The organism is Mycobacterium sp. NGS27 (genome assembly GCF_059813005.1).
Genome location: NZ_JCALDT010000009.1, coordinates 1 through 57671, shown reverse-complemented (window position 1 = coordinate 57671; position 57671 = coordinate 1). Strand labels below are relative to the sequence as shown.

Below are 57671 nucleotides of genomic sequence, written 5' to 3'. Positions count from 1 at the left end.
TCAGCGCGGCGCGCGCCTCGCCCGGGTCGACGGTGCCGGTGACATATCCCACCAGACGCTTCTCCCCCGGGCGGTCCTCATGGGCGATCACCGCCGCCTGCGTCACTCCATCCAAACTCGTGAGCGCCGTTTGGATTTCGCCAAGTTCGATGCGGTACCCGCGGATCTTGACCTGCTCGTCGGCACGACCCAGGTAGTCCAGCTGTCCGTCGGCACGCCAGCGCACCAAATCGCCGGTGCGGTACATCCGTGCGCCCGGCGCTCCGAACGGGCACGCCACGAACCGCGACGCGCTCAACCCGGCCCGACGCCAGTACCCCACGCCGACTCCGCGGCCGGCCACATACAACTCGCCGACCACCCCCACCGGCACCGGACGCAACCACCCGTCCAGCACCGCAAACGCCGCCCCAGGTACCGGCGACCCGATGGGCGGTGCCCCAGCCCCCGCCACCAACGGCACACTCTTCGCGGCCCACATCGTGGTCTCCGTGGGGCCGTAGACATTGACCATCACCCGCCCCGGCGCCCACCGGTCGACCAACTCCGGCGGGCAGGGCTCGGCCCCGATCACCAAGGCCGTCGACTCCAGTCCCTCCGGCGAAAGCACCCCCACCGCGGACGGGGTCTGGGTCAAGACGGTGACCCGCTGCGCCACCAGCAGGGCGTGGAAGTCTTCCGGCGCGCGCGCCACCGAGTCGGGCACCACCACCAGCCGCCCCCCGTGCAGCAGGGCGCCCCAGATCTCCCACACCGAGAAGTCGAACGCATAGGAATGGAACTGCGTCCACACCTGGTCCGGCCCCAACTCCACACCGATGTCCAGACCGGCGAACAGTTGAGTCACGTTCTGCTGGGTGACCGCCACTCCCTTGGGTGTGCCCGTCGTGCCCGACGTGTAGATGATGTGCGCCACGTCGTCAGCGGCCGGCGCCGCCAACCCTGTGCTCGGTTGGGTCGCCGCCGCCGGATCATCGATATCGATGACCGCCAGTCCGCCGAACCCGTCCAGCCGCGCATGCAACTGCGCGGTGGTCACCGCGGCGACCGGCCGAGCATCGCCGAGCATGAACTCCAACCGCGCCGCCGGCACGGCGGGATCAATGGGCAGGTAGGCGGCCCCGGTCTTGAGCACCGCCAAGATCGCCACGATCGCCTCGGCCGACCGCGGGAGCAACAGCGCCACACACGCGCCCGGGCCAACCCCATTTCCGGCCAACAAATGCGCCAGCCGATTGGCGGCCTCATCCAGCTCGCGGTAACTCCAGGAGCGGTCGCCACACACCAGCGCCACCGCCTCCGGGGCCCGCAGCACCTGCGCCCCGAACAACTCCGGAACCGACGTCGCCGCGGGAGCAGGTTGCGCCAGCACCGCCCGGTTGCCGAACTGCTGCAGGCGGGCATACTCACGCTCGTCCAGCAGATCGATGGAAGACAGCGGCCGCGCCGGGTCGGCGGCCATGACCGCCAGCACCTGCTGCAACCGCTCGACCAGCGCGCCGATGGCGGCGCCGTCGAACACGGCGGTGTCGAATTCGACTCGAAGGCGCAGTTCACTGCCCGGCAAGGCCACGATGGAGAGCGGGTAGTGAGTGGACTCGTGGCTGGTGAACTCGGTGACCACCAGCTCGTCATCGCCCGCCAGGGCGGCGGCGTCCATCGGGTAGTTCTCGTACACGAACAGGGTGTCGAACAGCTGCTCGTGCCCGGTGATGCGGTGGATCTCGCTGAGCGCGAGGTGCTGGTGCTCGAGCGTGTGGTTGTTGGTGTTCTGCAGTTGCTCCAGCAGCTCGGTGGCGGTGGTGGTGGGTGTCAGACGCGCCCGGACCGGCACCGTGTTGATCATCAGCCCGACCATCGACTCCGCCCCGGCGACATCGGCCGGCCTGCCCGACACGGTGGTACCGAATGCCACGTCGTGCTGGCCGGTCAGCCAGCACAGCAGCTGGGCGAAGGCGCCTTGCAGCACCGTGTTTGCGGTGGTCTGGCAGGAGCGGGCCAGCTCGCTCATGGCCCGCATGGTCTCGGCGGGCAGCAGGAACGATTCGACGGCACGGGTGCCGAGCGCCAACCTGTGTCCCGAGCTGACCAGAGCGGGGCTGTCGAAGCCGTCCAGCACCTGGCGCCACGCGGCGTGGGCGGCATCCAGATCTCGCTCGGCCAGCCAGGTCACGAACCGGCGATACGACCCCGCCGGGGCCAGCGGCTGACCGTAATAGCTGGCGAATATCTCCGCCAAGAGGATCGGCAATGACCAGCCGTCGACCACGATGTGGTGATTGGTCAGCACAAAGCGGTGCCGGTCTGCCCCGATGCGGAGCAACGCCGCCCGGAATGCCGGCGGATCGGCCAGGTCGCCCACCGCGGCGCGCTCGGCCGCGCATAGCTGGTCGACCAGCTCATCCACGTCGGCGTCGAGACCATCGCCGGCGAGGTCTGCGTACCGCCAGGGCACCACCGGATCGGCGGGGATGATCTGCACCGGCTCATCGAATTGCGGGCAGAATCGGGCCGCCAGATGCGGATGCCGATTGACCACGGTGTGTACCGCATCGCGTAGACGGCCGGAGTCAAGCGCACCGGTGACGGCGATATTCAGCTGTACCGCATACAGGTCGTCGTCGCTCCCCCGGACGGTGCTGGCGTGGAACAGCAACCCCTGCTGCACCGGGGTCAGAGGCAGCACGTCGGCGATCTGATGCTCCCGCTGAAGCTGGTCGATTTGCGGTTGGCTCAGCCGAGCGGGGGCGATGTCCGACGGCGTCAACCCGCCGCCACCGCGCTGCACGTGCGCGCAGATACCGGCCAGGGCGTCGCACCACAGCTGGCTCAGCCGGTTGACCTGGGCCTGATCGAGCGCCGAAGGCGCCCACATCCAATCGGCGTGCAGTTGCGGTCCCGTGTCGGTGTCGACCGTGCCGGCGTTGAGCTCCACGGTGTGCAGCAGCGGCATCGGGATGGCCGCGACGGCGCCCGTCCTCGACGAGCCTTCCCGGCTGGGCCACCACATGTCGCCGCTCGCCGCGGCGTCGCCGCCCGACGCGCCCAGGCGCCCGAGATAGTTGAAGCCGATCACCGGGTCGGGTCCGGCCAGGTCCGCGTCGCGATTCAGGTAGCGCAGCAAACCGTAGGTCAGGGAATCCGGGAGCCCGCGAAGCTGCTCTTTGGCTTCCTTGAGCACGGCACCCAACACCGCCTCGCCGGCAGTCACCTGAGCCCAGCGCAGCTCACCGACGGTCAACGACACCGGATATTTGGCGGTGAACCAGCCCACCGTGCGCGACAAGTCCACGTCCGGCGCCAGGTCCTCATTGCGCCCGTGGCCCTCGACATCGATACCGATCGGCGCCGCACCGGTACCCGCGAACTCTGCCACCGCCAACGCGAAGGCGATCAACAAAACGTCCTGCGCCCCCGCGTGAAACGCCGACGGCACTTCGCCGAGCAGCATTCGGGTGGTCTGGGCATCCAACGACATGGACAGGTGCCCCGCCGTGGCAAAGGTATCCACCGCCGGCTGAACGGCCGGCAACACGGCCGGGGCCGCCGCCACACGTCGCCAGGCATCGGCCTGGTCCACCACTGCTGGGCTGTGGGCTTGTTCGGCCAGCAGCGCCGCCCAGCGGGCGAACGACGTGCCGGTCACCGGCAGGTCTATCGGTTGTCCGCCGCGATGCTGCGCCCAGGCGATGTTGAGGTCCTCGAGCAAAATCCGCCACGAAACCCCGTCGACGGCCAGGTGGTGAACGATCAACACCAGCTGGCTGCTGGAGCCCACCCACAGCGCGCTCAACATGACACCGGCGGCGGGGTTCAGCCGCGCCCGGGCCGCGACGAGCACCTCCTCGGAGAGCACCTCCACCCGTTGCAGGCACGAAGCGGCGTCCACCGAACCGGCCTCGGGCACCCGCATCGACCAGGCCCGGGCACCATCGTCTTCGACGCGCAACCGCAGCACGGCGTGCCGATCCAGCAGCGCCTGCACCACCACCACCACGTCCGCCTCGGTCGCCCCTGCCGGAGCCTGCACCACCACCGTCTGATTGAACTGATCAACCGGACCAGCGACCTCGGCCAGCCAACGCATGATCGGCGTAGCCACCACCGCACCGACGCCCTCATCAACCAAACCCTCGGCCTGGGCCACCCCAGCGACGCGCGCCAACCGGGCCACCGTCTGCTCGACGAAAATGTCACGCGGCTTGCACACCAGCCCCGCCGCCCGCGCCCGCGCCACCACCTGCATCGACGAAATGCTGTCGCCACCGAGCTCGAAGAACGAATCATCAACCCCGACCCGCTCCAGCCCCAGCACCTCCGCATAAATGCCGGCCAGGATCTCCTCGACCGCATCACCCGGCGCCCGATAACGCTCCTGATCGGCATAGTCCGGCGCCGGCAACGCCCGAGCGTCAAGCTTGCCGTTGGCCGTCCGCGGCAGCGCGTCGACCACCACCACCGCGGCCGGCACCATGAAGGCCGGCAGCCGCTGGGCCAGCACGGTTCGTATCCGGGTGGGGTCCGTGGCGCCGGTGACATAGCCGACCAGGCGCTTGTCGCCGGGGCGGTCCTCGCGTGCGATCACCGCCGCCTGGTCCACACCGTCCACACCCATCAACGCCGTCTGGATCTCGCCCAATTCGATGCGATACCCGCGGATCTTGACCTGCTCATCGGCACGACCCAGATAATCCAACTGCCCGTCGGCGCGCCACCGCACCAAATCCCCGGTCCGATACATCCGCACGCCAACGCCACCGAACGGACACGCCACAAACCGCGACGCGGACAACCCGGGCCGGCGCAGATAACCCACCGCGATCCCATCGCCGGCGACATACAACTCACCCACCACACCGGCGGGCACCCGACGCAACCACCCATCGAGGACGAACAACGCCGCCCCCGGCACCGGCGACCCGATCGACGGCGCACCCGACCCCGCGACCAACGGCGGGCTGACCGAGGCGCACATCGTCGTTTCGGTGGGGCCGTAGCCGTTGAGCATCACCCGCCCGGCCGCCGCCCACCGATCCACCACCTCGGCCGGGCAAGCCTCACCGGCCACCAGCAACGCCGTCGACTCCAAACCATCGGGTGACAGCATGGCCACCGCCGACGGGGTCTGGGCGAGCACGCGGACCTGCTCGGCGATCAGCAAGGCGTGCAGATCTTCCGGCGAGGCGGCCACCGACTCGGGCACGATCACTACTCGTCCGCCGCCCAGCAACGGAACCCAGATCTCCCACAGCGAGAAGTCGAAGGCATAGGAGTGACATTGCGCGAATGCCTGCTCGGCCGGGGTGTAGACGGCCAGCGACGACATCATCTGGGCCATGCTGGCCTGGCTGACCGCGACCCCCTTGGGCACACCGGTGGTGCCAGAGGTATAGATGAGGTAAGCGATATCCTCCGGGTCCGGCATCGGCAGCCCGGTGCTCGGGTGGGAAGCCACAGCGGGGTCGTCGATGTCGATGACCGCTAACCCATGGCCTGCTAGCCGCCCGACCCGATCAGCGGTGGTGACCGCGGCGATCGGGCGGGCGTCGGCGAGCGTGAACTCGATCCGCGCCGCCGGCGCCGCCGGGTCGATGGGCAGATACGCCGCTCCCGTCTTGAGCACGGCCACCATCGCCACGATCGCCTCGGCGGAACGGGAAAACAGCAGCGTCACGCATTCACCCGGGCGCGCGCCGTGACCCACCAGCACGTGCGCCAACCGATTGGCCGCCTCGTCGAGTTCCCGGTAGGTCAGCGACAGGCTGCCGGATACCAGCGCGACGGCATCCGGAGTCCGGGCCACCTGCGCGGCAATCAACGCGGGCATCGACACCGGCGCGGTCGCCGGCCGGGTCAGCGCAACCCCGTTACCCATCTCGTCAAGCCAGCCGCGTTCCGAGTCATCGAGCAGGTCGATCGATGACATCGGCCGCGTGGGATCGTCGGTGATCGCCGCAAGCACCCGCTCCAGCCGGCGCACCAGCGACTCGATGGTGTCAGCGTCGAAGACGTCGGTGCGAAATTCCACCGCACCGCCGATCCCGGCGGGCGTCCCGTCCTTGCCGAAGCGCTCGGCCAACGAGAAGGTCAGGTCCATTCGGGCGGCGTGGGTTTCCACCGGCAACGGCGTCACCTGCAGATCGCCCAAGGCCAATCCGTCGGCGGCAGTTTCGTAGCCGGGCAGGTTCTGCCAGGCCAACGCCACCTGGACCAGCGGATGATGGCTCAGGTTCCGGTTCGGGTTGAGCCGCTCGACCAGCGCCTCAAAAGGCACGTGCTGATTCTCGAACGCCTCCAAGCTGCGTGCGCGAACCTGCGCCAGTACCTCGGCGGCGATGGGATCCCCGCCGAGCTGCACTCGCAGGATCAAGGTGTTGATGAAAAAGCCGACCAAGTCGTCCAGGGCGGGATCGGTACGACCGGCGGCCGCGAACCCGACCGCCACGTCGGGGCTCCCGCTGATTTTGGAGAGCAACACCGCAAGCGCGGCCTGAACGACCATGAAGCTGGTCGTGTTGTGCTCCCCGGCCAGTCGGCGCACCCGTTGCTGCAGCTCGACTGGCCACTCCACGATCACGTTGGCACCGCGCTGATCAGCGACCAGCGGATACGGCCGGTCGGTAGGCAGCTGGAGGCGCTCGGGCATCCCGGCCAGCGCATCCTCCCAATAGGCCAGTTGCGCCGCGATACGGCTGTCGGTGTCCTCGAGGTCGCCGAACTGGGCTCGCTGCCACAGCGTGTAGTCGACGTACTGGGCGGGCAGCGGCGCCCAGCCCGGAGGCTGTCCGGCACACCGGCTGGCGTAGGCCAGACCCAGGTCGCGCGTCAGGGGGGTCATCGACCAGCCGTCGGCGGCGATGTGATGCACCACGATCACCATCAGGTGCTCATCCGGGGCGACCCGGAACAACCGCGCCCGGAAGGGAATGTCGCTGGCCAAGTCGAACGGCTGTAGCGCTGTCTCGCTGATGGCCTCTTCCAGCCGGCCGGCCGGCCAGGCGCTCGCGTCGACGACGTGCCATCCGATTTCCGCCCGTTCGGGCGCGATCACCAGTTGGTGTGGAATTCCCTCCGGCGCCGGGAACAGCGTGCGCAGGCTCTCGTGGCGACCGACGACATCGACCAGCGCCGCACCCAATACCCCGGGGTCTAACCGCCCGCTCAGCCGTAACGCCGCTGCCATGTTGTAGATCGGTGACGGGCCCTGCAGCTGATCAAGGAACCACATCCGGTTTTGGGCAAACGACAAGGGCAACAGCGCGGGCCGTTCAACCGCGACCAGCGGCTCCAGCCCGCCCCCGTCAGTGCCGATACGGGCCGATAACTGGGCCACGGTCGGCGCTTCAAACAAGGTGCGGACCCCGAGCCCGGCGTCCAGGGTTGCGTTGATCGCGGCGACGACTCGCATCGCGGACAGCGAATCCCCGCCCAGGTCGAAGAAGGAGTCGTCGATGCTGACGTGCTCGAGTTCGAGGACTTGGGCGTAGATGCCGGCGAGGATCTCCTGGGCGGGGCTTTCCGGGGCGCGATACTGACCGACGCTGTACTCCGGAGCCGGCAGGGCGCGGACGTCGAGCTTGCCGTTGGGTGTCAGGGGCAGCGCCTCCAGGGCGATGACCACCGCGGGCACCATGTAGGCGGGCAGCCGCTCGGCCAGTGCGGCGCGGGCCCGGGCCGGCTCGGCAGTGCCGGTGACGTAACCCACCAGTCGTTTGTTGCCCGGGCGGTCCTCGCGGGCGACGACGACGGCCTGCTGCACCTCGTCGAGTGCGGCCAGCGCCGCTCGGACCTCACCGACCTCGATGCGATACCCGCGGATCTTGACCTGTTCGTCGGCACGGCCGATATACCGCAACTGCCCGTCGGCACCCCAGCACACCAGATCGCCGGTGCGGTACATGCGTGTTCCCCGGCCGCCGAACGGACACGCCACAAACCGCGCGGCGGTCAAACCCGAGCGACCCAGGTAGCCGACGCCCACCCCGGCTCCGGCCGCATACAGCTCCCCAACCACCCCGGGTGGCACCGGACGCAACCAGCCGTCCAACACGAACAGCGCCGCGCCCGGCACTGGCGAACCGATCGGCACCGCGCCGGTCCCGGGCGTCAGCGGCGCACTGATCGCCACACACATGGTGGTCTCGGTCGGTCCGTAGGCGTTCACCATCACCCGCCCCGGCGCCCACCGCTGGACCACCTCGGGCGGGCAGGCCTCACCGGCCATCACCAAGGCCACCGACTCCAAGCCCGAAGGCGACAACACGGACACCGCCGATGGCGTCTCGGTCAACACGCTGACCCGCTCGCGCACCAGGACCTCGTGCAACGCTTCCGGTGCGCGTGCCACCGACTCGGGCAGCACCACCAGTCGCCCACCGCGCAACAGCGCGCCGAAGATCTCCCACACGGAAACGTCGAATGCCAGCGAGTGACTGTGCGCCCACACCCCCGCCGGCGGCAGGCCCGCGTCCAACGACCCCAACAGCTCGGTCACCCCGCGGTGGGTGACCGCGACTCCCTTGGGCACCCCGGTGGTGCCCGAGGTGTAGATCAGATACGCGATGTCCCCGGGCCCCGGCACGGGCAGGGCGGTGCTGGGTTGTTCGTCGGCGGCGGCGTCGTGCAGGTCGATGACCGGCAGGCCATGGCCGTCCAGCAGTGACCGCAGCTCTGCCGTGGTGATGGCTGCCACCGGCTGGGCATCGTCGAGCATGAATCCGATCCGCGTGGCCGGCAACGCCGGGTCGATCGGCAGGTAAGCAGCTCCCGCCTTGAGGATCGCCAACATCGCCACGACCGCCTCGGCCGAACGCTCCACCAGCAGGGCCACATACCCGCCGGGGCCAACACCGTGACCAACGAGCAACTGCGCCAACCGGTTAGCGGCTACATCGAGCGCGCGGTAGCTCCACGTCGCCTCACCGCAACTGATCGCCACCGCGTCCGGCGCGCGCATCGCCTGCGCTTCGAACAGGGCCGGGATCGAGGCCGCCCCGGCCGGCGGCTGGGCCAGCACCGCACGGTTGGCGCGCTCATCAAGCCACGCGCGCTCGCGCTCGTCGAGCAGATCCACCGACGACAGCCGCAGCGTCGGGTCGTCGGTCATCGCCATCAGCACGCGCTCGAACCGCCCGACCAACGCGACGATGCTGTCCGCATCGAAGACATCGGTCCGAAACTCCACGGTTCCGCCGATTCCGGCGGGCTCACCGCCCTCGGTCCAGCGTTCGGCCAGCGAGAACTCCAGGTCCATCCGGGCGGTTTGGCTGTTCACCGGCAGGGGTGTGACACGCAGCTTGTCCAAGGTCAGCCCGGCGGCGGGGTCAGCGCTGACACCGGGCAGGTTCTGCCAGGCCAACATCACCTGAATCAGTGGGTGATGGGTCATGCTTCGGGTGGGGTTGAGCCGCTCCACCAGCACCTCGAAGGGCACGTCTTGATGCTCGTACGCGGTGAGGCTGCGCCGCCGGATCTGTGACAGCAGGTCGGCGAAGCTGGGGTCACCGGCCAGATCGACCCGAAGAACCAAGGTGTTGACGAAGAAGCCCACCAGCTCATCCAGGGCGGGATCGGGCCGCCCCGCGATCGGGAAGCCCACGGCCACATCGCTGCTGGCGCTGATCTTGGACAGCAGCACCGCCAGGGCGGCTTGTACCAGCATGAAACTGGTCGCGTTGTGCTCGCGAGCCACGCTTTCCAGCCGGCGCTGCAGCTCCGCCGGCCACTGGACCGCCACACTGGCGCCGCGCTGGTCGGCCACCGGCGGGTAGGGCCGATCGGTGGGCAGCTCCAGGCGCTCGGGCATGCCGGCCAGCGCATCCTGCCAGTAAGCCAGCTGCGCGGCGATGCGGCTGTTGCCGTCGTCGAGCGACCCAAGCCGCTCGCGTTGCCACAGCGTGTAGTCGGCATACTGCACCGCCAACGGCGCCCACCCGGGGGCCTGCCCCGCACACCGGCTGGCATACGCCACCCCCAGATCACGCACCAGCGGCGTCAGCGACCAGCCGTCGGCGGCGATGTGGTGCACGACGGCGACCAGCACATGTTCGTCATCGGCGACCCTGAAAAGGCATGCGCGCATGGGGATTTGGGCGCCGAGATCGAACCGGTGGCCCGTCACGGCCGCGATGGACTCGGCCAGCTGGCCGTCCGGCCATCCGCCGGCGTCAACGACCTGCCAGCCGAAGTCCGCCCGCTCGATGGGGACGACGACCTGTTGCGGCACGCCCTCGACCGCCGGGAACAGCGTGCGCAGGCTTTCGTGGCGGGCCACCACGTCGGCCAGCGCCAGCCCCAGCGCGGCGGCATCGAGCTCGCCGTCCAGCCGCAGCGCCGCCGCGATGTTGTACATCGGTGAGGGGCCTTGGAACTGGTCGAGGAACCACAAGCGACTCTGGCTGAACGACAGCGGGACCAGCGCAGGCCGCGCGCCCGCGACCAATGGCGCGACCCTGCCGGCATCGCCGACGATGCGCGGTGCCAGCTGGGCGATCGTGGGCGCCTCGAACAAGGTACGCACCGGAAGGCCGGCGTCCAGGCTGGCGTTGACGGCGGCGATGACCCGCATCGCGGACAACGAATCACCGCCCAGGTCGAAGAACGAGTCGTCGACCCCGACGCGCTCGAATCCGAGGACTTGCGCGTAGATGCCGGCCAGAATCTCCTCGACCGCGTCACCGGGGGCGCGATATCCGCCCGCGGCGTAGTCGGGTGCCGGCAGGGCGCGGGTGTCGAGTTTGCCATTGGGGGTGATCGGCAGCGCCTCGAGCTTCACCACCGCCGCCGGCACCATGTAGGCCGGCAGCCGCTCGCCCAGGACGCTGCGGGCCGCGGCCGGGTCGGCGCTGCCCGTGACGTAACCCACCAGGCGCTTGTCGCCGGGGCGATCCTCGCGGGCGATCACCGCCGCCTGTTCCACCCCGTCCAGCGCGGCGAGAGCCGAACGCACTTCCCCGAGTTCGATGCGATACCCGCGGATCTTGACCTGCTCGTCGACGCGCCCGAAGTACCGCAGCTGCCCATCGGCGCCCCAGCACACCAGATCACCGGTGCGGTACATGCGTGTTCCCACGCCGCCGAACGGGCATGCCACAAAGCGCGTCGCGGTCAGGCCGGCCCGGCGCCAGTACCCGAATCCGACGCCGCGGCCCGCCAGGTACAGCTCGCCGACCACCCCGCCGGCCACCGGACGCAACCACGCGTCCAGCACGAAAAACGCCGCACCCGCCACCGGCGAGCCGATCGGAGGGGCCCCCGACCCCGCCCGCAAGGGTGTGCTCTTGGACAACCACATCGTCGTCTCGGTCGGACCGTAGACGTTGACCATGACCCGGCCCGGTGCCCACCGATCCACCAGCTCGGGCGGGCACGGCTCGGCACCGATCACCAACGACGTCGACGGCAAACCCTCAGGTGGCAGCATCGCGACGGCCGAGGGCGTTTGGGTAAGGACGCTGACCTGCTCGCCGACCAATAGTGCGTGGAACTCTTCGGCGGAGCGCGCCACCGCGTCGGGCACCACCACCAGGCGTCCACCGTTGAGGAGCGCACCCCAGATCTCCCAGACCGAGAAGTCGAACGCATAGGAGTGGAACTGTGTCCACACCTGCCCCGGCGCCCCGAGATCCACGCCGAGGTCCAGACCGTCGAATAGCTGGGCGACGTTGTGCTGAGCGACCGCCACCCCCTTGGGCATCCCGGTGGTGCCGGAGGTGTAGATGATGTGGGCGGTCTCATCGGGGTGAGGTGCCGGCGGCGCGGTCAAGGGCTGAGCGCCGACAGTGGGGTCATCGACATCGATGACCGTCAGGCCGAACCCGCCGAGGCGCTCGGCCAAACCAGCGGTGGTGATCGCGGCGACCGGGGCGGCGTCGCCAACCATGAACTCGATGCGCGCGCTCGGTAGCGCCGGGTCGATCGGAAGATACGCGGCCCCGGTTTTGAGCACCGCCAAAATCGCGACGATCGCCTCGGCCGAGCGGGGAAAGAGCAGGACCACCGACTGTCCGGGGCCCACACCGCGGTCAATCAGCAAGTGCGCCAACCGGTTACCGGCCTCGTCCAGCTTCCGGTAGGTCCACGACTGCTCACCGCACACCAGCGCCACCGCGTCGGGCGTGCGCCCCGCCTGCGCGGCGAACAAGGCCGGAATCGACGCTTTGCGCCCCGGCCGGCTCAACACCGCCCGGTTGCCCCAGCGATCGAAGCGGGCGTGCTCGGCCTCGGTGACCACATCGACCGACGACAACGACCGCCCCGGATCGGCTGTCATCGCCGTCAACACCATCCGGAATCGTTCGACGAGCGCCTCGACGCTGGCCGCATCGAACACATCGGTGCGGAATTCCACCACCCCGCCGATCCCGGCGGGCGCGCCGTCGTCATCCCAACGTTCGGCCAACGAGAAGGTGAGGTCCATGCGGGCGGTCTGGGTGTCCACCGGCAGGGGCGTGGCTTCCAGATCGCCCAAGGTCAGCCCGGCGGCATTAGTGTCCTGCCAGTCGAAGTTCTGCCAGCCCAACAACACCTGTACCAACGGGTGATTGGTCAGGCTGCGGGTCGGGTTGAGCCGCTCGACCAGCAGCTCGAACGGCACGTCCTGGTGCTCGTAGGCGGCCAGGCTGCGCCGGCGTACCTGCGCGAGTAGCTCGGCGACCGTGGGGTTCCCCGTTAGATCGACGCGCAGCACCAAGGTGTTGACGAAGAAACCGACCAGCTCATCGAGCGCGGGGTCGCGGCGCCCGGCAATCGGGAAGCCCACCGCCACATCGGTGCTGCCGCTGATCTTGGACAACAGCGCGGCGAAAGCGGCCTGGACCACCATGAAGCTGGTGGCGCTGTGTTCGCGGGCCATCCGATGAACCTGCCGCTGCAATTCGGCAGGCCAGTCCACGCTCAGCCGGGCGCCGCGCTGATCGGCAACCATCGGATATGGCCGGTCGGTGGGCAGCTCCAGGCGCTCCGGCATCCCCGCCAGCGCATCCTGCCAATAGGCCAACTGCGCGGCGATGGGGCTTGCGCTGTCGTCGACATCGCCGAGCTGGTGACGCTGCCACAACGTGTAGTCGGCGTACTGCACCGCCAACGGCTGCCAGCCCGGGGTCTGTCCCGCACATCGGCTGGCGTACGCCATCCCCAGATCCCGCACCAGCGGGGTGATCGACCAGCCGTCGGCGGCGATGTGATGCACGGCGGCCGCCAGCACGTGTTCTTCAGCGCTGATTCGGAACAACCGTGCCTGCAACGGAATCTCGTTCGCCAGGTCGAACGGGTGCCGAGCGACGGCTTGCATCGCCTCGCTCAGTCGGCCTTCCGGCCACCCCGCGGCGTCGACGACCTCCCACCCGAAGTCCGCTTGCCCGGCGGCAAGCACGATCTGCCGAGGTGTGCCCTCGGTCGCCGCGAACACCGTGCGCAGGCTTTCATGACGGGCCACCACATCGGCCAGCGCGGCACCCAGCGCGTCGGCATCCAGCCAGCCGGTCAGCCGCAATGCCATCGTCATGTTGTAGACGGGCGAGGGCCCCTGGAACTGGTCGATGAACCACAACCGGTTCTGCGCGTACGACAACGGGACCACCGCGGGCCGCTCCCCGGCCACCAATGGTTCCAAGCGACGCGCATCCCCACCGATGTAAGGCGCCAATTGACCGACGGTGGGCGCCTCGAACAGGGTGCGCACCGAAAGATCGGCACCCAGGCCGGTGTTGATCGCGGCGATCAAACGCATGGCCGACAGCGAATCGCCGCCCAGGTCGAAGAACGACTCTGCGACCCCCACCCGCTCGAGCCCGAGGACCTGGGCGTAGATGCCGGCCAGAATCTCTTCGACCATCCCGGTCGGGGCGTCGTAAAGATCGGCATCCTGATACTCGGGTGCCGGAAGCGCCCTGCGGTCGAGCTTTCCCGAGGAGGTCAACGGGAACTCGTCGAGCACGACGATGTGCGTCGGCACCATGTATTCGGGCAGCCAGGCGCTCAATCTCTGACGGATCGCGCTGATCTTGGTGTTGGTATGGGGTTCGTTGTGGGTGCCGCGCTGGGCCGCCCGAGGCAGATAGAGGTCCGTCAACGCCGGGGTGCGCTCACCGTCGACGGGAACGACGAAAACGGCATCCAGCGTTCCGGGTTGGGCCCCCCACGTGACGGCCGCGTGGTATCCGGTGTCTTCGCCTACACGATGCAGCTGTTCGGCGGTGGCCGCATCGGGCATGCCCTGGGCGAGAGCGTCGGCCAACGGCAACCCGGCCGCCAGGCCGCGCTCGATGCGGACGTCGCTGATCACTCCGGTGCGGGGAATCTCGGCAATGCGCACCGCGGCGGGGCGCTCGGCGAGCAATCGCGTCCGCAGCCCGTCCAGGCCGCCGCATTCCGTCCACGGCCAGCTGGGCGCAACGGCCAGTGAGCGCACCGATGCGGGGGTTTTGTGGATGACGACGTCGTAGCGGTACCGGTTGAGTTCGTTGTCGGCCAGGCCGCGTTTGACGTGGATCTCGAGGCCACCCACCGACGGGTGGTCGGCGGCCAAGGTGGTGAAATACTCTGGCGCCAAGAGCAATTCGGGTTCGCCGAGCACGGCATGCTTGACGCGCCGGCGGACCTCGGCGGCGTCGCCGGCGTCGGCGCGGGCCAGCGCGACGGCGGTTTGGAACGCGCCCTGCAGGCTGTGGTTGCGGACATCGCCGAGGAACAGCGCGCCGCCGGGGGCCAGTAGTTCGATGGCGTTGTCGATGACCTCGGTCAGATACCCCGCGTTGGGAAAGTACTGGACGACCGAGTTGACGACGACGGTGTCGAAGCGGCCCTGCGGCAGCGTCTCGGTGACGTGTGCCGGCTGCGCCAGCAGTCGCACCCGATCGCGCCACGAGATCTGCGACGACTCGAGCGAACGGCCCAGATTCTCGATGACAACCGCCGACATGTCGGTGGCGACATACTCTTCGCAGTGCGGGGCGATCTGTGACAACAACAGCCCGGAGCCCACGCCGATCTCCAACACCCGCTGTGGTCGCAGGGCCTTGATCCGGTCCACGGTGGCCGAGCGCCATTCGATCATCTCTTCGAGCGGAATGGGGTCACCGGTGAGGCTGCTGTTCCAACCCCGGAAGTCCATGCCGAAGTCCGGCACCTCCGCCTCGGCGCCGTAGAGCTCGTCGTAGAGCTGGTGCCACTCTTCGACGATTTCGACGTCGCCGTCCGACGCGGTGGTGTGTTTGAGGGTGATGTAGGCGACAAGGTGGTCGCCGGTGTCGCCGTGGTGCACGGTGGCGGCGGCCTGCGCCACCTGTGGGCACGCCAGCAGGGTGTTCTCGATTTCACCCAATTCGATGCGCTGCCCGCGCAATTTGATCTGGGCGTCGGCGCGGCCGACGTACTCCAGGGTCCCGGCCGACGTCCACCGCACCAGGTCACCCGTGCGGTACAGGCGCGACCCGGGTTCGCCGTGGGGGTTGGCCACAAATCGTTCCGCGGTCAACTCGACCCGGCCCACATAGCCGTGCGCCAGCGCGGGGCCGCTCAGGTAAAGCTCCCCCAGCACACCGACGGGCGTCGGATTCAGGAAGCCGTTGAGTACCAGCGCACGCACCCCCGGGATCGGCGCCCCGATGGTGACCGGCTGCCCCGCCGACAGAGGGGCGCAGGTCACCCAGATGGTGGTCTCGCTCGGACCGTAGCCGTTGAACATCTGCCGGCCCGGCGCCCACGCGGACACCACCTCCGGCGGGCAGGCTTCACCGACAGCGACCAGCGTGCCCAGCTCGCCCAGGCGGTCGCGATCCAGCGACCACAACACCGTCGGAGTCAGGATCGCCGCGTTGACCCACTGCTCCTGGAGCAGGTTGGTCAAGGCATCGCCGGCATACACCTGCGGCGGCGCTACCACCAGCGTCGCCCTGGACGCGGCGGCCAACAGCAACTCGCCCACCGACGCGTCGAAGGTCGGCGTGGCCACCATCAGCACGCGTGCGCCTGCGTCCAACCCGAATAGATTGCGTTGCGCCGCAGCCCAACCCAGCAGGCCGGCGTGGCTGACCGCCACGCCCTTGGGGGCGCCGGTGGACCCAGAGGTGAAGATCACGAAGGCGGTGTCATCCGCCCCGAGCGCCGCCGGCCGATCAGCGTCGGTGACCGGGTCCGCGCTACGCCCGGACAGGTCGAGGGTGTCGACGCGCAGCACCGGGCGCGCCCCTGACCCGGGTACGGTGTCACCGCCACAGGTCAACACGCATGCCGCGGACACCGTGTCCAACAGCGTGGTGATCCGCTCGACCGGATGGGCCCGATCCACCGGCACATAGACACCGCCGGCCTTGACCACCGCCCACCAGGCCACGACCAGTTCCAGGCAGCGGCCCATGGCCACGCCCACCGCGCGCTCCGGACCGACGCCGGACTCGATCAACACCCGTGCCAGTCGCGTCGACCATTGGTCGAGCTCGCGATACGAGACGGCCCGGCCGCCGTCCAGCGCCGCGACCGCGTCCGGGTCGGCGCTCACCGCCGCCGCCAGCAACTCCGGGGCCACCCCGACCGGCGCCACCACCTGAGCACCGGACCACCGGGACAACACCAGTTCCCGCTCAACGCGATCGAGCAGATCCACCGTCGACAGCGGCCGGGTGGGATCTGCGGTCATCGCTGCCAACACCCGCTGCATCCGCCCGATGAGCGCCTCGATCCTGGCCGCGTCGAAGACATCGGTGTCGTACTCGACGCGCAGGTCTATCTCGCGCCCCGGCAGCGCTTCCATGGTCAACGGGTAGTGGTTGTATTCGAGGTTGGTGAATTCGGTGATGGCCAACGCGTCCCCACCGGCGTCCGACGGCACGACGGTGTCGATCGGGTAGTTCTCGTACACGAAGAGCGTGTCGAAAAGCTGTTCATGGCCGGTGACGCGATGAATGTCGATCAGCGCCAGGTGCTGGTGCTCGAGCAGATCGTTGTGGGTGCTTTGCAGCTGGGCCAGCAGGTCTGCGGTGGTGGTCGTCGCCGTGATCCGTACCCGCACCGGCACCGTGTTGATCAACAGTCCGACCATCGACTCGGCGCCGGGCACTTCGGACTGGCCCGCCCGGGAGCGCGGGGTGCCGAACGCGACGTCGTGTTGACCGGTCAGTGAGGTGAGCAGCAGCGCCCAGGCGCCCTGCAGCACCGTGCTGACGGTGGCGTGGCAGGAGCGCGCCAGCTCCGTGAGCGCCTGCGTGGTCGGCTCGGGCACGCTAGCCGATGCGAAGCCCCGCCGCCCCCGTCCCAACCGATCCGCAGGGCCGACGAGCGTGGGAATGTCGAAGCCTTCCAACGCATCACGCCAGGCCGCGCGGGCGGCGTCCAGGTCGCGGTCGGCCAGCCAGATGAGGAAGGTGCGATACGAGACCGTGGCGGGCAGCGGCTGCTCGTAGTAGCTGGCGAATATCTCCCGCAGCAAGATCGGCAGCGACCAGCCATCCACCAAGATGTGGTGAAAGGTAAGCACAAACCGGTGCCGGCGCTCTGCGGTGCGAATCAGGGCGGCGCGGAAGACGGGGCCGCCGGCGAGGTCGCGGACCGCGTCGCGCTCGGCGGCGGATATGTCGTGGATCAAGTCATCCGCGTCGGCATGGTCTGACATGACGTCGCCGCCGGCGGCACGAAGGTCGACAAACCGCCACTGCGCCGCGGGATCGGCCGGGATGACTTGCACCGGCTCGTCGAACTGCGTGCGAAACCGCGCCACCAAGTGGGGATGTCGGTTGACCACCACGTGCACCGCGTCGCGCAGCCGGTCGGGGTCAAGGGCGCCGCTGAGGGTGAAATCAAGCTGCAGCGCATACATTTCGTCGTCGCTGCCTTGCGCCGTGCTGGCGTGAAAGAGCAGCCCCTGTTGCAAGGGGGCCAGCGGCAGCACGTCGGCGATCCGCTCTTGCCGGCAGAGCTCGTCGATCTGCTGCTGGCTGAGGCGAGCGGGTGCGATGTCGGACGGCGTCAGCCCGCCCCCACCGGCCCGCACATGCGCGCAGATAGCGGTCAGTGCGTCAAACCACAACTGGCTCAACCGGTTAACCGCCGTGCGATCAAGGGCCGAGGGCGCCCACGTCCAATCGACGTGCAGATACGGGCCGGTGTCGGCGTCGACGGTGCCGGCGTTGAGTTCCACGGTGTGCGCCAGCGGCATGGGAGTCGCCCCGGCCGCACCGGTGAGCGACCAGCCTTCCCGGCCGAACCGCCACCCGTCACCGGAGCGGTCGCCCGCCGGGGCGCCAAAACGGCCCAGGTAGTTGAAGCCGATCACCGGATCCGACCCGCCCAGCTCGACGTCGGGGGTCAGGTAGCGGAGCAGGCCGTAGGTCAGCCCGTGGGGCAGGGCGCGCAGCTGTTCCTTCGCATCCTTGAGTACCGCCCCCAAGGCCGCCTCGCCGGCGAGCACCTGACTCCAGCGCAAGCCGCCGACCCCCAACGACACGGGGTATTTGGTGGTGAACCACCCCACCGTGCGCGACAAGTCCACGTTCGCGCCGAACTCCTCGTGACGCCCATGGCCCTCGACGTCGATGGCGATCGGCGCGCCGCCGGTACCCACAAACTCCGCCGCCGCCAACGCGAACGCGATCAACAGGATTTCGTGCACCCCGGCGTGAAACGCCGCGGGCACCTCGCCGAGCAGCATCCGGGTCGTCTCGACATCCAGGTCCAGCGAGAGTTGCCCGGCCGTGGCGTAGGTATCCCGTTCGGGTTGCACGGCGGGCAGCGCGGCCGGGAGCGCCGCCGGCCGCCGCCACGCGTCGGCCAGCGCGGCGATCTCGGGGCTTCGCGCTTTGTGGGCCAGCAGCGCCGCCCAACTGACGAAGGACGTGCCCGTCACCGGCAGGTCGACGGGCTGGCCGGCGCGATGCTGAGCCCAAGCGATGTTGAGGTCCTCCAGCAAGATCCGCCACGACACCCCGTCGACGGCCAGATGGTGAATGATCACCACCAACTGGCCGGTGGAGCCGACCCATAGCGCGCTGAGCATCACACCGGCCGCCGGATTCAATTGCGAGCGCGCCCTTTTCAACGCCTCATCGGAGAGCGCGGGTACCGACGACAGACACGCGCCGGCATCTGCCGAACCCGCTTCGGGCACCTGCAACGACCAGCCCCCCGCGCCGTCGTCGTCCACCCGCAGGCGCAACATGGGGTGCCGATCCAGCAGTGCCTGCAGCAGCACGACGACATCCGCCTCGGTCGCGCCGGCGGGCGCCAGCACCACGACCGTCTGGTTGAACTGTTCTACCGGGGCGTCGACGTCCTGCAGCCAGCGCATGATCGGCGTGGCTACCAGCGGCCCGATGCCCTCATCGATCGGGCCGGACTCGCGGTCGGTCACCGCGGCCACGAGGGCCAGCCGGGCCACCGTCTGCTCGACGAAAACGTCGCGCGGGCGGCACAGTAGGCCCGCGGCACGGGCTCGCGCCACCACCTGCATCGACAGAATGCTGTCGCCACCCAGCTCGAAGAACGAGTCGTCGACGCCGACGCGCTCGAGACCCAGTACCTCGGCGTAGATGTCGGCCAGGATCTCCTCGACGGCGTTGCCCGGCGCGCGGTAATGGTCGGCGTCCTGATACTTCGGTGCCGGAAGGGCGCGGACGTCGAGCTTGCCGTTGGGCGTCAGGGGCAATGCATCCAATGCCACTACCGCCGCGGGGACCATGTGGCCGGGCAGCCGCTCGGTCAGCGCGGCGCGGATCGCTGTCGGGTCGACAGCGCCCGTGACGTAACCCACCAGGCGTTTGTCGCCGGGGCGGTCCTCGCGCGCGAGCACCGTGGCCTGCTGCACTCCGTCCAGCCCGGCGAGCGCCGCCTGAACTTCGGCCAGTTCGATGCGGTATCCGCGAATCTTGACCTGCTCATCGGCGCGCCCCACATACCGCAGCTGCCCATCGGGACCCCAAGACACCAGATCGCCGGTGCGATACATCCGCATCCCCGGCTTGCCGAACGGACACGCCACAAACCGCGATCCGGTCAGCCCCGCCCGTCGCACATACCCGTACGCCACGCCTCGACCGGCCACGTACAACTCACCGACCACGCCCGCCGGCACCGGGCGCAGCCAGCCGTCCAGCACGAACAGTGCGGCTCCCGACACCGCCGCACCGATCGGCGGTGTCCCCGATCCCGCCGCGAGCGGCGCAGTCATCGCCGCATACACCGTGGTCTCGGTCGGACCGTAGGCGTTGACCAGCACCCGTCCCGGCGCCCATCGATCCACCACCTCGGCCGGGCACGGCTCACCGCCCACCAGCAACGCCGTCGACTCCAAGCCTTCGGGTGCGAGCACCCCCACCGCTGAGGGCGTCTGAGTCAACACGCTGACGTGTTCACCGACCAGCAAGGCATGAAAGTCCTCCGGCGAGCCCGTCACGTCTTCGGGCACCACCACCAGCCGTCCCCCGTGCAGCAGCGCGCCCCAGATCTCCCATACCGAGAAGTCGAAAGCGTACGAATGACATTGCGTCCATACCTGTTTCGGTGGCAGGCCCGCGGTGAGGGAGTCGAGCAGCTGAGCCACGTTGTGCTGGGCGATGGCCACCCCTTTGGGCGCCCCCGTGGTACCCGAGGTGTAGATGATGTGGGCCACGTCGTCCGGCGCCGGCGCCGGCAGGCTCGTCGACGGCTGATCGAAAATCGTGGGGTCGTTCACGTCGATGGCCCGCAGGCCTTGCCCCTGCAGCCGTTCGGCCAGCCGGGCGGTGGTCAGCGCCGCGGCCGGCTGCGCGTCGCCGAGCATGAACTCCAGCCGCGCCGCCGGCACCGCGGGATCGATGGGCAGATAGGCGGCTCCGCTCTTGAGCACCGCCAAAATCGCCACGATCGCCTCGGCCGACCGCGGCAATAACAGCGCCACACACGCGCCAGGCCCGACCCCGTTCCCGGCCAGCACGTGTGCCACCCGATTGGCGGCCTCATCCAACTCCCGATAGCTCAAGGAGCGCTCACCGCACACCAGCGCCACCGCCTCCGGGGCCCGCAGCACCTGCGCCCCGAACAACTGCACAACCGAGACCGCCGCGGGAGCCGGCTCGGTCAACAGCGCACCGTTGCCCCACCGATTCAGGCAGGGCTCCTCGGCGACAGCTAACGCGGTTATCGACACGAGCCGCCGGGTGGGCAACTCCGCCATTGCGGCCACGATCCGTTGCAACCGGTTTGCTAAGTCCGCAACATCAAAGTCTGCGAATGGGCGCCCGGTGCCAAGGGAGCTGAGCAGATGCTGATCACCGAATCCGAGGAAGAAAAAACCGAAATTACCCACCGGCCCAAAAGTGGTGTATTCCGCGGTTCCAGGCGTATCAGCGAAGCTGAGATTGATCCTGCCCAGGATGTGATTGACGACCACACGATTCGCCGCTTGCCGTGGATCACGAGAGTTGCCTTCACCGTCCAGAACCTGCACCGGAAACCGCTGATGGCGCAACGTTTCTCGGATCCGGGAATCGACGTGCTTGCAGAAGTCGGCGACCGAGGATCGCGGCGACGTCTTCAAGACGAGCGGTACAACCCCAGCCACCATTCCAGGCAGCAGCTTCGACTCAGGGCGGATGCGCCTGCTGACGGGGAAGTCGAGCACCACCTCTTCGGAACCGTTGGCGGCGAACCCGTGCACCAGTAGAGCACACGCCGCGGTCAGGACCGACGATCGACGGATGCCCAACGCTTTTGACAGCGTCTTGATTTGCCCGGCGACGGCCGAATCCAGTTGCGCAGGGGCGGAAGGCAAATAGGAATTGCGTTCGGAGGTCGCTTGGGGCAATCGATAATCCGGCTCGCTGCCGGAGGGAAGGTTCTGCGCCCAATACGCTTGATCGTCCAGATAGTCGGCGGACTCTTCGTATCGCAGCTCTTCGCCAACCAATTCCTGCAGCGTTCCGAAGAAGGCAGGAGAAACGTTTGTGCCAGATGCCAGTGCGGAATACACGGCCGCGATCCGGCGACCCAATAGCGAAATGCCCAATCCATCGATGACTATGTGATGAAAGCATCCGAGCCAGTAGTACTCGTCGGTTCCGGTTTGGAACAACGCGAATTTGAACAGCGGCCCGGTGAGCGGCAGCGGTGTCTGTTGGATTGACAATGCCTTCTCGCGGGCTTCATGCACGGGATCGTGCGAACCGGTCAGGTTGTAATAGTCCAGCTCGACATCCGGATAGTCGATAACCTTTTGGAAGACTTCGCCGTCCGTCTGAAAGAATGTCGCCCGAAGTGTTTCGGCCTCGCCCACCACTCGCCGAATCGCGCGCTCTAACAGAGCACGGTCCAAGCTGCCCTCGATCCGCACCAGCACGCCCAGCTGCCACTCGGCGTCGAAGTGACTGGTTTGCTGCGCAAGCCAGATGGCCATTTGGCCCCGCGTCAACGGAAGGACACGCTCGGCATCGCCCATGAAACACTCCAAGGGTTAGGTGGTGCGCACGTGTCAAATATCCGGCGCTGCTTGAGTTTTCGCGTAATCGATTACTGTACTACTACCACACCGCCGCGACGCCAAACAAAATCTCTCGGCGAACGCTGCGCGGTCGTGTGCAGGACAAGTTTGCCGCGTTAAAGAAGACGTGAAAAACTTCATAGCCCGACCCATCGTGACTCCCCTGCGCTGCTTGACTTCTCGTGCAACCCGCCGAGTTTTTTTACCCGGCACCCGGTGCCACCACCAGGAAAATTCCGCATGCGACCGACGGCCGCAACTGCAGCGCCGGTGTGGAGCAAGCGAGTCACCTCTAACCTACACGCTCGAGGCCGCAAGCCGCGCCAGCAAATCGCAATTGTGCACGCGTGCAACTGAATTAACGTATGCGTAATCGACTGCCGCGCTGGAATTCCGACACGACCACAGTTGCTGTCGTTGGTGGCCGGGCCGCCTCCTCGCGCACAGCCGCCCGCCGAGCCACTGGAAACTTTTCGCCACAGTCAATTAAGAGGCGCAAACTTGAATCCTCCGGCTCAGCTACGCCGCAAACCGCTCACGTCACCGGTGAAAAATCCGTTGCGCCTCAACGTGGTTAGTGGTCAGCACCGCGATGATCGTGCCAACCTCACGCCCTCGGACCGGTTGTCACTGTTTCTGCCAGGTCTGGCAGCTATGGGTCACGAATGCCCTATCACCCGATCGAATCGTCACTACCTGAAAACCGGTGCTGATGCCGCTATCGATGATGTCGGTTGGTTTGAGACTCCTCAGCCTCGCCCAATAGCAATCGGATTCACCTTCAGGGCTGGTACCGGCCGAGCGGTAGGTGCCCGGCACGATGTCGGTGCCTACTCGATACGTTCCATCGGTTTCGATGATCGTCTTGGGGGCGAATGGTGGCGGCGGCAACGTCACCGTGACGGTTTGGGTGACGTCCCGCGTAGACGTCACGGTCGGAGTTGTTGCCGCTGTCGACCCGCCGCCGCAACCTGCGACGACGATCGCCGCTTGCGCGATCGCAGCTGTCCTGAACTGCATTGAAGGAGGGTAGCAGGGCGATCGGTCGGCTCTTACGCGCCAGATCGACCGGCTAGCCGCTCAAACGACCGTGAGCATTCCCACTGCGTCGCAAGTCATTCGGGATCGGGCGGCCGGCGCCTCAGCCAGAACGTGGCGGGCGCTCGGTTTGAACCAGGGTGCGAGCGATCTCCTCCACCCGAGTGTTGGTCTGCTGCGAGAGCCTGGTCAACAGACCGAACGCTCGATCGGCGTCGATATTGAATCGCTCCATCAGCATGCCCTTGGCCTGACCGATCGTGTCCCGGGTGGCGATGGCGCGCATCAGTTGCGCGTTCTCCGCGGCCAGCGCCTGTTGGCGGCGGAGGTGGAGGCCGGATTCGACGGCGCTGACGGCTTCGAGGGTGTGCAGCAGATCTGCCGGATCCCACGCGACACCGTGATCGACGTCGCGCGCGACCTCGTCCAGAAGTTGTTTGCTTCGTGAGACTTCCTTCACCCTGTGCACGACGCCCACCAGCTCACCGTGATCGAGCAACGGGGAGTTGGTGGGGCTCCACACCTTCGGCAGGAATTCGCCGGGGGCGGTGGGGTCGGGAATGTCATAACGCTGCATCCGCATCGTGTGGGTGCGGCCGGTCTGCATCGCCGTCTCCAGCGACGACGCGAGGTTCGCGGTCCCGTCGGCGTGCGGGTCTTTCGGATTGTCCGGGAAGGCGTCGAACAGGAATTGCCCGGGAAGCTCACCGTGCGCGCGCAGCGTCGCGCGCTCGTAGTCTCGGCTTGCCGCCCGAATCCGCAGATCGCGATCCAAAAGCAAACAGCACCCGCCCGATGACCCCTGGACCATGTCTCGGGCGATCGCTTCGAACCGGTCGTCGTCGCGCATTGCTATGCCACTACCCGTTTGTCGAAAGGCCTAATCCGCAGCTGAGCGCATCGATTGCGTCCTCGGCGAGGAGTGACTCCGCGGAGCCAATAGTCTGGTGCTTTAGACACCCGCGCTTCGCGAGAGGTAATGAGATGCCCGCACCGTCAGCCGAGGTCTTCGACCGCCTGCGTCAGTTGGCCGCGATCAAAGACATCACCGCACGCCAGACCAAGACGATCGACGAGATCTTCACCGGCAAGTCGCTGACCACGATCCCGATCGGCACGGCCGAAGATGTCGAAGCGGCGTTCGCCGAGGCGCGGGCGGCCCAGGTCGCGTGGGCGAATCGCCCGGTCACCGAGCGCGTTGACGTCATCAGCCGCTACCGGGACCTGGTCTTCGAGAATCGCGAATTCCTGATGGATCTCCTGCAGGCCGAGGCCGGCAAGGCCAGATGGGCGGCACAGGAGGAACTCGTCGACCTGATCGCGAACGCAAACTATTACGTGCGGGTGTCGGCGGACCTGCTGAAGCCGCGTACGGTGCAGGCGCTGCTTCCCGGCATCGGCAAGACGACGGTCGGTTACCAGCCCAAGGGCGTGGTAGGGGTGATTTCCCCGTGGAACTACCCCATGACGCTGACGGCGTCCGACTCGGTGCCGGCGCTGCTGGCGGGTAATGCGGTGGTGCTCAAGCCGGACAGCCAAACCCCGTATTGCGCCCTCGCGTGTGCGGAGCTCTTGTATGAAGCCGGACTGCCGCGGGCGCTCTATGCGATCGTCCCGGGGCCGGGCTCGGTGGTCGGCACCGCGATCATCGACAACTGCGACTACCTGATGTTCACCGGTTCGACGGCCACGGGCAGGCAGCTCGCGGAACACGCGGGCCGGCGGCTCATCGGGTTCTCGGCAACTCGGCGGCAAGAACGCGATGATCGTCACGCGCGGGGCCAATCTCGACAAGGCCGCCAAGGCGGCCACCCGCGCGTGCTTCTCCAACGCCGGCCAGCTGTGCATCTCGATCGAGCGTATTTACGTAGAGAAGGACATCGCCGACGATTTCATCGGCAAGTTCGGCGCCCAGGTGCGGAACATGAAGCTGGGCACCACGTATGACTTCTCGGTCGACATGGGCAGCTTGATCTCCGCGGGTCAGCTGGAAACCGTGACCGATCACGTGAACGACGCGAAAGCCAAGGGCGCCACAGTGATTGCGGGCGCGAAGGCACGGCCCGACATCGGGCCGTTGTTCTACGAGCCGACGGTCCTGACCGACGTCACGCCCGAAATGGAGTGCGCGGCCAACGAGACATTCGGTCCGGTCGTCTCGATCTACCCCGTCGCCGACGCGGACGAAGCCGTCGAGAAGGCCAACGACACCGAGTACGGGCTCAACGCCAGTGTGTGGGCCGGTTCCTCCACAGAGGGCCAGCAGATCGCAGCGCGGTTGCGGTCCGGGACGGTGAACGTCAACGAAGGCTACGCATTCGCATGGGGCAGCCTCAGCGCACCGATGGGCGGGATGGGCCAGTCCGGCGTCGGCCGCCGTCATGGTCCCGAAGGCCTGCTGAAGTACACCGAATCCCAGACGATCGCGACCGCACGTGTGTTCAATCTGGATCCGCCCCTTGGCATCCCGGGAACACTCTGGCAAAAGTCGCTCCTGCCGATCGTGCGCACGGTGATGAGGCTTCCCGGTCGAAACTGACGCAGTCGCTCTTCCGCCTTCGCAATACCGCATCGAGTCCTCTCGGCGCGCGTTACGCTCTTCGATGTCAGCGGCACATCGCACATCAGGAGTCCGCTATGAAGGCAGACGCGAAGCGATATGAGGAAGACGCTCGCCGGTTACGGCAGTACGAGACATTCGGCAAGTTTTCGGATGCTGAACTACAGCGTCTCGCCGAAGCGGCTCATCGCACTTCGACGTCGGCCCCGTTGCCGTTGATCCACGAGCAAACTCCATCCGACTCCTGCTACATCCTGCTCAGCGGCGAGGTGGGCGTGTACGTCGGCTCGGACCGCGTCGCCGCGCTGGGGCCGGGCGAGGTGATCGGCGAATCGGCGCTGCACCGTGGGAGATTGCGCTCGGCCACCGTAACGACGATGGGGCCGGCCGAGTTATTGCGCATCGAACGCGACGATCTCGACACCTTGCTCAACCAGATACCGGCGCTCCGCGAAATCATCGACGCCTCGGTCGCTCGACACGTGCCCGTCGACCTGCCGCCCAAGCCCAAACCGCCGTTCTCCAGATTGGGCGCCTCAGTCCGCACCGACTTGATCGAGCGGTTTGAGCAGGCCGCCGAGAGCGCCGGTGTGGACGTCGCGACCGCGCTCGAAGACGCGCTTACCCGCTGGATCGAACGGGACGGCACCGCATAGCCACTTCCCTCATTGCACCGCGCTACTACCGAACGTAGTATTTGGGCCATCTTGCCGCGCACAAGGGGGTGCAATGTGAGGTGGAGTTTCGCCCAGATCGGGCTGGTGATCATCTGTGTTGTCCATGTCGCCCAGGCGGTGGCCGGCTTCATCATCAATCCCAGCTTCGCGACCGGGCCCGACGCGCCTACCGTGCAGCTGCTCGGAATGGACTACAACGGCTGGCACGCCGTCGCGGGTTTAGCCCTGTTCGCGCCGGGCCTGGTGTTCGCGACGCGAAAGTCGTGGTCCGTGTTGTATCTGCTGCTGGCGGCCATAGCCGGTGCGCTGCCGGGCATTTGGGCGTTCTTCTCCCATCAGGTGGCCTTCGTTTTCAACTTTCCCAACAACGTCACCGATGCGATCGTGCATTTGGTGACCGCGGCGATCATGATCGCGGTGGCAGCGGTCCAGATCCGGTTGGACGGCGGGCTTCGAAACTCACTCGCCGATCTCCGGAAAGCGCGGTAGTTCAGAGAATTAACGGGTTCATTCGTGATTCTCGCCGACCGAGGACGTCGTGCCCGCCACCGGCCACCCGTTCCGAGAGCCTAGAGTTGGCAGCGTGGCTTTTCGTGCTCCTGTTTGCTTTTCGGGGTCTTCAGATTGTGCCGCTGCGGGTAGTCCTTTCGTCGAAGGAGGTTGCGATGGGCAAGCATTCGGAGAAGGGCGACGACGAGCCCAAAGGTGGCCGACCCGGTCCGGCGGACCACGGGCGCGAAGGAGGAATGGCGACTCGTGAGAACGCGCCGGAACTCACCGAGCCGGACCACGAGGAACGAGGCGGGTAGCCGCGATGCCTTCGTCACGACGAAAATGGATAGATGCCATCTGAACAGGCGCCGCCCCCGCCCAAATCGGCGCCGGGTTGGTACCCCGACCCCGCGGGGGTAGGCCACGGGCTGCAACGGTACTTCGACGGCACCAGCTGGACCAGCGAATACGCGTTCGACGCCGAAGCGCCGCATACGCTCGCGACCGAATCGCCGAAAAAGGGCGCCTCCGGAAAGGCCGCCGTGGCCCTGGCGGTGCTCTGCACCCTCGTTCTCCTGGTTTTCATCGGCAAAACATGGGTCTTCGATCCGAAGAAGGACAGCCTGTCGAGCCCATCGAGCGGTTCGGCGGCGGAGGGAGCGCCGGCACCGCCCCAGGAGGCGCCGTCGACGCCGGCCGGACCCAAGAAGCCGGAGGGCGTCACCTTTACCGTTGCTCCGGGCCCGAACGGCGGCGTGGTCGACGCCCGATTCGCCATTCGTGACAACTACACGGAGCAGATGATCAAAGACGGTGCCCGGTTGGACACGATCGAGATTCTCAAGTACGCAAAAGCGACCTATCCCGACGCCTCCGCGGTGAACGTGCAGGGCACCTTCCCGATGACCGACCCGTACGGAAACACCTCGACCCAGATCGCGATCGACCTCACCTATTCGCGGGATACGTTGAACAAGATCAACTTTGACGGTGTGACCAAAAAGAGCATCTGGGAGATTCGCGATTCCGGCACTGTTCTTCCCGCCTTTCAGCCGTAGGCCGGTCTGAGCTCTGACGGCGAACGCAACCATCGCTTCACGCCTGGCAGGGTTGACAGTAGGCTGCAATGACGCGAACGGCCCGCGGTCGGCCGTTGTCGAGTTTGGGGCAGGCATGTCTGAGCAGAACTCGCCCGAGCAAGCCCTGCGTCACTGGAGCGCAGTGGCAGCGGCCTGGGAAAAACATCGCGACCGCTTGTTCTCCGACGTGCGATCGGTGTCCGATTGGCTCGTCGACCACATCGATCCGCAGCCGGGCCAAACGGTGTTGGAGCTGGCGGCGGGCCCAGGTGAGACAGGCTTCCTCGCCGCCGCCCGGCTCGGTAGGTCCGGTCTGCTCATCTCGACTGATTTCGCGCCCGAGATGGTGGCCGCTGCCCGTCGCGGCGCGAGCGATCGCGGCCTCGATAACGTCGAATGCCGCGTCATCGACGTGCAGCAGATCGACCTGCCCGACGGCAGCGTTGACGGGGTGCTTTCCCGGTTCGGGATGATGCTCGTGCCCGAGCAGGAGCGGGCCGTCGCGGAGGTCCGGCGGGTGCTCCGGCAGGGCGGCCGGTTCAGCTATGCGACGTGGGGGCCACCCGAGCGCAACCCATGGATCTTCCAGATCGTGGTGGCACTGTTGCAAAGTGGCGTCCCACCGCCCGGGGACGCCTTCGCTCCCGGGGGACTCTTCTCACTGTCCACCCCCGAGCACAATCACGCCCTCGCCTCCGGTGCGGGCTTCTTAGATGTCCTCTCCGAGGAGATCACCGGCGCCATGCGCTTCGACGGCGTGGAAGACTACTGGACGCACGTGACGGAGGTGGCCGGGCCGGTGGCGGAACTCGTCGGCTCGTTGGGAAGTGAACAGATCGCCACGATCCGCTCGACACTCGAGGCGTCGCTCGTTCCTTACGAACGCGATGGCGCGCTCGAGTTGCCTTGGAGCGCCGTCGCGACGCTGGCAGCCTGATTGCTTTGCGTCGGGCTCCGTCTCACACGCTGACTAACTCGGGCATTTAACTCAACAAACGGTTTATTGACTAAACACGCGCGTTATCCCCTGGTGCCTCAAGGACTTAACGACGGCCGGCTTAGCGTGTCGCTGGGCCCGCTGGAAGCGAGTGCCCGAAATTGCGAGGCCTTGGGAGTTGGCCGTCGGCGGCTTTGTAAAGCCGCGCTGAAGTTTTTAGTGGACAATGCCGAAAACATGCTTCCGCTGCGCCGGTGACGGCTATAGCATCCAATTTGACAGGTTTATAACACCAGCGAGAAAGGTACGCCGATGACGAGCACCAAGAGAACGCTGAAAGTAGTGGCAGTAGCCGCGACGCTGGTCGCAATCCTGGGCGGGTCGACGGGTTGCACCCTCACGTGCACCGTTCCGGCGGCCGGGCAAGTGGTTTGCTCCTGACAATCCCCTTTGACTTTCTACCTCTGTAGAAGCGGAAGTTGACCGGCTTCGCGCGATTACGTTCCCGCGCGTTGCCGGGGAATACGAACGCCCTATTCACGGGTCCGTGTCCGCGTCTGCATTGATAGACGTGTGCCGATTTCGGTCCGTTATATGCAATTTCCGGAATCTGACCGGTATTTACTCGCCAGGCATACCGTTTTTGTATTCAACTGGTGACCACGAGCGCGGCCGAAGAGAGAGAGCGCCGCTGGCAGGTATTTCGTGTGTCGGGCTGACAGGATTTGAACCTGCGACCACTTGACCCCCAGTCAAGTGCGCTACCAAACTGCGCCACAGCCCGCGCGCCGATGCGTGCATCGGCAGCAGGTCGAAAGCCTACCGTAACTGGTCGGCCGGCCCGCCAAGCGACCTCCGCTGCACGCGATCACGAGGTCGGAGTCGCTCAGCGCCGCTTGGCTCCCCGCTTTTCGCGCACCCGCACATTGATCCGGATCGGCGATCCCTCGAACCCGTAGGTCTCACGCAGCCGCCGCTCCAAGAAGCGGCGATACCCGGCCTCCAGAAAACCGGTGGTGAACAGAACGAACGTCGGGGGCCGGGCGGTCGCCTGGGTGGCGAACAAGATGCGGGGCTGCTTGCCCCCACGCACCGGGGGCGGCGTGGCGGCCACCACCTCCTTGAGCCACGAGTTCAACGGGCCGGTCGGAATCCGCGCATCCCACGACGCCAACGCGGTCTCCATAGCGGGCACCAGCTTCTGCAACGCGCGCCCGGTCTTGGCGGAGATGTTGACCCGCGGCGCCCACCGCAGCTGCACAAGTTCGCGGTCGATCTCGCGCTCCAACAGCTCGCGGCGGTCTTCATCCACCAGGTCCCACTTGTTGAAAGCAAGTACCAGGGCCCGGCCGGCCTCGATGACCATCGACAGCACCCGCTGATCTTGCTCGGTGAGCGGTTCCGACCCGTCGATCAGCACGATCACCACCTCGGCAGCATCGATGGCCGAGTGCGTGCGCACCGAGGCGTAGAACTCGTGCCCGCTGGCCTGACCGACCTTGCGCCGCAACCCCGCGGTGTCGACGAACCGCCACACCTTGTCGCCCAGCTCGATCAACGAGTCCACCGGGTCCACCGTCGTCCCGGCGACATCGTGCACCACCGAGCGCAGATCGCCGGCCAGCTTGTTCAGCAGGGAGCTCTTGCCCACGTTCGGCTTGCCGACCAGCGCGACACGGCGCGGGCCGCCGGACGTCGGCGCCACTTCGGACACCTCGGGCAGCGCGGCAAGCACCTGGTCAAGCAGGTCCGCCACTCCGCGGCCGTGTATGGCGCTGACGGCGTGCGGCTCGCCGAGCCCCAGCGACCACAGCATGGCCGCGTCCGCCTCGGCCTTGTCGCTGTCAACCTTGTTGGCCGCCAGGAAGACCGGCTTGCCTGACCGCAGCAGGATCCGTGCGGCGGCCTCGTCGGCCGCGGTGGCGCCGACGACGGCGTCGACCACCAGGATCACCGCGTCGGCGGTGCGCATGGCCACCGATGCCTGTTCGGCCACCAGTTGTTGCAAACCCTTGGCGTCGGGTTCCCATCCCCCGGTGTCCTGCACGACGAACCGGCGGCCGGTCCACAGCGCGTCGTAGGACACCCGATCGCGGGTGACGCCCGGGATGTCCTGCACCACCGCTTCTCTGCGGCCCAGGATCCGGTTGACCAGCGTCGACTTGCCGACGTTGGGCCGGCCGACCACCGCCACCACGGGCGCCGGACCGGCCTCCTCCGGTTGGTCCAGGCCGAATTCGACGGATTCCCAGTCGCTTTCGTCGCTCCACGTGCCGTCCTGAGTCACCGCACGACCCCGCTTCGCTGCTTGACCACGTCGCGCAGGTGCGAAATGACCTCGGCCTCGGTCATCTCGCTGGTGTCGACGACCACCGCGTCCTCGGCGGGCCGCAGCGGCGACACCGCCCGGGTGGAATCCAGGTGATCGCGGCGGCGGACGTCGGCCAGCACGGCCTCGTAGTCGTCGGCCAGGCCGGCCGCCACGTTCTGGTCGTTGCGCCGCCGCGCCCGGGTTTCGGCCGACGCGGTCAAGAAGATCTTCACGGGCGCATCGGGCAGGACGACGGTGCCGATGTCGCGGCCCTCGACGACCACACTGCCCGGCCCCTGGGCCATTTCGCGCTGCATGGCGACCAGCCGGGTACGGACGGCGGGCACCGAGGACACCGCCGACACCGAGCCAGTGACCCGGTCGCCGCGGATTTCCGTCGAGACGTCTTCTCCTGACAGGAAATAGCGGTCGCCATCGGGCTGATAGTCCACCGACATCTGCACCCTCTCCGCCGTGCGGGCGACGGCGTCGGCGTCGGCGGGGTCAATGCCGGCCCGCAGCACGGCCAGCGTCACCGTCCGGTACATCCCGCCGGTGTCCAGGTAGCGCGCGCCGAGTGCTTGCGCCAATCCCCTTGACACCGAGGACTTTCCGGTGCCCGCCGGGCCGTCGATGGCGACCACCATTGCGCTCACAGGCCCACCGCCTTGTACAGTTGGCCGACCTCGTGATGGGCCAGCGCCCGGATGGTGCCGGGTCGCTGCTTTCCCAGCGCGACGGGTCCAATGTCGGTGCGCACCAACGACTCCACCGGGAATCCGGCGGCCGCGAGCAGCCGGCGCACGATGCGGTTACGCCCCTCGTGCAGCGTCACCCGCACCAGCGTCTTACCCGGGATGGCGTCCACCACCGCGAACTCGTCGAGTTTGGCCACGCCGTCGTCCAATTCGATGCCGGCACGCAGCTTCTTGCCGAGGCCGCGCGGCACCGCCCCGGTCACCGTCGCCAGATACGTCTTGGGCACCTCGTGGGAGGGGTGCATCAGCCGGTGCGCCAGCTCGCCGTCGTTGGTCAGCAGGATCAGCCCCTCGGTGTCGGCGTCCAACCGTCCGACGTGAAACAAGTTCTTGTTGCCGCGAACCTTGCGCTCGACCAGATCGCCGATGCACGGGCGGCCGCGGTCGTCGGACATCGTCGAGTGCACACCGCGCGGCTTGTTCAGGGCGAGGTACACCTGCGAGTCGTCGAGCACCACGCGGGCGCCGTCGACGCGAATCACCGAGGAGTCGGGGTCGACCCGGGTGCCCAGCTCGGTCACCACCTGCCCGTCGACCTCGACGCGGCCGTCGATGATCATCTTCTCGGCGGCCCGCCGCGACGCAATTCCGGCCTGGGACAACACCTTTTGCAGCCGGATCCCCTGGGCTTCTTCCATCAATCCTGGTCCACGTCGAAGGTCAGCGCCTGGTCGGACGATTGACCGCCGGACAGTTTGATGAAACGTGGCTCGCTGTCCAGGGATTCGGACAGGTCCTCGATCGTGTCGACGTCGGGAAGCAGCGGCGCGATATCCGGTAGGTCGGCCAGCGAGGTCAGCCCCAGGCGCTCGAGGAACAGGTCGGTGGTGGCGAACGTCACCGCGCCGGTGTCGTCGTCGGCCCCGGCCTCGGTGATCAGGCCGCGCGCCAGCAGCGTGCGCATCACGGCGTCGACGTTGACGCCGCGCACCGCGCTCACCCGCGCGCGGGTCACGGGCTGGCGGTAGGCGACGACGGCCAGTGTCTCCAGCGCGGCCCGGGTGAGCTTGGACCGCGCCCCGTCCAGCAGCAGCTTCTCGACATAGGGCGCGAACCGGGCGCGGGTGTACATCCGCCAGCCCTCGCTGTTTTTCCGTAGGTCGATGCCGCTGTCGCGTTCGGTGAGTTGCTCGGCCATCTCCTGCAATGTGGTGGCGATCCGGTAGACCGGCTGCTGGGTCGCCGACGCCAGCGCCTCCGCGGTGACCGGCGTGTCCACCACCAGCAGCAGCGCCTCGAGCACCGAGCCGAGTTCCTCGGATTCCATGGGCGCGACCTCGGCGATGTCCGGGATGCCTGAATCCAGGTCGATCTCGGGCAGTTCTTCAGTCATTCGTCTCGCACTTCTACCAAGGCTTCACTGGCCGGACGCTCCCCGGTCCACGAGATTTGGAGCACGCCAAGCGGCTCTGACTGGTCGAATGCTACCGCCCGGGACCGATACAGTTCGAGCAGCGCCAGGAAGCGCCCGACCACCTCCATCGACGCCTCGCAGTCGGCGACCAGCTCGGAGAACGTGGCCCACGCGCCGCTGCCCCGCGCTTCCAGGATCGCCAGCAACTTTTTGGCCTGTTCGGGAACCGAGACCTGGACCTGGTGCAGGTGCTCGACCGACACGGTCGGAACGGGCCGCGGGCTGAACGCGATCGCGGCGATCTGAGCGAAGCATTCGGCGTCCACGCCGATCATCACCTCGGGCAGCAGTTCGGTGAACCGGTCTTCCAGCGACACCGAGCGCGGGTAACTGCGCAGCGCCGTGGCCTCGAGTTCGGCGAACATCTCCGCAACGTGCTTGAACGCGCGATATTGCAGCAGCCGGGCGAACAGCAGGTCGCGCACCTCCAGCAGCGCGAGGTCCTCGTCGTCGTCGACCCGTCCGGCGGGCAGCAACCGGGCCGCCTTCAGGTCCAGGAGGGTCGCGGCGACCACCAGAAACGCCGTGGTCTCCTCCAGCTCGAGCTGCGGACCGATTTCGCGGGTGTAGGCGATGAAGTCGTCGGTGACCTGGTGCAGCGCCACCTCGGTCACGTCGAGGCGATGGGCGAAGATCAGCTGCAGCAGCAGGTCGAACGGGCCCTCGAAATTCGTCAGGCGGACGTGGAAGCCAGCTCCGTAGCCGTTCTGCTGTGGCGCCGCACCGGTTTCGGTCGCGTTCACGCGCCGAATCGGTCGATGAACTCGCGGGCCAGCGCGCGGTAGGCGATGGCCCCCGTGGATCGCGGGGCCCACGTGGTGATGGGTTCGCCGGCGACGCTGGTCTCCGGGAATCGCACGGTCCGGGTGATCACCGTGTCGAACACCAGGTCGCCGAACCGCTCCACCACCCGGGCCATCACCTCGCGCGAGTTGACCGTGCGGGGGTCGTACCGGGTGAGCAGGATCCCGCTGATCTCGAGTTTCGGGTTGAGCCGGTCGCGCACCTTGTCGACGGTGTCGGTCAGCAGCGCCAGCCCGCGCAGCGAGAAATACTCGCACTCGGTCGGAATCACCACGCCGTCGGAGCAGGCCAGGCCGTTGACCGTGAGCAGCCCCAGCGACGGCTGGCAGTCGATCAACACGTAGTCGTAGCGATCCAGCACCGGGTGCAGCGCGCGGCCCAGCGTCTGCTCGCGTCCCACCTCGTTGACCAGCTGGATCTCGGCGGCCGACAGGTCGATGTTGCTGGGCACCAGATCCATGTGCTTGACCCGGGTCTGCAGCAACACGTCGTCGATCGACACCCGCGGCTCGACCAGGACGTTGTGGATGGTCTTCTCCAGCTCGTAATGCGGGACGCCCAGGCCGGCGGACAGCGCGCCCTGCGGATCCATGTCCACCAGCAGCACCCGGCGGCCGTATTCGGCGAGCGCGGCACCCAGATTGATCGTGGACGTGGTCTTCCCGACGCCACCCTTCTGGTTGCACATGGCGACGACTTTGGCCGGGCCGTGCGAGGTGCGCGGCTGTGGTTCCGGGATCGCCCGCGGCGGCCGCCCGGTCAGGCCGAGCTCGACGCCGTTGTCCGGCTGCTCGGTCATGGCGGGGGTGTTCGGGAGGTGAACATCGTCGGAAAGTCTAACGGGTTCGTCGCGCGAAACCCGGCGACCCGCAGGCAATTAACCAGCCGATATGGGCAAAAATCGGTGGTGGAACGCACATCCCGACAGCCTGTTAACTTCAGTCACAGCAGCACCAATTTCCGGGGGCGACGCGACTCCGGAACGTGCTAGCACGGGCCTTCAGGGCGATACCAGCCCTCGGCCTATCGTGACGTCTATGAACCTCAAACGACGGATACCTCTGCTGCGTTGGTCGGTCTGGCGCATGGCCGCCGGCGCCCAGAACATCACCACCACCGGGCAGATCGGTGACGGGCGCGAGGCGGCCGCGGTCGAGTACGTCCTGCGGAACGCCCGCGCCGGCGACATCGGCGACGTGCTGGCCACCATCGACAAGTTCGCCTATGAGAAATCGCTGCTGATCAACGTCGGCGACGAGAAAGGGCTGCTGCTCGACGCCGCCGTGCGGCGCGCCGATCCGTCGCTCGCGCTAGAACTGGGCACCTACTGCGGCTACGGCGCCTTGCGCATCGCTAGGGCCGCCCCCAATGCCAAGGTGTTCTCGGTCGAACTGGCCGAGGCCAACGCGGGTAACGCCCGCCAGATCTGGGCGCACGCCGGCGTCGCCGACCGGGTGACGTGTGTGGTCGGCACCATCGGCGACGGGGGGCGCACCCTGGATGCGCTGGCCAACGAGCATGGGTTTGCCTCCGGCACATTGGATTTCGTGTTCCTCGATCACGACAAGGACGCCTACCTGGACGACCTGACCAGCATCCTGGATCGGGAGTGGTTGCATCCGGGCTCGATCGTGGTGGCCGACAACGTCCGGGTGCCGGGCGCGCCGAAGTACCGCGAGTACATGCGGCGGCAGCAGGGCAAGCAGTGGAACACCGTCGAGCACAAGGCGCACGTCGAGTACCAGACACTGGTGTCCGACCTGGTGCTGGAGTCCGAATACCTGGGCTAATGCGCCCGGGGGTGGGCCTCGGCCCACACTTCGCGCAGCGCGTGCACGGTGACCATGGTGTAGATCTGCGTCGTCGTCACCGAGGCGTGCCCGAGCAATTCCTGCACCACCCGCACGTCGGCGCCGCCCTCCAGCAGGTGGGTGGCGAAGGAGTGCCGCAGCATGTGCGGCGACACCCCGGAGGTGATGCCGGCACGCTCGGCCGCGTCCTGCAGAACCTGCCAGGCGCTTTGCCGTGACAACCGCCCCCCACGCACATTGAGGAAGATGCCCGGCGTTCCGCGCCCGCGGCGCGCCAGCTCCGGACGGCCCCGCACCAGATAGGCGTCCAGGGCGGCGACGGCAGGACGCCCGATCGGCACCAGCCGCTGCTTACCGCCCTTGCCGCGCAACAACACCGACCGGGCATGCGTGTCGACGTCGTCGACGTCGAGGCCGACGGCCTCGGAGATCCGTGCGCCCGTGGAGTACAGAAGTTCCAGCAGCGCCCGGTTACGCAGGGTCAGCGGACCGTCGGCCGGGCTGTCGCCGCCCGCGGCCTCCAGTAGCGCCAGCACCTGGTCGATGGTCAGGCTTTTGGGCAGCCGCCGCCCCGGCGTCGGTGGCCGGACGGCACGCGCCACGTCGAGTTCGGCCAGCCCTTCGGCGGCGGCGAACCGGTGCAGGCCGCGCACCGCGATCAGCGCCCGCGCCGCCGACACCGCCGACAGCGCGGCGGCCCCGGTGTCGGGATCGCCGCGGCGCAGCGCAACCAGGAACTCGCTGACGTCGTTCTCACCCACCTTGGCCAGGTCGTGAATTCCACGGTCCGACAGGTGTTTTGTGTACCGACGCAGATCGCGGCTGTACGAGCTGAGGGTGTTCGCGGCGACGCCGCGCTCGATCGTCAGATGGTCGAGGTAGCCCTGCAACTGCGTGTCCAGCGCCGCCATCGTCATTACTTGGCCTTGCGCGCGACGAACGCCGTCGGCTTGTCCAGCCACGGACTGTCCACCGGACGCGGCTGCGCGAAGCCGGTGGTCACGGCGTGGGCGGCCAGAATCCCCGCCACCGCAATGGCATTGACGATGTCACCGCTGAGCACCTTGCGGGCGGCGTCGGCCAGCGGGTACCACTCCAATGTCATGTCGGCTTCTTCGTCGTGCGCGTCGGGCCGTTCGACCTGAGTCAGGCCGGTGGCCAGATAGACGCGCACCGACTCGTCGCTGAAACCCGGTGTGGAATCGAGGTCGACGAGCACCGTCCAGGCCGCGGCCTCGAGCCCCGCCTCCTCCATCAGCTCGCGCGCCGCGGTGAGATGGGCTGCCTCGCCATCGACATCGAGCAGTCCGGCGGGCAACTCCCACAGTCGCCGGCCGAAGGCGTGCCGGTACTGGTAGACCATCGGGATGTTGCCGTCGTCGTCCATCGCGACCACGGCGACCGCGCCGAAATGCTCGACGATCTCGCGGGTCACGACCTTGCCGCCCGGCATCCGCACCCGGTCGCTGCGCAGCGCGAAAATCTTTCCGGTGTACAGCGTTTCGGACGACGCCGTCTCGAAGACGTGGTCAGCCACGGGTCGCGGGCTCAGGTATCGGCCGCGCCGCGCTGTCCCGGTGCTGGATGCCGTTCGATGACTGCTCCGGGATTTCCACCGGCAGCAGCTCGCCCGCCTTGTAGTCGATGGCCGCGCCGACGAAGGCGACGAACAGCGGGTGCGGCCGGGTGGGGCGGCTCTTGAGCTCCGGGTGGGCCTGGGTGCCGACGATGAACGGGTGCACGTCCGGCGGGTACTCGACGAACTCCACCAGATGACCGTCCGGAGAGGTGCCGGAGAACTTCAGGCCGCTTTCGGCGATCTTGTCGCGGTAGGCGTTGTTGACCTCGTAGCGGTGGCGGTGCCGCTCGGACACCTCGGTTGCGCCGTATGCCTGGGCCACAATCGATTCCGGTTCCAGCACCGCGGGGTAGGCGCCCAGCCGCATGGTGCCGCCCAGGTCGGCTTCGCCGGCGACGATGTCGACCTGGTCGGCCATCGTGGAGATGACGGGATCGGGCGTCTCGGGGTCGAACTCCGCCGAATTGGCCTGGGCCAGACCGGCGGAGCGGGCGGCCTCGATCACGATGCATTGCAGACCCAGGCACAGGCCGAGCACCGGCAGCCCTCGCCCGCGGGCGTGGTGGATGGCGCCTATCTTGCCCTCGATGCCGCGGATGCCGAACCCGCCGGGGATCAGCACGCCGTGCACGTCGCCCAGGGCCGACGCCGCGCCGGCCGGGCTCTCGCAGTCGTCGGACGCCACCCAGACCAGCTCCACCTTGGCGTGGTGCTTGAACCCCCCGGCACGCAGCGCCTCGGTGACCGACAGATAAGCGTCGGAGAGCTCAACGTACTTGCCCACCAAGGCGATTCGCACGACCTCGTGCGGCTCGTGCACGCGGCGCAGCAGGTCGTCCCATTCGGTCCAGTCCACGTCGCGGAACGGCAGGTTGAGCCGGCGCACCACGTAGGCGTCGAGTTCCTCGCGGTGCAGCACCTTGGGGATGTCATAGATCGACGGCGCGTCCGGGGTGGAGATGACGCCGTCGATGTCGACGTCACACATCAGCGCGATCTTGTTCTTCAGCGCTTCGGGAACGTCACGGTCGCAGCGCAGGATCAGCGCGTCCGGGGTGATACCGATGCTGCGCAGCGCCGCAACCGAGTGCTGGGTGGGTTTGGTCTTGAGTTCACCCGACGGCGCCAGGTAGGGCACCAGCGAGACGTGCAGGAAGAAGACGTTCTCGCGGCCGAGGTCGTGACGCACCTGGCGCGCCGCCTCCAAGAAGGGCTGCGACTCGATGTCGCCGACGGTGCCGCCGATCTCGGTGATGACCACGTCGGGACGGTTGCCCTCGGCGTCGGGCTGGGCCATCGACATGATGCGCCCTTTGATCTCGTCGGTGATGTGCGGGATCACCTGGACCGTGTCACCGAGATACTCGCCGCGCCGCTCCTTAGCGATGACCGTCGAATAGACCTGTCCCGTAGTCACATTCGCCGAGCCGGACAGGTCGCGATCCAGAAATCGTTCGTAATGGCCGACGTCCAGGTCGGTTTCGGCGCCGTCCTCGGTGACGAACACCTCGCCGTGCTGAAACGGGTTCATGGTGCCCGGATCGACGTTGAGGTACGGGTCGAGTTTCTGCATCGTCACGTACAACCCGCGGGCCGTCAGTAGCTGGCCGAGGCTGCTGGCGGTCAAACCCTTGCCCAACGAGGAAGCGACTCCCCCGCTGACGAAGAGGTGCTTGGTGGCGGATTGCGGGTGCTTTCGCACAGGCGACCTCCGTGAAGACGGGCAGGGCGTCAAAATTGTTCTAGCGAATAACTAGATGGGCCTGCCGACCCACGGAAACCCACCCTAACATCCACCGCGCTGTGCCGCGGCTAACACGCCCGCTACTGAGGCACCGTGATCGACGCCGCCCCGTGCCCGGTGCCGTACTGCCCGGGATGGCCGCCATTGAGCAGGTCGTGCAGCCCCAGGACCGCGGTGATGCGCCCCGGCGCGGCGTCGACGTCGTCGACCGTGGTGATCGCCGAGTTCATCGCGGCGTCGGCGCGGGTCACCGCGACGGCGGCGCCCCCGGTCGCCGAACCATCGCGCCCGGCGAGCAGGGTGCCCGAGCCGTGCGGGGCCAACGCGGCCGAGAACCGGGCCACGCTGACGCCCTTGTTGCCGGCGTCGCCGGGCAACGAGCCGCCCGTGACGATCAGGGCGGCGTTGGCCGCGCCCATGTGATCGGTTGGCTGATAGGTGATGAAGCCCGTGTCACGCAGCGCCGCCAGCACGGTGTTGCGCTGGATCTCATCGACCGCCGGCGCCGCCGGGTTCGCGTTGGCCAGCAGGGCGATGCCCATCAGGTCGCCCGCCTGCGAACCCTGGTCGACGAGCTTGGTGCTCAGCTGCTGGCCCGCGGGCAGCACCGAGGAGTTGACCACCGTCTGCAGCTTCTCCGCCGAGTTCGCCTCCACGAACTCCTGCGTCAGCGACACCGTCCCGGTCACCGTCCCGCCGGCCTGGCCGATGAACTTCGACACCGCGGCCACGTCGTCGTCGGCGGCATCCGGGGTGCGGAACACCACCACCGACTTGCCGCCCAGCGCGTCGTGCACTATCCGGCCGGCCAGTTGGGTGTCGAAATTGTTTGCCGCGCTGAGCTTTTCGTTCAGCACATTCTTCTGGTCGTTCAGTCCGCTGATCTGGGTGGTCAGGTCGCGCTTCTCGTCGCGGAGGCTGGACAACAAGGTGTCCGACAAGAAGCCGGAGCCCAGCACGACTCCCACGGCCAGCGCCAGGAAGACGGCGGCCAGCGACAAGGCATGTTGGCGTAACGAGATCATGAGCGCATCCTCGAGATGACTAGCTGACCAGGTGCTGGATCCAGAGCGAGAAGTGGTTCCAGTAGTCGGTGACCCAATGCAGCACCACGCCGTCGGTGCGTGACACCCACAGCGCGACGATCACGGCGATCAGCATGGTCAGCGCCAGCAGCGCGATGGCGCCCGCCGAGATGTGGTTGCGGTACAGGGTGGCAACGGCTTTGGCGTCCACCACCTTCTCGCCCACCCGCAGCCGGGTCAGGAAGGTGGAGGGGTTGCTGTGCGCGCGGGTGCGGTCGAAGAAGGTCTCGATGTTTGCGGTGTGGCCGGCCGTCACCAACAGCGCGGCCCCGTGGTGATCGGCCAGCAGCAGGGCGAGGTCGATCGCCGAGCCCGCGGCGGGGAACGTCATCGCCCCGACGCCGAGATCCTGGATCCGCTCCAGGCCGGGCGCGTGGCCGTCGGCGTCGGCGGGCAATACGACCTGGGCGCCGCACTTGAGCGCGTCGGTGCTGATCTGGTCGGGGTCACCGACGATGACCTGGGGCCGGTAGCCCGCCTTGCGCAAGACGTCGGCGCCGGTGCCCACCCCGATCAGGGCCGGCTGATACTCCTTGATGAACGGCTTGAGCGACTTCAGGTCCTCCTCGGCGCTGGGCTCGTCGGCGACGATCACCACGTGCCGGCGGCGCAGGTCCACGTCGACGTCGGGGATGCCGATGCCGTCGATCAGCAGCGGGCTCTCGCTCTTGATGAACTCGATCGTGTTGCCGGCGAAGGCCTCCAGGTGAGCGGACAGGCCGCTCTTGGCCTCGCGCATCAGGTCGGCGATGTCGTGGTCCGTGCGCTCGGTCCCGCGGACCAGCCTGCGGTCGCCGACGTACACCCCGCCCTCGTGCAGCCGGATCTTGGCGCCGTCCTTGACCTTCCTGAAGATGTCGGGTCCGGCCTCGTCGATCAGCGTCACCCCGTTGTTGACCAGCACCTCGGGACCCATGTTCGGGTAGCGGCCCGACACCGACGGGGACGCGTTGACGACCGCGGCGATATCGGCCTCCACCAGCGCGTCCGCCGTGATGCGGTCCAGATCCAGGACGTCGAGCACCACGATGTCGCCGGGGCAGACCCTACGCAGCAGTCGATCGATGTTCCGGTCCACACGGGCGGTGCCGACGAGACCCGGCCGGTCGGTGTTACGGGAAAGCAGGCCTGACATCTTCATGGGGGCGATTCTGTCCGCGAAGCCCGGGAGAGGACGGGAGGCGCGCCGTAACATCAGCCTCAGAAGTTATCTAGAGTCTCATTAGTCACAGCTGTATTACGTGTTCCGGGCGCTCAGATCTCGTCCTTCTGCGCCGCCTCGAGCAGTTCACGGGCGTGCGCGCGACCGCTGTCGGACTCGCCCAGCCCGGCCAGCATCCGCGCCAGCTCGGCGACCCGCTCGTCGTCGGCGACCCGCCGCACCACGCTGGTCCCCTTGGGCCCGGCTCCATGCACCACCAGGTGCACGTCGGCGTAGGCCGCGACCTGCGGCAGGTGGGTGACCACGATGACCTGGTGGGTGCGGGCCAGCCGCGCCAGCCGCCGCCCGATCTGCACCGCCGCCCGGCCGCCCACGCCGGCGTCGACCTCGTCGAACACCATGGTCGTGCCCGCCGCCGAGGCGGCCAGCACCACTTCCAGCGCCAGCATCACCCGGGACAGCTCGCCCCCCGAAGCGCTCTTCGCCAGCGGCAGCTGGTCCATGCCGCGGTGGGCCGCGAAGCCGAACTCCACCTCATCGACGCCGTCGGCGCCCGCGCGGGCCAGCTCGCCCGAGGGCAACCTCAACGCGGCGGCGTCGTCGGCGGCCGGCGCGGCGTCGACGGTGACGTCGATGCTGAATTGGGCGTCGGCCATCGCCAGCCCGGACAGCTCGGCGGTGACCTCCTTGGCGAGCCGCTTTGCGGCCTTGCGCCGGATGCTGCTCAGATCGACCGCGGCCTGGGCCAATTCACCCGCCAGCTCGTCGACCCGCGCCGCCAGCGCGGCCAGCCCTTCCTCGGAGACGTCGAGTTGGGCCAGTCGTTCGCGTGATTCGGCGGCCCAGGCCAGCACGCCGTCGATGTCCGCGGCGTACTTGCGTGTGAGCGTGCGCAGTTCGGCCTGCCGGGCCAATCTGGATTCCAGCGCGCTGGCATCGACCGGCAGCTCCGCCAGGAAGCCGCCCAGCTCACCGGCCGCATCGACGACCACCGTCAGCACCTCGCCGAGCTGGCCGGCCAACGCCAACAGCTTCGCGTCGTCGGTGGATTCCAGTGCGGCCCTTGCCTTTCCCAGGCTGTCGGTCGCGCCGAATCCGGATCCGCCCGCCTCGTCCGAGGACAGGGCCGCCCGGGCCCCCGCCGCGGCCTCGCGCAGGGTGTCCAGCTCGGAAAGCCGCAGGATCTCCGCAACCAGGGCATCGTCCTCGCCGGGTTGTGGGTCCACCGCATCGATCTCGTCGAGGGCGAAGTTCAGCCGGTCGGCCTCCAGCGCGAGCTCGCGCATCCGGTTGCGGCGGTCGAGCAGGTCGCGGCGCGCCGACAGCCAGGCGTCGCGCAGTTTGCCGTAGCGCTCCAGCGCGGGGCCGGCCTTCGCGAACCGGTCCAGCGCGCCGCACTGCTCCTCGGGCCGCATGAGCCGCAGCTGGTCGTTCTGCCCGTGCAAGGTCAGCAGCCCGGCGGTGAAGTCGCCCAGCGATTTGGCCGGCACGCTGCGGCCGCCGAGATACGCCCGCGACGGTCCGTCGCGGCTGACCGAGCGCAGCGCGATCACGCTGCCGTCCTCGTCGCGTTCGGCGCCCGAGGCGTCCAGCAGGTCGTCCAGCTTCGCGATCGTGGCTTCGTCGAGATCCGTTGTGGTGAAACGGCCTTCGACGATCGCCCGATCGGCGCCCGACCGCACCCGGGTCGCGTCCGCGCGGGCACCGCCGAGCAGATGCAGCCCGGTCACCACCATGGTCTTGCCCGTACCGGTCTCGCCGGTCAGCACGGTCAGGCCGCGGTCAAACTCCCCCACCGCGGCGCTGATGGCACCGAGCGACTCGATGCGGATTTCGGTCAGCATTCAGCGAGCACCAGAGCTAAGGCCGTCAGTTCCCGCGCCACCCGGTCACCGGCAGCCGGAATTTGCGCACCAGCCGGTCGGTGAATGGGGCGCTGTCCAGCCGGGCCCATTTCACCGGTGTGTCGCAACGCTTTACCTCCAGCCGGCTCCCCGCCGGGACCAACATTTCGCGGCGGCCATCGCAGAACACCAAGGCGTCATGGCCGTCGGCCTCGATCTCGATCGCGATGGTGGCGTCCGGGCTGGTGACCATGGGGCGGGCGAACAGCGCGTGAGCGTTGTTGGGTACCACCAGGATTGCCTCGAGGTCCGGCCACAGCACCGGCCCGCCGGCGGAGAACGCGTAGGCGGTGGATCCGGTGGGCGTCGATACCAGCACCCCGTCGCAGCCGAACGCCGACACCGGGCGTCCGTCGATCTCGAGGACGACGCCGAGCACGCCCAGCCGGGGGCCCTTCTCCAGGCTGACTTCGTTCAGCGCCCAGCCGTGCACCGAGACGTCGCCGCCGTGGCGCACCATCACGTCGAGCGTCAACCGGTTCTCCACCCGATAATCGCGTGCGACAACATGATCCAGCACCCGGTCGATGGCCTCGGCCTCGGCCTCGGCCATGAAGCCGATGCGGCCCAGGTTGATGCCGAGCACCGGGATGTTGGCGTTGCGGGCCAGTTCGGCGGCCCGCAGGAACGTGCCGTCGCCGCCCAGCGCCAGCACCAGTTCGCAGCCCGCGGCCGCCTGCGGGTCGGCGTTGACCACCTCGATCTCGATGCCGAGGGCGCGCATGTCGTCGGGGGCCAGGTGCATCGGCCCCTTGTCGACCGCCTCGGCGGACAGCACACGAAGCTCGATTCCGTTGGCGCTCAGCACTTTCTGCACGCGCCGCGCGGTCTCGGTGGCCTCGTCTCGGCCGGTGTGAGCCACCATCAGCACGGTGCGTGACGCGCTTTCACTCACCGTGGCCCGCTTTCCACCGCGCGCCGCACCGCCGTCACCAGTTCGTCGCCGACGAGGGGGCTATCGGTCTGGGCGCGCAGCCGCAGGAAGTACTCGACGTTGCCCGACGGGCCCGGCAGCGGGCTGGCGGTGACGTCGACGGTGTGCCAGCCCAGCTCGCCGGCGCGGCCGGCGACCGCCAGCACGGCCTCGGCGCGCAGGCCGGGGTCGTGCACCACACCACCGGCGCCGACCAGGCCCCGGCCCACCTCAAACTGCGGCTTCACCATGGGAACGATATCCGCGTTCGGTGCGGCACATCCAGTTAGCGCCGGCAAAACCGTGGACAGCGAAATGAAGGACAGGTCGGCCACCACCAGGTCGGCCCGCCCGCCGACCGCCTCCGGCGTGAGGTCGCGCACGTTCGTCCGTTCGACGACGACCACCCGGGCGTCGCTGCGCAGCGACCAGGCCAGCTGGCCGTATCCCACGTCGACCGCGACCACTTCGGCGGCCCCGCGATCCAGCAGGACTTCGGTGAAGCCACCCGTCGACGCGCCGGCATCCAGGCAGCGACGGCCCGCGACCGAGATCTCGAAGGCGTCCAGCGCCCCGATCAGCTTGTGCGCTCCGCGCGACACCCAGCCGCGCTCGCCGTCCTCGGCGACGGTCAGGGCCGCGGTGACCGCGACGGCGGTGCCCGGCTTGCGCGCCGGCATGCCGTCGATGCAGACCTTCCCCGCACCGATCAACTCGGCGGCCTGCTGCCGGGACCGGGCCAGGCCGCGCCGGACCAGTTCGGCGTCAACGCGGGCGCGTCGCGACATCCGCGCACTCAGCCCTTCTCCGCCGACTCCAGCGCGGCCAGCAGCACGTCATGCGCCTCGGACAGGCGGCGTGCTATTTCTTCCAGCTCGTCGAGCTGGCGTTCCAGGGGCACCTGCTCGGGGTCTTCGCCGTCCCCGGGCTGGGGCAGCCGCGCGAGCAGGGCGTCGATTTCGGCGCGAATCTCGTCGGGATCGATAGTCATCGCGTTCCTACGCTAGTCACCCGTCAGTCCGTGTGCACCAAAGACCAGCGCCCCAGCGCGGCGCGCGCCCGGTCGTCGGCGGCCTCGATGCGCACCTCGCCTGAGTCGGAATCGGGGCGCGCGTACACCGCGGCGGCGACCGCGCGAACGATCGACAGGCCATCCCCGTCGTCGTCCGCCCCGTCGACACTGACCGTGATCTGCGCGTCCGCGGCCTCGACCCGCCAGCCCGGCTGCGGCCCGACCGCGAGCCGCCCGGCGTCGGTGTGCAGTGAGCGCAGGTCGTTCCCGATATAGGTGGGACGTTGGGCGGGCTTGGCGTAAACCGCGTCCCGCGCGGAATTGACCCCGGTGAGCACCATCAGGCTGGGCAGCTCGGCGGCGTTGGCGCCCGCGATGTCGGTGTCGAGCCGGTCCCCGACCACCAAGGGATCACGAAAGTCGCCGCGGGCCGCGGCATCTCGCAGCAGTCCGGGCGCCGGCTTGCCGGCGACCTCGGGCTCGCCGCCGGTGGCCGCCCGCAGCGCGGCCACGAACGATCCGTTGCCGGGCAACAGCCCGCGCTCGGTGGGCAGCGTCAGGTCGACGTTGGACGCCACCCACAGCGCCCCGTCCCGGATGGCCAGCGCGGCCTCGGCCAGCTCCGGCCACCCGATGGTCTGCGACAGACCCTGCACGACCGCGGCCGGGCCGTCGTCGTAGCTGCGCACCGCGCGCAGCCCGACCGCCGTGATCTCGTCGGCCAGGGCCTCGGTGCCCACGATCAGCACCGGGGAATCGGGCGGCAACCGGTCGGCCAGCAGCCGCGCCGCGCTTTGGGCGCTGGTGGCGACGTCGTCGGCGACGGCGGTGAAGCCCAGCTCGGTCAGGTGCGCGGCGACCTCGTCGGCGCTGCGCGACGCGTTGTTGGTGACGAAGTAGGCGCGGCTGCGCACCTGCGCCAGCGCCTGCACTGCGCCCTCGGTGGGACGACGGCCGCGAAACATCGTGCCGTCCAGGTCTATCAGCAGGCAGTCATATTGCTGCGCAAGGGTTTTGGCGTGATCCGAGCCGGTCATCAGCCGAGTTCACTGACCCGGTCTTCGGCGTCGGTGACGCCGTCGACGTCCGCGGCAGCGGAGTGCAGGAACCACTGCAGCGCCTCGTCGTCGCGGCCGAGCGCCAGCAGGGTGTCCGCGTACGCGTAGAACAGCCGGGCGGCCGTCGTGCCGGTGCGGGCGGGGTCCAGTTGCGGCGTGGACAAGATGGTGAGCGCCTGCTCGAGCTGGCCGAGGTCCGCGCGCGCCCCGGCCGCGACGATGCGCAACTCGTCGGCGTCGTCACCGCTGAGCTCGGCGGCCTCCGGCCCGCGCGCGAGTTCGATCGCCCGCTCCGGGCGGCCAAGTCCCCGTTCGCAATCGGCGATCAGCGCCAGCAGCGAGGACTTGCTGCCCATCCTGCGGGCCGCGCGCAACTCGGCGAGCGCCTGTGCCCAGTCGCCGCAGTGATAGGCGGCGATGCCGACCGCTTCGCGAATGGTGGCGATCCGGCCGGACCGGGCGCGCGCGGCCCGGGCGTGGCGCAAGGCGGCCTCCGGGTCTTCGTCGAGCAGCTCGCCCGCGGCCACCAGGTGGCGCGCGACGGCGTCCGCGGTCGCGCGGTCCAGCGTGCTCAGGTCGCGCCGGATCTCGGGCGCCAGCTGCTTGGCTTCCACGCCGGGCGGTATCGGCGGCCCGTCCTGCGGCGCGCGATCGGCCTGTGCCTCCCCACGTCCGGCGGCCTGCGGCTGGGCCGGGCGCGCGCGGCCCGGACCCGACCAGCCGTTGGACGCCGGCCGCCCCCGCCGTTCGCCGCGCTGTCGTTGCCTGTCGTCGACCACGCAGCCGAGAATACGGGCAGCCCGCCGCCTAGCTTTGCGGCCGGTTACCCACCAGCGGCGCGATCAGCGCCGGGCAGTAGGTCGCGATCGCGACGATGGTGAACCGGCCCGCCATCTCGTAGGACATTCCGTTGCCCTCGGCCATCTTGGCGGTCACCTCGTCGAACGACCCGCCGGGCTCGAACAGCATCGGGCACACCGACTGCCCCATCGCCGTGGTGCCGGTCGGCTGGGTATAGGAAACTCCGGCATTCGTCAGCGCCGAAAGGAACGCATTGCTCACCACGTCTGCGCGGATCGGCGCCGACAACGCCAGCGCCACCAGGCCGGTGCTCACCCCCAGGATCGGCAGACCGGTCAACCGCACACGCGTCGCGAAAAGCACCGTGACAACAGTGGTCCCCGTGGGTCACGTCGAGGGCACGGTGAGGTAAAGATTCGTGCACGCACGCGTTTCGCGCGGCCCGTCCGGCCCCGGGTCCGGCTAAAGCTTTTCGACACCGGCGACGGTGCGCTTGCCGCGGCGCAGCACCAGCCATTTGCCGTGCAGGAAGTCCGTTGGCCGCGGCGCCCACTCCTCGCTGTCGACGCGGACGTTGTTCACCGAGACGCCGCCCTCACCGATGGTGCGGCGCGCGGCCTTGCGGCTCTCGGACAGCCCGCTGGCCACCAACAGGTCGACGATCCCGTCGGGCGCACCGGGTTTGAGTTCGGCGATCGGGGTTTCGCGCAGCGCCGCGGCCAGCGTGGCCTCGTCCAGGCGGTCGAGTTCGCCCTGCCCGAACAGCGCCCGGCTGGCGTGCTCGACGGCGTCTGTGGCCGCCTCGCCGTGCACCAGCACGGTCAGTTCGCGGGCCAGGCGCCGCTGGGCGGCGCGCTGCTGCGGGCGCTCGGCCGTCACCTGTTCCAGCTCGCCGAGCTCGTCGGCCGTCAAGAAGGTGAACCAGCGCAGGTACCGGACCACGTCGGCGTCGGCGGTGTTGAAGAAGTACTGGTACCAGGCATACGGCGTGGTCAGCGCCGGGTCCAGCCACAGGCTGCCGCCCCCGGTGGACTTGCCGAACTTGGTGCCGTCGGCGGCGGTCACCAGCGGCACCGTGAGCGCGTGGACCGAGGCGCTCAGCTGCTGGCGCACCAACCGGACGCCGGCGATGATGTTGCCCCACTGATCGGAGCCGCCGATCTGCAGGGTGCAGCCGTAGCGGCGGTGCAACTCGACGTAGTCGTTGGCCTGAAGGAGCATGTAGCTGAACTCGGTGTAGGAGATGCCGTCGCCGTCGAGACGCCGGCGGACGGTGTCGCGGTCCAGCATGACGTTGACCGAGAAGTGCTTGCCGATGTCACGCAGGAACTCGATCGCCGACAGCGGGCGGGTCCAGTCCAAATTGTTGACGACGACGGCGCCTGTCGGCGACTCGTCGAAGTCGACGAAGCGTTGCAGCTGCCCGCCGATCCGCTCGGTCCATTCCGCGACGGTGTCGGCCTCGTTGAGGGCGCGCTCGCCGATGTCGCGCGGGTCGCCGATCATGCCGGTGGCCCCGCCGGCGAGCACGATCGGGCGATGGCCGGCGCGCTGGAACCGGCGCAGCGCCAGCAGCGGCACCAGGTGCCCGGCGTGCAGGCTCGGCGCGGTGGGGTCGAAGCCGGCGTACACGGTCAGCGGCCCGCGCCGGGCTTCGGCGGTCAGCGCATCGAGGTCGGTGGACTGCGCGATCAGGCCGCGCCAGCCCAGCTCGTCGATGATCATCTCGCCCATGATCCAAGATCCTTCCACCCGGGAACCGTCCGGCTAGTCGCTGGCGCCCGGGGCCGGCGCGCGGGGGCTGCGGCGATACGCCGAAACCTCCGGGCGGCCGGGCAGCCACAGCCGCCAGGGCCGGTCGGCGGCCTGGCTGACTCCGACGCGCGGGCCGGCCGTCGCGGTCAGCGGTTCGTGCAGTTCGAGGGTCACCGGGCTGTTACGCGCGAAGAGGTCAATGCCGTTGTCGTCCATGGTGATTCCCATGGCAGAGCATAGGTTGCCGGGGCCGCGCGCCAGGGCGGCGGTGCGCACCAGCTCGCCGCGACGGGCGCGCGCGACGTCGGTGCCGTCGTCGATGGCCGCGGCGCGCAGCAACACCGCCGCGGCGGTGCCGTCGGGTCCGCAGGAGACGTTGGCGCAGACGTGGATGCCGTGGCTGCGGTAGGTGTACAGCCGCCCGGGGGGCCCGAACATCACGAAATTGCGGGCGCGCAACCCCTTGTACGAGTGTGCGGCGGCGTCGGGCCAGGGACCGTCGGGAACTCCCCCATAGGCCTCGACCTCGATGACCGTCCCGCTCACGCCCCGCGCGGTGAGGGTGGCGCCCAACAGCCGGCGCGCGGCCTCGACCGGGTCGACTAACAGCCGCGCAGCAGCCGTGCCTTGGCGAAAGCGTCCTCGAGCCCCGGCCACATCAGATCCTGAATCCTCTTTTCTTGAACCCAACGAACCTACCGGCAGGCCGAACGTGGCAGTATCCCGGTGTCCCGTGACCCCAGGGGCCGCGAGAAGGAGCCCACCTCATGCATGCGATCGATCCCGCCGCCACGGCGTGGCTGTTGGCCAGCACCGCGCTGGTTCTGCTGATGACCCCCGGCCTGGCGATCTTCTACGGCGGCATGGTCCGCACCACCGGTGTGCTGAACATGATGATGATGAGCTTCATCTCCATACCGCTGGTGACGGTGGCCTGGCTGCTGGTCGGCTACACCATTGCGTTCTCCGAGGACGGGGTCAGCGGACTCGCCGGCAACCTCAGGCATTTCGGGATGCTCGGCATCACCCCCGGCACCGTCCACGGCACTGTCCCCGAACTGCTGTATGCCACCTTCCAGCTGACGTTCGCGATCATCACGGCCGCCCTGGTCAGCGGCGCGATCGCCGACCGCGCCAAGTTCGCCGCCTGGATGGTCTTCGTCCCGCTGTGGGCGATCGCCGTGTATTCGATTGTCGCGCACTGGGTCTGGGGCCCCGGCGGCTGGCTGGCCAAGCTGGGCGTCCTCGACTATGCGGGCGGGCTCGTCGTCGAGATCGTCTCCGGGTCTTCGGCACTGGCGCTGGCGCTGGTGCTCGGGCCGCGCATCGGGTTCAAGAAGGACGCGATGCGGCCGCACAACCTGCCTTTGCTGTTCGTCGGTGTCGGGCTGCTGTGGTTCGGCTGGTTCGGTTTCAACGCCGGTTCCGCCTTGGCCGCCAACGGAACCGCCGCGGCCATCTTCCTCAACACGCTGGTCGCCGGGTGCCTGGGCATGCTGGGCTGGCTCTCTGTCGAGCAGATCCGCGACGGCCGCCCCACCACTTTCGGTGCGGCGTCGGGTGTGGTCGCCGGCCTGGTCGCCATCACCCCGTCCTGCGGGACGGTCAACACGCTCGGCGCGACGGTCGTCGGGCTAGCGGCGGGCATCGTGTGCGCGTTCGCGGTGGGGGCGAAACTGCGCTTCAACTATGACGATTCGCTCGACGTCGTCGGCGTGCACTTCGTCGGCGGCGTGGTCGGAGTGTCATTGATCGGTCTGTTCGCGACGGCGGCCATGACGGCGGGCCCGCAGGGCCTGTTCTACGGGGGCGGCTTCGGCCAGCTGGGCAAGCAGGCGCTGGCGATCGGCGTCGTCGCGCTTTACGCGTTCGCCATGACGTTCGTGTTGGGCAAGGTCATCGACCGGCTGATGGGTTTCCGGGTCAGCGCCGAAGACGAGACCACCGGCGTCGACCTCACGCAGCACGCCGAGACCGCCTACGCCGAGGGCGTGCACGGCCACCTGCCGCAGCGCCGCCCCGCCACCGGCGAGCGGTTCAACTAGCACACCGGCGCCGCGCCGCCTCCTGACCACCCTCAATCTCGGCCTTGACAACCCCGCGCGACCGGACGATTATTCATCGCATGATGAGTTCATCGCATGATGAATTAATTCCCGGTCCGGTGGAGCCGGCGGTGCGCATCGAGCACCTGCGTGTCGTTCGCGGAAAACGCCCAGCGCTGCACGACTTCTCGGTGCAGATCGCCGGGGGCAGCATCACCGGCCTGCTCGGCCCGTCCGGCTGCGGCAAGACCACGCTCATCCGCTGCATTGTCGGCACGCAGATCATCACGTCCGGCGCGGTCAGGGTGCTCGGCAGGCCGACCGGCTCCCCCGAACTGCGCCACCGCATCGGTTACCTGCCGCAGGACCCGACCATCTACCACGACCTGCGGATCGTGGACAACGTGCGCTATTTCGCGGCGCTGTACGGCTTCGACGGCCAGGCCGCCGATGCCGCCATCGACCGAGTCGGATTGACCGATCACCGGACTTCCTTGTGCGCCAACCTGTCCGGCGGTCAACGCACCCGGGTTTCGCTGGCGTGCGCTCTGGTCTGCCAGCCCGACCTGCTGGTGCTGGACGAGCCGACCGTGGGCCTGGACCCGGTGCTGCGCGCGGACCTCTGGGAGCAGTTCGCCGAGCTGGCTCGCACCGGGACCACGCTGCTGGTCTCCAGCCACGTGATGGACGAAGCCGACCACTGCGGCGACCTGCTGCTGATGCGCGACGGCCGGTTGGTCGCCCACACCACCCCGACCCAACTGCGAGAGGACACCGGATGCACGTCACTGGAGGACGCGTTTCTGTCCATCATCAAGCGCAGCACCATGCGCGAAGCGGGCTGAGCCTGCGCGGCTACACCGCGACAACCGCACGAATCCTGCGCCAGCTGGTCGCCGACCATCGCAGCGTCGCGATGATCCTGTTCGTGCCCGTCCTGGTGATCAGCCTGATGTACTTCATGTTTCAGAACGCCCCGCACCGCCCCGGCACGCCGACCCCGTTCAACAACGCCTGCCTGATCCTGCTCGGCCTGTTCCCACTGTTCGTGATGTTCATCATCACCGCGATCACCATGCAGCGCGAACGGGCCTCCGGCACGCTGGAGCGCATTCTGACCACGCCGCTGCGCCGCCTGGACCTGCTGATCGCCTACGGCACCGCCTTCTCCATCGCGGCTGCGGCGCAAGCGATTCTGGCGTGCCTCGTGTCGTTCTGGCTGCTGGGTTTCGACACCGCCGGCAGCCCGGCGTGGGTGTTCGTCATCGCGATCGTCAACGCCGTGCTGGGAGTCGGCCTGGGCCTGTTGTGTAGTGCGTTCGCCCGCACCGAGTTTCAGGCCGTGCAGTTCATCCCGTTGGTGATGGTGCCGCAGCTGCTGCTGGCCGGCATCATCGTGCCGCGCGCGCTGATGCCACACTGGCTGCAATGGATCAGCAATGTGCTGCCGGCCAGCTACGCGCTGGAGGCCCTGCAGCAGGTCGGTGCGCACCCGGAGCTGACGTTCATCGCGGTGCGCGACATCGTCGTGGTGCTGGGCTTCGCCCTGGCGGCGCTGTGCCTGGCCGCGGCGACACTGCGGCGACGGACACCCTAGTGGCGATGGCAAGCGCGGCGCTGCCGGGCGCTGCGGGTCGCCACGGCGGGTCCACGTGACGACCACCAATGCCGGGCGCCGGCGGCGGGGGCGGCCGGCCGGAAACTCCGACACCCGCGACCGTATTCTCGAAAAAGCACGGGAGCTATTCGCGCGCAACGGGATTCGCAATACCTCGATTCGCGCGGTGGCCGCCGCGGCGGGAGTGGATTCGGCGTTGGTGCATCACTATTTCGGCACCAAGCAGAAGCTGTTCGCCGCGGCCGTGCACATCCCGATCGACCCGATGGCCGTCATCGGCCCGTTACGCGAGGTGCCCATCGAGGAGCTCGGCTACCGGATTCCGTCAACGTTGTTGTCGCTGTGGGACTCCGAGGTTGGTGCGGCGTTCATCGCGACGCTGCGCTCGATTTTGGCCGGTTCGGAGTCCAACCTGTTCCGGACGTTCATCGAGGACGTGATTGGCGTGGAAGTCGGCTCCCGAGTGGACAATCCACCGGGCAGCGGAACCATCCGGATCCAGTTCGTCGCGTCACAGCTGGTCGGCGTGGTGATGGCGCGCTACATCCTGCAACTGGAGCCGTTCACATCGCTAGCGCCCGAGCACATCGCACAAACCGTCGCACCGAACCTGCAGCGCTACCTCACCGGGGATCTGCCGGACGGCCTTGTGCCATGAGCCGGGCGTGCTCGTCGTCGCCGACATCGCGCGCCTCGTCGATGAGCAGCACCGGGATGCCGTCCTCGATGCGATAGGCGCGCCGCAACCGCGGGTTGTAGAGCAATTCGGACCCGACCAGCACCAACGGTCCCCGGTCGTCCGGGCACACCAGGATGCTCAGCAGCGCGTCATCGATCATGATTGCGCTCCACTCAGCTCGGAACGGGCTCCACTGGTCATGCGGCGGTACTGGTTGGCGTCGGCATCGAAGCACCACACCTGACGCCCGGCCTTCGGAATCCCGGCCGCCCGTAGGGCGCTGACCGTCGGCCGGAACGTCGCGCTCAGGTTCATCTCCGGCACCACACACACGATGTCGGGACCCAGGCCGATCGGAAGCTTGGCGAAGGCCTCGGTCAGGTCGGCCGCGGTGATGGAGGCCCCCGGCAACAGCGTGACCGCCGACGCCGCCACCTCGTGATCGCCCACCGGCACGTTGTAGGTCACCGCGAGGTCGACGCCGTTGATGCAACCCAGCGCGTCGGTGACCGGCTCGGCGAACACCAGGCCGCGCGCGGTGCGCACCACCGAGCCGCGCCGGCCCGCCAGCCAGAAGTCGCCGTCGTCGTCGCGATAAAAGAGGTACTCGGTCGAGATCCAGGTGTCGCCGGCGGCGAAGACGCCGCGCTTGACCGACGCGCTCGGATCGACCGGGCCGTTGGACGCGGCGAGCAGGACGCCGACCTCGTTGGGTTCGGCGATCTGCACGAAGCCCCGCTCGTTCTCCAGGATCAGGTCGTGCTCGACGTCGTAGGCGCCCAACTCGATTCGCCCGGCACCCGGCAGCGGGCGGCCCTTGCTGCCGACCTTGGCGCCGGACACGTTGGCCAGCACCGCCTGCCCGTCGGTGGTGGCGAAGAACTCGACGACGTGAGCGGGCGCAAATGCCTCGACGACGCGCCCCCACAGGCCGGTTGGCATACCGGAACCGATGAACAGCCGCACCGGGTGATTGCCTTGCAGAACGAATGCGGGATCGTCGACGATCTCGCGAAGCATGGCCCACGTGTAGGACACCACGGTGACGCCGTACTGGCGCACCTCTTGGACGAATCGATCCCGGTCCAGGCCGCGCGACAGCGCGATGCGGGTGCCGCCGACGACTGCGCCGCCCAGGCTGACCAGCAGAGCCGACTCGTGGTGCAGCGGCGTCAGGCAATAGACGGTGTCGCGGCGGTCAAGGGCGGCCGTCGAGGCGGTGCCGAAGGCGGACACCGCCCAGCGGTAGTTGGTGATCTGCTTGGCCACCAGCTCGCCGCCCGCCGCGCTGAACGCGATGAACGCCAGATCCCGGGCCAGCCCCGGGTTGGGGCGGTACCACCCGGGCAGCTCGACGGCATCCGGGTCGATCTGCTCCATGTCGATGACGTCGGAGTCGTCGGGCAGGTGCAGGTCGCGCGACTCGCCGCCGCCGAGAACCAGCACCTGGCGCAGCCCCTGGTCGGACCCGCGCACCGCGTCGAGGTTGGCGGGGTCGGTGAGCAGCTCGGTCACTCCCCCGAGCCGCACCGAGGCGGCGAGGTCGGCGTCGGGCCGCATCACCACCGCGATGGCGCCGAGCCGGGACAACGCGGCGATGGCCACGAGCGCGCTGGGCCGGGTCTCCATCAGCACGCCGACCCGGTCTCCCTGCCTCACCCCGACCTCGATCAGTCCGCGAACGACGTTGTTGACGCGCCGGTTCACCGCCTCGTAGGTGTGCACGCGGCCGTCGAACAAGAGGAATTCGCCCTGGGGCGCGTTGTGAGCCTGTTCTTCGATGATTCGGCCCAGCGAAATCCGGGTGTGGTCGTTGATCTGGCCCAGGCGGACCAGTCGCGGAATGGTGCGAGCCGTCTCGACGGCCAGGGTGCGCACCGACTTGTTGGCCGCGACGACGGTGGTTGCGGCTCCGCGCACCAGCCCCAGCGCCGCCTCGGAGACTTCGCCGACCCCGTGCGCGACCCGGGAGCTCAACGCGACGCCGCTGTCGGTGTGCTCCTCGGGCTGATCGGCCATCAGGTCGATGCTGTCGGGTTTGTCGCCCCCGACGGACAGCCACTTCACCCATTCGGCCACCGTCGGCCAACTCTGTTGCGCCGCTTTGGATCCGACGACCAAACCGAAATGACCTGTGCGGATGGTGGATTCGTACACTTCGGCGTCCGGCGCCGCCCGCCGGATACCGCGCACCGATGCCGGCTGCCCGATGTCGTCCACCTCGCCGACGAAGGCCAGTACCGGGCAGGTGATGTCGGTGAGGGTAACCATTTGGCCGTTGACGGCGAACCCGCCCGTCATCATCCGGTTGTGGGCGATGAACTGCTTGAGCAGTTCGGAGATGGCCGGGCCCGACCAGGCGATCCAGCCCTCGCGCTCGAGGAAGCGGCGCTGCTGCTCGCGCGGAAGCAGCGCCTCCCGGTCGTGCAGCTGGCGCACGAAGTCGACGCGCGCCTTGGCGGTCTTGAGCGGGTCGAGCATCTGGAAGCCGGTCCGCGCCATCCAGCTCGGGATGGCCAGCCGGCTGAAGACGTGGTCGGCCATGAAGTTGGCGGCCGGCGCGGCGAAGTTCGCCGGGATACCCATGGGCAGCGCGGCCAGGGTGTCGACCGGCGAACCGAAGGTGACGATGCTGGCCAGGCTTTTCGAACGCCGGTAGGCGGCCACTTGGTAGCACCACATGCCGCCCTGCGAATAGCCGACCAGATGGATGTCGCTGCCGGTCGTGTCCCTGACCGTGTCGATGGCCTGGCTGAGCGCGACGATGTGGTCGGCCAGGGTGCGACGCATGCCCCCCTCGACCTTGTCGGGCTCGCCGAAGTCGATGACCCAGGGGTCAAGCCCGCGGGCGTGCAGGATTCCCACGGCGCCTTCGTCGCGCGTGACGTCCCACATGTCCGCAGACATCATCATCGGGTGCACCATCAGCACCGGCGGCCCGACGGGCGACTGGCCACCGCGGCTGTCCGGCGGGAAATACCGCCGGAGCTTGTACATCGGCACGCTCTCGACGATCTGCGACGGCGACGGGACACTGCCGGTTTCCAGGCCCCCCAGTCGCAAGACTTCCAGCCCGTTCTGCGCTGTAGCGATCAGCCGCTCGACCGGTCGTGTGACCATCGAAAAATTGAGATCCACTGCTGCTCCCTGAGTGTTGACAGCTTGGACATCATGGCACATCAGGCCAGCTAGAAGGGCAGTGGTTCCCCAAACGGGCAGCCGATCAGATCGATGGTCGGCCCGGTTCCGCGCCGTTTAGGGCCGCGGCGTCGGCGGCGTGCCACCCAACCATGTGAGAACCAGCCCGATACCCCGTTAGAACGGTGGCGGGTCGTCGTCGGACCCGTAGGCGGTGGGCCAGGTGGAGTTCACCGTGGGGCCGGCCCGGGACAGTCGTGCGTCGCGGTTACGGCGGCGTTCGGTGGCGATGCGTGCGGCGCGGTTTTGGGTTCGGGTGGTGCGACGTTTGGGCATCATCGCGGTGCGCTCGGCGCAGTAATTGGGCGCCACGTCGGCTTCGGCGGCGGGTATCGCGCCGGTGGCCATGCACAGGCTGGGAAACAGCAGCGCGCTGCCCGGGGTGGTGACGTAGGTGTGTCCGGCCGGTGAGACGAGGATCAGCGTGCCGTCGGGCAGCTGCTGGTCGCGCCACCCCCAAAACGTTTTCACCAAATGATGTGTGCGGCATAAGCACTTGAGATTCGAGGCGTGCGTGGGCCCGCCGGCGGCGTACGGAATCGTATGGTCAAGGTCGCACTCGGACGCCGGGCGATCACACCCGGGCCAGCGACACGTCAAATCCCGGCACCGCACGAAATCGGCCAACGCCCTCGACGGCACATAACCAGAATCCGGGCCGGCATCACCGGGATGGATCAACGGCACCAGCTTCGCCGAGGCGCCCAGCTCGGCTATCAACTCCGGCGCGACCAACCCCTCAGCACCCATCTCGACCGCCGGTGCCCGGCCATCACCTAGCGTGGGACGCTCG

The 57671-nt window shown here is 68.2% G+C and carries 36 protein-coding genes, 1 tRNA gene and 1 pseudogene (1 of these 38 running past the window's edge); 11 read left to right on the top strand and 27 right to left on the bottom strand.

The window, feature by feature from the left end; all coding sequences use genetic code 11:
* The 3 genes from AC5Y30_RS21970 to AC5Y30_RS21960 all read right to left on the bottom strand — a co-directional run.
* On the bottom strand, positions 1–22402 hold the 5' portion of the coding sequence (locus AC5Y30_RS21970) for a non-ribosomal peptide synthase/polyketide synthase (protein ID WP_499920948.1). The gene continues 8792 nt to the left of window position 1, outside the view; only the first 22402 of its 31194 coding nucleotides appear in the window; the start codon lies at positions 22400–22402; the stop codon falls past the left edge of the window.
* Between the two features lie 669 nt (positions 22403–23071).
* Positions 23072–23464 (bottom strand): Rv1352/Rv1906c domain-containing protein, encoded by a 393-nt coding sequence (locus tag AC5Y30_RS21965; protein ID WP_499920947.1) that lies wholly within the window; start codon positions 23462–23464, stop codon positions 23072–23074.
* Between the two features lie 121 nt (positions 23465–23585).
* Positions 23586–24332: an ANTAR domain-containing protein gene (locus AC5Y30_RS21960; protein ID WP_499920945.1), complete on the bottom strand. Its 747-nt coding sequence runs from the start codon at positions 24330–24332 to the stop codon at positions 23586–23588.
* Positions 24333–24466: 134 nt separating this feature from the next.
* Between AC5Y30_RS21960 and AC5Y30_RS21955 the strand changes: the two are divergent.
* The 6 genes and pseudogenes from AC5Y30_RS21955 (at position 24467) to AC5Y30_RS21930 (ending at position 29227) form a co-directional block, all read left to right on the top strand.
* A pseudogene (locus tag AC5Y30_RS21955) lies at positions 24467–26021 on the top strand (succinic semialdehyde dehydrogenase).
* Positions 26022–26119: 98 nt separating this feature from the next.
* Positions 26120–26698 carry a cyclic nucleotide-binding domain-containing protein gene (locus AC5Y30_RS21950; RefSeq protein WP_499920943.1) on the top strand — a complete coding sequence of 193 codons (579 nt, stop codon included), beginning with the start codon at positions 26120–26122 and terminating at the stop codon, positions 26696–26698.
* A 75-nt stretch (positions 26699–26773) separates the two neighbouring features.
* Positions 26774–27208 carry a DUF4383 domain-containing protein gene (locus tag AC5Y30_RS21945; protein WP_499920941.1) on the top strand — a complete coding sequence of 145 codons (435 nt, stop codon included), beginning with the start codon at positions 26774–26776 and terminating at the stop codon, positions 27206–27208.
* Between the two features lie 176 nt (positions 27209–27384).
* A complete protein-coding gene (locus tag AC5Y30_RS21940) occupies positions 27385–27528 on the top strand; it encodes a hypothetical protein (protein ID WP_499920939.1) in 144 nt (47 codons plus the stop codon).
* A gap of 33 nt (positions 27529–27561) precedes the next feature.
* On the top strand, positions 27562–28269 hold the full coding sequence (locus AC5Y30_RS21935; protein WP_499920937.1) for a DUF2510 domain-containing protein: 708 nt from the start codon (positions 27562–27564) through the stop codon (positions 28267–28269).
* Positions 28270–28384: 115 nt separating this feature from the next.
* Positions 28385–29227, top strand: a complete 843-nt coding sequence (locus AC5Y30_RS21930; protein WP_499920935.1) for a class I SAM-dependent methyltransferase — start codon at positions 28385–28387, stop codon at positions 29225–29227.
* A gap of 710 nt (positions 29228–29937) precedes the next feature.
* On the opposite strand, the gene AC5Y30_RS21925 is transcribed toward AC5Y30_RS21930, so the two are convergent.
* From AC5Y30_RS21925 to AC5Y30_RS21895, 7 genes are all read right to left on the bottom strand, one after another.
* Positions 29938–30011, bottom strand: a tRNA-Pro gene (locus tag AC5Y30_RS21925).
* A gap of 102 nt (positions 30012–30113) precedes the next feature.
* A complete protein-coding gene (gene der, locus AC5Y30_RS21920; protein ID WP_499920933.1) occupies positions 30114–31514 on the bottom strand; it encodes a ribosome biogenesis GTPase Der in 1401 nt (466 codons plus the stop codon).
* Positions 31511–32185 carry a (d)CMP kinase gene (cmk, locus tag AC5Y30_RS21915; RefSeq protein WP_499921123.1) on the bottom strand — a complete coding sequence of 225 codons (675 nt, stop codon included), beginning with the start codon at positions 32183–32185 and terminating at the stop codon, positions 31511–31513. The genes der and cmk overlap by 4 nt, the downstream gene beginning before the upstream one ends.
* 5 nt (positions 32186–32190) lie before the next feature.
* Positions 32191–32934 carry a pseudouridine synthase gene (locus AC5Y30_RS21910; RefSeq protein WP_499920930.1) on the bottom strand — a complete coding sequence of 248 codons (744 nt, stop codon included), beginning with the start codon at positions 32932–32934 and terminating at the stop codon, positions 32191–32193.
* A complete protein-coding gene (scpB, locus tag AC5Y30_RS21905; RefSeq protein WP_499920928.1) occupies positions 32934–33629 on the bottom strand; it encodes an SMC-Scp complex subunit ScpB in 696 nt (231 codons plus the stop codon). The genes AC5Y30_RS21910 and scpB overlap by 1 nt, the downstream gene beginning before the upstream one ends.
* Positions 33626–34453, bottom strand: coding sequence for a segregation/condensation protein A (locus tag AC5Y30_RS21900; protein WP_499920926.1), 828 nt, complete (start codon positions 34451–34453; stop codon positions 33626–33628). The genes scpB and AC5Y30_RS21900 overlap by 4 nt, the downstream gene beginning before the upstream one ends.
* Entirely contained in the window at positions 34450–35313 is an 864-nt protein-coding gene (locus AC5Y30_RS21895; RefSeq protein ID WP_008257550.1) for a ParA family protein, read from the bottom strand. The genes AC5Y30_RS21900 and AC5Y30_RS21895 overlap by 4 nt, the downstream gene beginning before the upstream one ends.
* 238 nt (positions 35314–35551) lie before the next feature.
* On the opposite strand from AC5Y30_RS21895, the gene AC5Y30_RS21890 reads away from it, so the two are divergent.
* Positions 35552–36304 (top strand): O-methyltransferase, encoded by a 753-nt coding sequence (locus tag AC5Y30_RS21890; RefSeq protein WP_499920924.1) that lies wholly within the window; start codon positions 35552–35554, stop codon positions 36302–36304.
* Here AC5Y30_RS21890 and xerD read toward each other — a convergent pair.
* The 14 genes from xerD to AC5Y30_RS21820 form a co-directional block, all read right to left on the bottom strand.
* On the bottom strand, positions 36301–37236 hold the full coding sequence (gene xerD / locus AC5Y30_RS21885; protein WP_499921122.1) for a site-specific tyrosine recombinase XerD: 936 nt from the start codon (positions 37234–37236) through the stop codon (positions 36301–36303). The two genes, AC5Y30_RS21890 and xerD, sit on opposite strands and share 4 nt — an antisense overlap.
* A gap of 5 nt (positions 37237–37241) precedes the next feature.
* A complete protein-coding gene (locus AC5Y30_RS21880) occupies positions 37242–37862 on the bottom strand; it encodes an NUDIX domain-containing protein (RefSeq protein WP_499920922.1) in 621 nt (206 codons plus the stop codon).
* Complete coding sequence (gene pyrG / locus AC5Y30_RS21875) at positions 37855–39606, bottom strand: CTP synthase (protein ID WP_499920920.1); 1752 nt, start codon at positions 39604–39606, stop codon at positions 37855–37857. Before pyrG ends, AC5Y30_RS21880 begins: the two co-directional genes overlap by 8 nt.
* A gap of 122 nt (positions 39607–39728) precedes the next feature.
* Positions 39729–40673, bottom strand: coding sequence for a copper transporter (locus tag AC5Y30_RS21870; RefSeq protein ID WP_499920918.1), 945 nt, complete (start codon positions 40671–40673; stop codon positions 39729–39731).
* Between the two features lie 19 nt (positions 40674–40692).
* Positions 40693–41874 (bottom strand): putative cytokinetic ring protein SteA, encoded by a 1182-nt coding sequence (steA, locus tag AC5Y30_RS21865; RefSeq protein WP_499920916.1) that lies wholly within the window; start codon positions 41872–41874, stop codon positions 40693–40695.
* A gap of 113 nt (positions 41875–41987) precedes the next feature.
* Positions 41988–43739 carry a DNA repair protein RecN gene (gene recN, locus AC5Y30_RS21860; protein ID WP_499920914.1) on the bottom strand — a complete coding sequence of 584 codons (1752 nt, stop codon included), beginning with the start codon at positions 43737–43739 and terminating at the stop codon, positions 41988–41990.
* Positions 43740–43764: 25 nt separating this feature from the next.
* Positions 43765–44694, bottom strand: coding sequence for an NAD kinase (locus tag AC5Y30_RS21855; protein WP_499920912.1), 930 nt, complete (start codon positions 44692–44694; stop codon positions 43765–43767).
* Positions 44691–45500: a TlyA family RNA methyltransferase gene (locus tag AC5Y30_RS21850; RefSeq protein WP_499920910.1), complete on the bottom strand. Its 810-nt coding sequence runs from the start codon at positions 45498–45500 to the stop codon at positions 44691–44693. Before AC5Y30_RS21850 ends, AC5Y30_RS21855 begins: the two co-directional genes overlap by 4 nt.
* A gap of 8 nt (positions 45501–45508) precedes the next feature.
* On the bottom strand, positions 45509–45703 hold the full coding sequence (locus tag AC5Y30_RS21845; protein ID WP_499920908.1) for a hypothetical protein: 195 nt from the start codon (positions 45701–45703) through the stop codon (positions 45509–45511).
* A gap of 23 nt (positions 45704–45726) precedes the next feature.
* Complete coding sequence (locus AC5Y30_RS21840) at positions 45727–46761, bottom strand: HAD-IIA family hydrolase (RefSeq protein WP_499920906.1); 1035 nt, start codon at positions 46759–46761, stop codon at positions 45727–45729.
* Entirely contained in the window at positions 46761–47561 is an 801-nt protein-coding gene (locus tag AC5Y30_RS21835) for a tetratricopeptide repeat protein (RefSeq protein ID WP_499920904.1), read from the bottom strand. The genes AC5Y30_RS21840 and AC5Y30_RS21835 overlap by 1 nt, the downstream gene beginning before the upstream one ends.
* Before the next feature lie 28 nt (positions 47562–47589).
* Positions 47590–47946: a DUF732 domain-containing protein gene (locus tag AC5Y30_RS21830; protein WP_499920902.1), complete on the bottom strand. Its 357-nt coding sequence runs from the start codon at positions 47944–47946 to the stop codon at positions 47590–47592.
* Positions 47947–48045: 99 nt separating this feature from the next.
* Positions 48046–49317, bottom strand: coding sequence for a tyrosine--tRNA ligase (gene tyrS, locus AC5Y30_RS21825; RefSeq protein ID WP_499920901.1), 1272 nt, complete (start codon positions 49315–49317; stop codon positions 48046–48048).
* Positions 49318–49350: 33 nt separating this feature from the next.
* On the bottom strand, positions 49351–49995 hold the full coding sequence (locus AC5Y30_RS21820) for a DNA-3-methyladenine glycosylase (RefSeq protein WP_499920899.1): 645 nt from the start codon (positions 49993–49995) through the stop codon (positions 49351–49353).
* Positions 49996–50105: 110 nt separating this feature from the next.
* Here AC5Y30_RS21820 and AC5Y30_RS21815 point away from each other — a divergent pair, with 110 nt between their 5' ends.
* From AC5Y30_RS21815 to AC5Y30_RS21800, 4 genes are all read left to right on the top strand, one after another.
* The gene (locus AC5Y30_RS21815) at positions 50106–51383 is read left to right on the top strand and encodes an ammonium transporter (RefSeq protein WP_499920897.1); all 1278 of its coding nucleotides are present in this window, start codon (positions 50106–50108) and stop codon (positions 51381–51383) included.
* An 80-nt stretch (positions 51384–51463) separates the two neighbouring features.
* Positions 51464–52228 carry an ABC transporter ATP-binding protein gene (locus tag AC5Y30_RS21810; RefSeq protein WP_499920895.1) on the top strand — a complete coding sequence of 255 codons (765 nt, stop codon included), beginning with the start codon at positions 51464–51466 and terminating at the stop codon, positions 52226–52228.
* Positions 52162–52980: an ABC transporter permease gene (locus AC5Y30_RS21805; protein ID WP_499920893.1), complete on the top strand. Its 819-nt coding sequence runs from the start codon at positions 52162–52164 to the stop codon at positions 52978–52980. The genes AC5Y30_RS21810 and AC5Y30_RS21805 overlap by 67 nt, the downstream gene beginning before the upstream one ends.
* Positions 52981–53035: 55 nt before the next feature.
* Entirely contained in the window at positions 53036–53659 is a 624-nt protein-coding gene (locus tag AC5Y30_RS21800) for a TetR/AcrR family transcriptional regulator (protein WP_499920891.1), read from the top strand.
* Here the strand turns inward: AC5Y30_RS21800 and AC5Y30_RS21795 are convergent.
* The 3 genes from AC5Y30_RS21795 to AC5Y30_RS21785 all read right to left on the bottom strand — a co-directional run.
* Positions 53625–53840 (bottom strand): Trm112 family protein, encoded by a 216-nt coding sequence (locus AC5Y30_RS21795; protein ID WP_499920889.1) that lies wholly within the window; start codon positions 53838–53840, stop codon positions 53625–53627. The genes AC5Y30_RS21800 and AC5Y30_RS21795 overlap by 35 nt on opposite strands.
* Complete coding sequence (locus AC5Y30_RS21790; RefSeq protein ID WP_499920887.1) at positions 53837–56860, bottom strand: acyl-CoA synthetase; 3024 nt, start codon at positions 56858–56860, stop codon at positions 53837–53839. The genes AC5Y30_RS21795 and AC5Y30_RS21790 overlap by 4 nt, the downstream gene beginning before the upstream one ends.
* 135 nt (positions 56861–56995) lie before the next feature.
* Positions 56996–57671: HNH endonuclease signature motif containing protein (locus AC5Y30_RS21785; protein WP_499920885.1), on the bottom strand; the 676-nt coding region annotated here is incomplete at its 5' end.

What these genes read in the sequence shown, in the direction of transcription:
- tyrS (WP_499920901.1), bottom strand. Translation starts at nt 49,317, where the DNA reads ATGGGCGAGATGATCATCGACGAGCTGGGCTGGCGCGGCCTGATCGCG.
- AC5Y30_RS21795 (WP_499920889.1), bottom strand. Translation starts at nt 53,840, where the DNA reads ATGATCGATGACGCGCTGCTGAGCATCCTGGTGTGCCCGGACGACCGG.
- recN (WP_499920914.1), bottom strand. Translation starts at nt 43,739, where the DNA reads ATGCTGACCGAAATCCGCATCGAGTCGCTCGGTGCCATCAGCGCCGCG.
- AC5Y30_RS21960 (WP_499920945.1), bottom strand. Translation starts at nt 24,332, where the DNA reads ATGCGCGACGACGACCGGTTCGAAGCGATCGCCCGAGACATGGTCCAG.
- AC5Y30_RS21965 (WP_499920947.1), bottom strand. Translation starts at nt 23,464, where the DNA reads ATGCAGTTCAGGACAGCTGCGATCGCGCAAGCGGCGATCGTCGTCGCA.
- AC5Y30_RS21840 (WP_499920906.1), bottom strand. Translation starts at nt 46,761, where the DNA reads ATGACCGGCTCGGATCACGCCAAAACCCTTGCGCAGCAATATGACTGC.
- AC5Y30_RS21940 (WP_499920939.1), top strand. Translation starts at nt 27,385, where the DNA reads ATGGGCAAGCATTCGGAGAAGGGCGACGACGAGCCCAAAGGTGGCCGA.
- steA (WP_499920916.1), bottom strand. Translation starts at nt 41,874, where the DNA reads ATGAAGATGTCAGGCCTGCTTTCCCGTAACACCGACCGGCCGGGTCTC.
- AC5Y30_RS21890 (WP_499920924.1), top strand. Translation starts at nt 35,552, where the DNA reads ATGAACCTCAAACGACGGATACCTCTGCTGCGTTGGTCGGTCTGGCGC.
- AC5Y30_RS21930 (WP_499920935.1), top strand. Translation starts at nt 28,385, where the DNA reads ATGTCTGAGCAGAACTCGCCCGAGCAAGCCCTGCGTCACTGGAGCGCA.
- AC5Y30_RS21810 (WP_499920895.1), top strand. Translation starts at nt 51,464, where the DNA reads ATGATGAGTTCATCGCATGATGAATTAATTCCCGGTCCGGTGGAGCCG.
- AC5Y30_RS21815 (WP_499920897.1), top strand. Translation starts at nt 50,106, where the DNA reads ATGCATGCGATCGATCCCGCCGCCACGGCGTGGCTGTTGGCCAGCACC.
- AC5Y30_RS21950 (WP_499920943.1), top strand. Translation starts at nt 26,120, where the DNA reads ATGAAGGCAGACGCGAAGCGATATGAGGAAGACGCTCGCCGGTTACGG.
- scpB (WP_499920928.1), bottom strand. Translation starts at nt 33,629, where the DNA reads ATGACTGAAGAACTGCCCGAGATCGACCTGGATTCAGGCATCCCGGAC.
- AC5Y30_RS21910 (WP_499920930.1), bottom strand. Translation starts at nt 32,934, where the DNA reads ATGGAAGAAGCCCAGGGGATCCGGCTGCAAAAGGTGTTGTCCCAGGCC.
- AC5Y30_RS21790 (WP_499920887.1), bottom strand. Translation starts at nt 56,860, where the DNA reads ATGTGCCATGATGTCCAAGCTGTCAACACTCAGGGAGCAGCAGTGGAT.
- xerD (WP_499921122.1), bottom strand. Translation starts at nt 37,236, where the DNA reads ATGGCGGCGCTGGACACGCAGTTGCAGGGCTACCTCGACCATCTGACG.
- AC5Y30_RS21895 (WP_008257550.1), bottom strand. Translation starts at nt 35,313, where the DNA reads ATGACCGAGCAGCCGGACAACGGCGTCGAGCTCGGCCTGACCGGGCGG.
- cmk (WP_499921123.1), bottom strand. Translation starts at nt 32,185, where the DNA reads ATGGTGGTCGCCATCGACGGCCCGGCGGGCACCGGAAAGTCCTCGGTG.
- AC5Y30_RS21870 (WP_499920918.1), bottom strand. Translation starts at nt 40,673, where the DNA reads ATGATCTCGTTACGCCAACATGCCTTGTCGCTGGCCGCCGTCTTCCTG.
- AC5Y30_RS21935 (WP_499920937.1), top strand. Translation starts at nt 27,562, where the DNA reads ATGCCATCTGAACAGGCGCCGCCCCCGCCCAAATCGGCGCCGGGTTGG.
- AC5Y30_RS21805 (WP_499920893.1), top strand. Translation starts at nt 52,162, where the DNA reads ATGCACGTCACTGGAGGACGCGTTTCTGTCCATCATCAAGCGCAGCAC.
- AC5Y30_RS21850 (WP_499920910.1), bottom strand. Translation starts at nt 45,500, where the DNA reads ATGTCGCGACGCGCCCGCGTTGACGCCGAACTGGTCCGGCGCGGCCTG.
- AC5Y30_RS21845 (WP_499920908.1), bottom strand. Translation starts at nt 45,703, where the DNA reads ATGACTATCGATCCCGACGAGATTCGCGCCGAAATCGACGCCCTGCTC.